Annotated in this window: 42 protein-coding genes (2 of these 42 running past the window's edge); 16 read left to right on the top strand and 26 right to left on the bottom strand. The window is 38.3% G+C overall.

Going from position 1 to position 57,671, the window contains the following annotated elements; translation table 11 throughout:
* The 4 genes from ppk1 to ACFO5T_RS13295 all read left to right on the top strand — a co-directional run.
* Positions 1 to 614, top strand: partial view of a polyphosphate kinase 1 gene (gene ppk1 / locus ACFO5T_RS13280; RefSeq protein ID WP_380035246.1) — the 3' end only. The gene continues 1,453 nt to the left of window position 1, outside the view; the window shows 614 of its 2,067 coding nt (coding positions 1,454-2,067); its start codon lies beyond the left edge, outside the window; it ends in the stop codon at positions 612 to 614.
* On the top strand, positions 614 to 1,513 hold the full coding sequence (locus ACFO5T_RS13285; RefSeq protein WP_380035249.1) for a Ppx/GppA phosphatase family protein: 900 nt from the start codon (positions 614 to 616) through the stop codon (positions 1,511 to 1,513). The genes ppk1 and ACFO5T_RS13285 overlap by 1 nt, the downstream gene beginning before the upstream one ends.
* Before the next feature lie 46 nt (positions 1,514 to 1,559).
* Positions 1,560 to 2,165 (top strand): porin family protein, encoded by a 606-nt coding sequence (locus ACFO5T_RS13290; protein ID WP_380035252.1) that lies wholly within the window; start codon positions 1,560 to 1,562, stop codon positions 2,163 to 2,165.
* A 159-nt stretch (positions 2,166 to 2,324) separates the two neighbouring features.
* A complete protein-coding gene (locus ACFO5T_RS13295) occupies positions 2,325 to 2,984 on the top strand; it encodes a porin family protein (protein ID WP_380035255.1) in 660 nt (219 codons plus the stop codon).
* A 74-nt stretch (positions 2,985 to 3,058) separates the two neighbouring features.
* Here ACFO5T_RS13295 and ACFO5T_RS13300 read toward each other — a convergent pair whose 3' ends face one another.
* The 4 genes from ACFO5T_RS13300 to tsaD all read right to left on the bottom strand — a co-directional run bounded on the left by ACFO5T_RS13300 (position 3,059) and on the right by tsaD (position 6,846).
* On the bottom strand, positions 3,059 to 3,820 hold the full coding sequence (locus ACFO5T_RS13300) for a CDP-alcohol phosphatidyltransferase family protein (RefSeq protein WP_380035257.1): 762 nt from the start codon (positions 3,818 to 3,820) through the stop codon (positions 3,059 to 3,061).
* A gap of 113 nt (positions 3,821 to 3,933) precedes the next feature.
* The gene (locus tag ACFO5T_RS13305) at positions 3,934 to 4,932 is read right to left on the bottom strand and encodes a hypothetical protein (RefSeq protein WP_380035260.1); all 999 of its coding nucleotides are present in this window, start codon (positions 4,930 to 4,932) and stop codon (positions 3,934 to 3,936) included.
* Positions 4,933 to 5,101: 169 nt separating this feature from the next.
* Entirely contained in the window at positions 5,102 to 5,803 is a 702-nt protein-coding gene (locus ACFO5T_RS13310; RefSeq protein WP_380035263.1) for a 16S rRNA (uracil(1498)-N(3))-methyltransferase, read from the bottom strand.
* A 2-nt stretch (positions 5,804 to 5,805) separates the two neighbouring features.
* Positions 5,806 to 6,846 carry a tRNA (adenosine(37)-N6)-threonylcarbamoyltransferase complex transferase subunit TsaD gene (gene tsaD, locus ACFO5T_RS13315; RefSeq protein WP_380035266.1) on the bottom strand — a complete coding sequence of 347 codons (1,041 nt, stop codon included), beginning with the start codon at positions 6,844 to 6,846 and terminating at the stop codon, positions 5,806 to 5,808.
* An 87-nt stretch (positions 6,847 to 6,933) separates the two neighbouring features.
* Between tsaD and ACFO5T_RS13320 the strand changes: the two genes are divergently transcribed.
* The 4 genes from ACFO5T_RS13320 (at position 6,934) to ACFO5T_RS13335 (ending at position 14,511) form a co-directional block, all read left to right on the top strand.
* On the top strand, positions 6,934 to 11,328 hold the full coding sequence (locus ACFO5T_RS13320) for a translocation/assembly module TamB domain-containing protein (RefSeq protein WP_380035269.1): 4,395 nt from the start codon (positions 6,934 to 6,936) through the stop codon (positions 11,326 to 11,328).
* Between the two features lie 203 nt (positions 11,329 to 11,531).
* Positions 11,532 to 12,518: a 6-phosphofructokinase gene (gene pfkA / locus ACFO5T_RS13325; protein ID WP_380035272.1), complete on the top strand. Its 987-nt coding sequence runs from the start codon at positions 11,532 to 11,534 to the stop codon at positions 12,516 to 12,518.
* 15 nt (positions 12,519 to 12,533) lie between these two features.
* A complete protein-coding gene (gene gap / locus ACFO5T_RS13330; protein WP_035324680.1) occupies positions 12,534 to 13,535 on the top strand; it encodes a type I glyceraldehyde-3-phosphate dehydrogenase in 1,002 nt (333 codons plus the stop codon).
* 109 nt (positions 13,536 to 13,644) lie between these two features.
* Complete coding sequence (locus tag ACFO5T_RS13335) at positions 13,645 to 14,511, top strand: N-acetylglucosamine kinase (protein WP_380035276.1); 867 nt, start codon at positions 13,645 to 13,647, stop codon at positions 14,509 to 14,511.
* A gap of 8 nt (positions 14,512 to 14,519) precedes the next feature.
* Here ACFO5T_RS13335 and ACFO5T_RS13340 read toward each other — a convergent pair whose 3' ends face one another.
* Genes ACFO5T_RS13340 through ACFO5T_RS13350 form a run of 3 tightly spaced genes read right to left on the bottom strand, consistent with a single transcriptional unit; the run spans position 14,520 to position 17,144 of the window.
* Positions 14,520 to 14,966 carry a hypothetical protein gene (locus ACFO5T_RS13340; protein ID WP_380035279.1) on the bottom strand — a complete coding sequence of 149 codons (447 nt, stop codon included), beginning with the start codon at positions 14,964 to 14,966 and terminating at the stop codon, positions 14,520 to 14,522.
* A 26-nt stretch (positions 14,967 to 14,992) separates the two neighbouring features.
* Positions 14,993 to 16,132: a GTP cyclohydrolase gene (locus ACFO5T_RS13345; protein ID WP_380035282.1), complete on the bottom strand. Its 1,140-nt coding sequence runs from the start codon at positions 16,130 to 16,132 to the stop codon at positions 14,993 to 14,995.
* A 19-nt stretch (positions 16,133 to 16,151) separates the two neighbouring features.
* Complete coding sequence (locus ACFO5T_RS13350; protein WP_375252320.1) at positions 16,152 to 17,144, bottom strand: transporter; 993 nt, start codon at positions 17,142 to 17,144, stop codon at positions 16,152 to 16,154.
* Positions 17,145 to 17,254: 110 nt separating this feature from the next.
* Here ACFO5T_RS13350 and ACFO5T_RS13355 point away from each other — a divergent pair, with 110 nt between their 5' ends.
* From ACFO5T_RS13355 to ACFO5T_RS13365, 3 genes are all read left to right on the top strand, one after another.
* Positions 17,255 to 17,527 (top strand): DUF4834 family protein, encoded by a 273-nt coding sequence (locus ACFO5T_RS13355; protein ID WP_380035285.1) that lies wholly within the window; start codon positions 17,255 to 17,257, stop codon positions 17,525 to 17,527.
* Between the two features lie 99 nt (positions 17,528 to 17,626).
* The gene (locus ACFO5T_RS13360; protein WP_380035288.1) at positions 17,627 to 19,183 is read left to right on the top strand and encodes an NAD(P)/FAD-dependent oxidoreductase; all 1,557 of its coding nucleotides are present in this window, start codon (positions 17,627 to 17,629) and stop codon (positions 19,181 to 19,183) included.
* A 48-nt stretch (positions 19,184 to 19,231) separates the two neighbouring features.
* Positions 19,232 to 20,098 carry a hydroxymethylglutaryl-CoA lyase gene (locus tag ACFO5T_RS13365; protein ID WP_021779234.1) on the top strand — a complete coding sequence of 289 codons (867 nt, stop codon included), beginning with the start codon at positions 19,232 to 19,234 and terminating at the stop codon, positions 20,096 to 20,098.
* A gap of 40 nt (positions 20,099 to 20,138) precedes the next feature.
* Here ACFO5T_RS13365 and ACFO5T_RS13370 read toward each other — a convergent pair whose 3' ends face one another.
* The 13 genes from ACFO5T_RS13370 to ACFO5T_RS13430 form a co-directional block, all read right to left on the bottom strand.
* Positions 20,139 to 21,398: an MFS transporter gene (locus ACFO5T_RS13370; protein ID WP_380035292.1), complete on the bottom strand. Its 1,260-nt coding sequence runs from the start codon at positions 21,396 to 21,398 to the stop codon at positions 20,139 to 20,141.
* 11 nt (positions 21,399 to 21,409) lie between these two features.
* Complete coding sequence (locus ACFO5T_RS13375; RefSeq protein WP_380035295.1) at positions 21,410 to 21,892, bottom strand: nuclear transport factor 2 family protein; 483 nt, start codon at positions 21,890 to 21,892, stop codon at positions 21,410 to 21,412.
* 84 nt (positions 21,893 to 21,976) lie between these two features.
* Positions 21,977 to 22,867 (bottom strand): dienelactone hydrolase family protein, encoded by an 891-nt coding sequence (locus ACFO5T_RS13380; protein WP_380035298.1) that lies wholly within the window; start codon positions 22,865 to 22,867, stop codon positions 21,977 to 21,979.
* A 25-nt stretch (positions 22,868 to 22,892) separates the two neighbouring features.
* Positions 22,893 to 24,443, bottom strand: coding sequence for a M20/M25/M40 family metallo-hydrolase (locus ACFO5T_RS13385; RefSeq protein WP_380035301.1), 1,551 nt, complete (start codon positions 24,441 to 24,443; stop codon positions 22,893 to 22,895).
* Between the two features lie 150 nt (positions 24,444 to 24,593).
* Positions 24,594 to 26,336, bottom strand: coding sequence for an alpha-amylase family protein (locus ACFO5T_RS13390; protein ID WP_380035303.1), 1,743 nt, complete (start codon positions 26,334 to 26,336; stop codon positions 24,594 to 24,596).
* Positions 26,337 to 26,476: 140 nt separating this feature from the next.
* Positions 26,477 to 28,654 carry a B12-binding domain-containing radical SAM protein gene (locus ACFO5T_RS13395; RefSeq protein WP_380035306.1) on the bottom strand — a complete coding sequence of 726 codons (2,178 nt, stop codon included), beginning with the start codon at positions 28,652 to 28,654 and terminating at the stop codon, positions 26,477 to 26,479.
* A gap of 48 nt (positions 28,655 to 28,702) precedes the next feature.
* Positions 28,703 to 29,650: a tRNA dihydrouridine synthase gene (locus tag ACFO5T_RS13400; protein ID WP_380035309.1), complete on the bottom strand. Its 948-nt coding sequence runs from the start codon at positions 29,648 to 29,650 to the stop codon at positions 28,703 to 28,705.
* Positions 29,651 to 29,779: 129 nt separating this feature from the next.
* Complete coding sequence (locus ACFO5T_RS13405; protein WP_380035312.1) at positions 29,780 to 30,781, bottom strand: NADP-dependent oxidoreductase; 1,002 nt, start codon at positions 30,779 to 30,781, stop codon at positions 29,780 to 29,782.
* Between the two features lie 251 nt (positions 30,782 to 31,032).
* Positions 31,033 to 34,485, bottom strand: a complete 3,453-nt coding sequence (locus ACFO5T_RS13410; protein ID WP_380035315.1) for a pyruvate carboxylase — start codon at positions 34,483 to 34,485, stop codon at positions 31,033 to 31,035.
* Positions 34,486 to 34,665: 180 nt separating this feature from the next.
* Positions 34,666 to 36,480, bottom strand: coding sequence for an acyl-CoA dehydrogenase family protein (locus ACFO5T_RS13415; protein ID WP_380035318.1), 1,815 nt, complete (start codon positions 36,478 to 36,480; stop codon positions 34,666 to 34,668).
* Between the two features lie 83 nt (positions 36,481 to 36,563).
* Positions 36,564 to 37,757 (bottom strand): acetyl-CoA C-acyltransferase, encoded by a 1,194-nt coding sequence (locus ACFO5T_RS13420; protein WP_380035321.1) that lies wholly within the window; start codon positions 37,755 to 37,757, stop codon positions 36,564 to 36,566.
* An 86-nt stretch (positions 37,758 to 37,843) separates the two neighbouring features.
* Positions 37,844 to 40,252: a 3-hydroxyacyl-CoA dehydrogenase/enoyl-CoA hydratase family protein gene (locus ACFO5T_RS13425; RefSeq protein WP_021779222.1), complete on the bottom strand. Its 2,409-nt coding sequence runs from the start codon at positions 40,250 to 40,252 to the stop codon at positions 37,844 to 37,846.
* Entirely contained in the window at positions 40,252 to 40,707 is a 456-nt protein-coding gene (locus tag ACFO5T_RS13430; protein ID WP_375252334.1) for a MarR family winged helix-turn-helix transcriptional regulator, read from the bottom strand. Before ACFO5T_RS13430 ends, ACFO5T_RS13425 begins: the two co-directional genes overlap by 1 nt.
* A gap of 279 nt (positions 40,708 to 40,986) precedes the next feature.
* On the opposite strand from ACFO5T_RS13430, the gene ACFO5T_RS13435 reads away from it, so the two are divergent.
* From ACFO5T_RS13435 to ACFO5T_RS13445, 3 genes are all read left to right on the top strand, one after another.
* Positions 40,987 to 42,192 carry a GAF domain-containing sensor histidine kinase gene (locus ACFO5T_RS13435; protein WP_375252335.1) on the top strand — a complete coding sequence of 402 codons (1,206 nt, stop codon included), beginning with the start codon at positions 40,987 to 40,989 and terminating at the stop codon, positions 42,190 to 42,192.
* Positions 42,193 to 42,307: 115 nt separating this feature from the next.
* Complete coding sequence (locus tag ACFO5T_RS13440) at positions 42,308 to 45,226, top strand: PEP/pyruvate-binding domain-containing protein (RefSeq protein WP_380035326.1); 2,919 nt, start codon at positions 42,308 to 42,310, stop codon at positions 45,224 to 45,226.
* Positions 45,226 to 46,473 (top strand): serine hydrolase, encoded by a 1,248-nt coding sequence (locus tag ACFO5T_RS13445; RefSeq protein ID WP_380035329.1) that lies wholly within the window; start codon positions 45,226 to 45,228, stop codon positions 46,471 to 46,473. The genes ACFO5T_RS13440 and ACFO5T_RS13445 overlap by 1 nt, the downstream gene beginning before the upstream one ends.
* A gap of 52 nt (positions 46,474 to 46,525) precedes the next feature.
* Here the strand turns inward: ACFO5T_RS13445 and ACFO5T_RS13450 are convergent, their stop codons facing one another.
* The 6 genes from ACFO5T_RS13450 to ACFO5T_RS13475 all read right to left on the bottom strand — a co-directional run bounded on the left by ACFO5T_RS13450 (position 46,526) and on the right by ACFO5T_RS13475 (position 54,869).
* Positions 46,526 to 49,369 carry an NTP/NDP exchange transporter gene (locus ACFO5T_RS13450; protein ID WP_380035332.1) on the bottom strand — a complete coding sequence of 948 codons (2,844 nt, stop codon included), beginning with the start codon at positions 49,367 to 49,369 and terminating at the stop codon, positions 46,526 to 46,528.
* A gap of 24 nt (positions 49,370 to 49,393) precedes the next feature.
* A complete protein-coding gene (locus ACFO5T_RS13455) occupies positions 49,394 to 50,290 on the bottom strand; it encodes a serine hydrolase (protein ID WP_035337167.1) in 897 nt (298 codons plus the stop codon).
* Between the two features lie 300 nt (positions 50,291 to 50,590).
* Positions 50,591 to 51,184 carry a hypothetical protein gene (locus ACFO5T_RS13460; protein ID WP_380035335.1) on the bottom strand — a complete coding sequence of 198 codons (594 nt, stop codon included), beginning with the start codon at positions 51,182 to 51,184 and terminating at the stop codon, positions 50,591 to 50,593.
* 135 nt (positions 51,185 to 51,319) lie between these two features.
* Complete coding sequence (locus ACFO5T_RS13465; protein WP_380035338.1) at positions 51,320 to 52,297, bottom strand: hypothetical protein; 978 nt, start codon at positions 52,295 to 52,297, stop codon at positions 51,320 to 51,322.
* Between the two features lie 267 nt (positions 52,298 to 52,564).
* Positions 52,565 to 54,256, bottom strand: a complete 1,692-nt coding sequence (ggt, locus tag ACFO5T_RS13470) for a gamma-glutamyltransferase (RefSeq protein ID WP_380035341.1) — start codon at positions 54,254 to 54,256, stop codon at positions 52,565 to 52,567.
* 28 nt (positions 54,257 to 54,284) lie between these two features.
* Complete coding sequence (locus tag ACFO5T_RS13475) at positions 54,285 to 54,869, bottom strand: acyl carrier protein phosphodiesterase (RefSeq protein WP_380035344.1); 585 nt, start codon at positions 54,867 to 54,869, stop codon at positions 54,285 to 54,287.
* 167 nt (positions 54,870 to 55,036) lie between these two features.
* Between ACFO5T_RS13475 and glmM the strand changes: the two genes are divergently transcribed.
* The gene (gene glmM, locus ACFO5T_RS13480) at positions 55,037 to 56,425 is read left to right on the top strand and encodes a phosphoglucosamine mutase (protein ID WP_380035346.1); all 1,389 of its coding nucleotides are present in this window, start codon (positions 55,037 to 55,039) and stop codon (positions 56,423 to 56,425) included.
* 86 nt (positions 56,426 to 56,511) lie between these two features.
* Positions 56,512 to 57,671: the 5' portion of an aminotransferase class V-fold PLP-dependent enzyme gene (locus ACFO5T_RS13485; protein ID WP_380035349.1), read on the top strand. 346 nt of this gene lie beyond the right edge of the window; 1,160 of the gene's 1,506 nt are visible here — the first part of the coding sequence; the start codon lies at positions 56,512 to 56,514; the stop codon falls past the right edge of the window.

Here is a 57,671-nt window from a genome sequence, read left to right on the forward strand (position 1 = left end):
TCTCAAAACTCTTTAATTTTTTCGACACAAATTATATCGTAAATAAGTACAAACATCTAGTAGTATCTCCTCATTACTCACGTACTAGAATGTATAAACTCATTCAAGAGCAAATAGAGATTGTTCAAAATGGAGGAGAAGGTCTCATAAGACTTAAGCTCAACAGTATCTCAAACTATGACATTATAGATAAGCTATATGAAGCGAGTCAAGCTGGTGTAAAAATACAAATGATAGTGCGTGGTATATGCTGCCTTATTCCAGGAGTACCCGGTATGAGTGAAAATATAGAAATCATAAGTATTATAGATAAATTTTTAGAGCATCCACGTGTATATATCTTTGGTATACCTGGAGAAGAAAAAGTTTTCCTATCATCATCAGACTGGATGAGTCGTAATCTAGATAATAGAGTAGAGGTCTCAGTGCCTATATATGATGAAGATATAAAGCAAGAAATTATAGATACCCACGAGATATCTTGGAGCGATAATGTAAAAGCGCGTGTACTTAATAAGCAAATGAATAATAGGTACAAAAAAGATGATTTACCTTTTGTGAGATCACAATTTGCGACTTACGAGTATTATGTAAATAAACTTAAAGACCTGTAGTGCTTAACATATCAAAATACGCTGCAATAGACATAGGCTCTAACGCAATAAGATTGCTCGTTGCAAATGTTATTGAACAAGAAAACGGGCCTACACTATTTAGAAAAAATGCCCTTGTGCGTGTCCCCATAAGGCTAGGAGAAGACGTTTTTATTAATGGAGAAATATCATTAAAAAATCAAAAGCGTATGGAGGATGCAATGAAAGCCTTTAGATTGTTAATGAATGCTCACGAGGTAAAACAGTATCGTGCCTGTGCTACAAGTGCGATGAGAGATGCTAAGAATGGGGACGCTTTCGCGAAAAAAATAAAAGAAACAACAGATATAAATATAGAGATCATAGATGGTGCAGAAGAAGCACAAATCATTGCCGCTACAGATCTTCAAAGTTTCATTAAAGAAGATAGAACTTATATTTATGTAGATGTAGGAGGTGGAAGCACAGAGATAACCATTTACCATATGGGTAAAGTTGTAGCCTCAAGGTCGTTTAAAATAGGAACAGTAAGACTTCTTAATGATCTGGTTTCGTCAGAAGATTGGGAGGTATTTAAAAACTGGATACATCAGCACTGTAAAGATTTTAATCACATAGATCTTATAGGCTCTGGAGGTAACATTAATAAAGTGTTTAAACTAAGTACAAAAAAACCAGGTAAAACCTTATCATATTTATTCTTATCACAACTATACAAAGATTTAAGTGATATGAGCTACGAGCAACGCGTGATAGAATTACAGCTCAATCCAGACCGTGCAGACGTTATAATACCCGCTTTAAGAATATACCTACAAGCAATGAAGTCATCAAAAGCAAAGCAAATTATAGTCCCAAAAATTGGTCTTGCAGATGGTATTATCAAAAGTTTATATCTTTCAAAACAAATGTTGACATAGTATAAATAATGTATATTTGTCCCCTAACCTTCTGAAAATTCGATAAATGAAAAAGTTTTTATTTATTACAGTTGTCCTAAGTTTATTTGTATTTACGACTGTAAATGCTCAAGTTACATCAGGATTTAAAGCCGGAGTAAACTTCTCAGACGTTAATAGCTTTGAGTTTAATAATGATGGTTCTTCTGCGGCAAATACGATAGAAGATCGGCTAGATGGAAAGCGTACAGGTTATTTTATAGGTTTTTTAGTAGATATTCCTCTTACAGAAAAGTTAAGTTTTGTTCCAGAATTTATCTTCTCTCAACAAGGAAAAAATTTAGAGAGCTTTAGACTTGATTATTTAAACTTACCACTTGGTCTTAAGCTAGATATAAGTGATTTATATGTGAGCGTAGGCCCACAAATAGGTGTAAGGGTTTGGGATTCAGATAAATCTGGTGAATTTTCAAATTTTGAAGCATCAGCTTTTGGAGGAATAGGGTATATTTTTGAGTCTAACATTTTTATTGAGGCTAGATATACACTTGGTCTTACAGATATCTTTCAAGATAATAATGCAACTACCTTTAGTAATGGTGGCGGAACAACGTTTACAAATCTTGAAGGAAAAAATGCGGTAATACAATTAGGCGTTGGTTATAGACTTTAAGTCAAGAATTGCAGCTTGTCGATTGTAAGTTGTTTTTTATAGTATTAAGGAGGCTTTCTTTTATAAAAGCCTTTTTATATTTAATATAGCGATTATCTTTACATTCTAGTAGTTTCCCAGCAACACAAAAATGTTATTAACGACTATTATATTATTGATATGAAAAAACTAGTACTTTCTTTATTATTTTTTGCATTTATATGCAGTACACAACTGTTTGCTCAAGGCGCAAGACTTGGCTTTAAAGCTGGATTAAGCTATAGTCAAATAAGTGGTTATGAGTTCGATCTTTTTAATAGAATGGGTGATGCCGCTAGGCCTGCACCTACCGGAGCAGAAGAAGGACGTTATGGGTTTGCTGTCGCATTTCTAGCCGAATTCCCTATTAATGATAAAATAAGTTTTCAACCAGAATTTGCATTCTCATCACAAGGTAATAAGTATGAGGGAACACGTTTTGATAACTTACAGTTGCCACTAGGTTTGAGAATAAACTTCAATCAGCTTTTCGTTATTGCTGGACCACAAGCTGGTATTAAAATATCTGATCCATTACAGTCTAAAAATTATAAATCTTTTGATGTCTCTGCCTTTGGAGCAATAGGGTATCATTTTAACGAAAGTGTTTTTATAGAAGCACGTTTTACAAGAGGATTTTTAGAAGTGTTTGAGGATGATTCTCAAATAGTAGTTCCTTACACGCCAAGCGGCGATGATCCTGGGGCAAATAGCAATAGCCTTGTAAATAGCGATAATTTTCTTATCAATAATACTGGAAATAATCAGTATTTTACCTTTAGTGTAGGATATAGATTATAAAATCATAGACACACATTAAAAGCCTAGATTGTAATATAATCTAGGCTTTTTTAGTTTTACAAATATATTAGCTACTAGACTTTCATTCGTAGTATGATGCATACAGGTACAAGTAATGTGTATGTTATAAAGAAAGGGATAATAAGTTCTGGGCTTTGGAGTACCAGTAATGTAGCCATTATCAATAGTTGAAAACCTAAGCCAAAGGTTGATACAAGAGTCATTAACCAGTTAGGTATAAGCTTACCTTTAGCGGCTCTAGGATCTAGCGTAGAGATTAATTTATCAAATAATCCATATAGAACTTTATATGTGTAAAAAAGAGCTGTTACCGTAACTTGCTCTTCACCCGGTAATGCTTGTGGTGTTCCCGTCTCGGTGATTCGGCTTGTAGTATCACCGTTGAGTTTATATCTCAAGATAACATAGTAGTAATTGTATAAAGTCCCTTGTATTTGAAGTGCTATAAATGCAAGAATAATAAGCCAAACATCTGCATCTGTCTTATAACCTATCATTAAAAGGAATAACGCATTAAGTACAATATCAAGTATAGAATCTAGATATCGACCCGTGTAGGAGGGTGTTTTTTTTACTCTAGCCAGTTCCCCATCTGCGGCATCAAGTATAGATTTTAGAATCATAAAAATTGCTGCGAGTATATAATATTCTGTGTAGATACAATAGATAGCAATCATTCCCGAAACAAAAAAGAGAAGCGTAACCTGGACAGGAGTAACGCTGGTATCCTTTAAAAATCCCACTATATACTGAGCGGGTTTTCTTCCATAGTCTGATAAATCTGTAAAACGATGCGCCTGTGGTAATTTTGACATAAATTCTAGTTTTTAGCATTTTTAAAAACCTAGAAGGGCAATTTAAAACAGCAATTGTTAATTAAATATAAGTAATACAAAGGTAGTTTACGCTTTCGCGAAAGCGTAATTAATCACTTATTAATTTGACTGGTTATAAAAGGATATATAGATAGCATTAAAAACATAAGTACACTAAGAACTACACTTATTGATATGAAACTAAAGACTTCTTCAAGATTAAAGAGTATGATAGCAATGGGTTGAAATACACCAAAAATTATAAGTAATACAACGAGTGTAAAGGCTATATTCATAATTTTTGGGACGCGCTTTACTGCCTGTAGGGTGAGTGCGAGTAATTGCGGTATAACTTCATCAGAGAGATGCATACCTAGTTTTGAAATGAGTTCTTCACTAAAACCTACATCTTGATAGCGTATAGTGTCTATTTGAACAGCATAATTTATAATCTTTTCTTGATGTCGTTCATATATTCTTGAAACATCTAGCTCTTCTTTAAACTGATTATATTTAAAACCAAAATAATGGTTCCAGCCAGTACCCACTTTGTGCTCTGCCCATTTTTTGAGCATACGGCTATCGTACTCTTTTGGGTTCATATAGTTATCTACTCTTCCTTTACTTGGATCGTTAAGAAGTATGGCTTTAGTCTCTAGATATAAAATTTCTGTTTCTCCATAGCGATCTTTTTCTTCTATATACTCAAGTGCAAGCTTAGATCTACCTTTATAAAACTCTTTTACTAGAAAGTAGTTTAGGTTAGTAAACTCTTCATCTATATATTCTTTTAAGCCAGGTGCCCAAACTTTTGATCGTACAAGTATATCTGCAATATCTCTAAAGTAATGCACTTGCTGGGTGAGCTTCTGTATTTCTAATGTTGTAGAGTCTCCTGTAAATTGTAGTTGAGACGTTTTGGTAAGAATAAAACCTAAAATAACAACAACGAGCAGTATGCTTATAACAACTATTATTTGTACAGTGGTAAGTAGTTGTGATTTATTGTCAAGCGGGAAATATAGTATAAGACCTATAACCAGCAGTAGGCCTCCACAAACGCTTATAAACGCCGGGATAAAGGGTGTGACCAACTTGACAAAATTACGCAATTTTATCTAACTTTTTAATTATTAAGTAGTTGGGCCCCTTACCGTGAGGTAATACAAGGTAAGCAAATAAACAATTTATAATTGGATATACAAAATTGTAAGAAAACCATTTTTAATAACAGTATTTATGTCATCTTTAATAGCTAGTGAGTTGTTAGTCACAAAATCCTTATTCATTTATAAATGCCACGCTGTGACAGGCTACAATGGCAGCGGTCTCAGTACGCAGTCTACTATGACCTAGTGATACAGGTGTTATATTTTTTTGTAGGGCTTGCTGTATTTCTGTAGTCGAGAAGTCTCCCTCAGGACCTATTAAAATTGTGTAGTCTGTTGCAGGAGATAGTTCACTTTTAAGGAGACTTTTTTTATCGTCTTCACAATGGGCTATAAATGTATTGCTATGTGCATTTGTTATAAAATCTTTAAAAGGCGTGAGCGGGTTTAGTGCGGGTAGGTGATAGTGCAGTGACTGCTTCATTGCACTTTGCAATATTTTAAGAAAGCGCTCTTTCTTTATTACTTTGCGTTCGCTATGATCACAAAGTAGTGGTGTGATTTCTGTAACACCTATCTCTGTGGCTTTTTCTAAAAACCACTCAAATCTATCATTGAGTTTTGTGGGGGCTACAGCGAGGTGTAGTTTGTAATCTCTTGGCTCTTGGTATGTGTGGCTTGTTATAGATAATTTGCATTTATTAGGATTTGCATCATATACCTGCGCAGTAAACAGGTAACCTCTACCATTAGTAAGATAGATAGTATCACCAGGCTGCTTACGTAGTACCCTTATAATGTGCTTACTCTCATCTTTTGGTAAAGTGTATGAGGTGCTTTCTATATCAAGACTCTTGCTGTAAAATAGTTGCATACTTATATTTTCAATCTAGATTGAGCACTTACTTCTAAGTTTTGAAAAGAATCTTTCTCTACAAGATCTTTATATTTAAGGTATCCCACAATGCCTATCATCGCTGCGTTATCTGTGGTGTATTGAAATTTTGGCAAAAATGTTTTCCAGCTGTGTGTAGTTTCTGCCTTTTTTAGCGCGGTTCTTATACCACTGTTTGCAGATACGCCACCACCTATAGCGATTTGAGTAATGCCAGTTTCTTTTACCGCTTTCTTAATTTTATCCATTAAGATATTTACAATGGTATATTGTATTGAGGCGCACACATCGTCCCTATGTTCTTTTAAAAAGTCAGGGTTTGCCTCCTGTTGTCTTTGTACAAAGTACATTATTTGTGTTTTAAGACCGCTAAAGCTAAAGTTAAGACCATCCACCTTAGGTTTTGTAAAAGGAAAAGCTTTTGGATTACCCAGTTGTGCATACTTATCTATGAGCGGTCCTCCTGGGTAGGGTAAATCCATAATTTTTGCACTTTTATCAAAGGCTTCACCCACGGCATCATCTATGGTCTCACCTATGACTTCCATCATAAAGTAATCATCTACACGCACTATTTGTGTATGTCCACCAGATATTGTCACTCCTATAAAGGGAAAACTAGGTTTATCATACCCTTCTTCATCTATGAAGTGAGCAAGTATATGTGCTTTCATATGGTTTATGTCCAGCAGCGGTATGTCTAGCCCCATCGCAAAAGATTTTGCAAATGAGGTGCCTACTAGAAGGGACCCAAGTAAGCCAGGTCCACTTGTAAAAGCAATGGCGCTTAGTTGTTTTTTGTCGATATTTGCTTTACGTAATGCAGCGGTAACAACTGGTACGATATTTTGTTGATGTGCACGCGAGGCAAGCTCTGGAACTACACCTCCATATTCTTGATGAATCGCTTGGTTTGCAACAACATTTGAGAGTACCTTATCGTTTTGTAATACAGCAGCAGCAGTATCATCACAAGAAGATTCAATAGCGAGAATGTAAGTTTTTTGAGAATCAGTATTCATAAGGCACGTAAGTTGCTATAAGTTTACAAAGTTAAAACAATAAGCCCTATCAATAAATTTAAAAAAATAGCACTTCGCACGCTTTTGGTGTTGTTCTTACTATTTGGGCTCATCGTGCTACTTTTTTCTATTCCAGCTGTACAAACGCATATTGCAAAAAATGCAACAGATCGTATTAATAAAAAATATGGTACAGAAATACACCTAGAACGCGTAGGTCTTAAATGGAATGGTGATGTACTGGTAAAAGGTACTCTCATAAGAGATCATAAAAATGATACAATGATCTATGTGCGTGAGCTTGCCACAAGTGTTTACAGTGTTAAAAAGGTATTAGATAGTGATCTTGATCTAGGTGATATAAGTCTAGAGGGTGCACGGTTTTACCTTACTAAATATGAAGGAGACACCTCAGATAACCTTACAATCTTCTCACGTAAATTTGCTTCAAATAATTCTCAAGGAAACACTAATTTTCTATTATCATCAGACGATGTGCTCATTACCGATGGTAGATTTATGTATATAAATGAGGAGCTTAAAGACCCCTTTGTATTAGATTACCAAAATCTCACTACAGAGTGGGAAGATTTTGTTATCAATAATCAAACTGTTGATGCACATATAACTTCGCTCTCATTTGATGCTATAAAAGGATACCAGATTAGAACGCTAGATGGTATATTTCACTACGATCCAGATTTAATTTCTCTCAACGATTTTTCATTAACTACAGATGATTCTTCACTTGAAGGTGACATTACCTTAGATACCTCAGACGGAGCACTAGACGATTTTAACACGCTGGTAGAGGTAAAGGCCGCTTTCGCGAAAGCGGAAATATCAACAAATGATATACGCCCATTTTACAATGACATTGCACCAGATGTTACTTTGAGCATACAAGGAGACCTCTCCGGCTATCTCAATGATTTTAGAGTGCCTAATCTCGAGGTGAGAGGTTTGGGGAACTCTATGATACGTGGAGATGTCTTTTTTGAAAATTTGCTAGACAGTAACAAGTTTAGAATTAGTGGTGATTATAAAAGTGTGCAAACAAATTATTTTGACCTTAAAAAGTTACTCCCAAAACCACTGGAAAGTCTACCTACAGAGATGACGCAGCTAGGTACAATACGCTTTACAGGTAAAAATAGCCTTACAAGAGCTACTGTAGTTACAGAGGGCGTTATAGGTACAGATCTAGGTGCCGTTAACCTAGACCTGGCAATGACAGGCTTACAAGATGCCGAAAATGCTGGTTATGAAGGTACTGTAATGGTAGATGATTTTAACTTAGGAAAGTTGCTTAATGACGATAGGCTAGGTAAGACAACTTTTAATCTAGATGTAGACGGTAAAGGGTTTATACAAGAGACTATTAATACTAAGCTTTCTGGTACTATAGCAAGTATAGGCTACAATGATTATAATTATAAGGATATTACCATATTTGGAAATCTTAAGGCTCCGGTTTTTGACGGAGAAGTGCTTATAGATGATCCTAATGCTCGTGGTAAGTTTAATGGTCTTGTGGATATATCAAAAGAGATCAATAGTTACGACTTAGAAGCACAAATAGATTATGCAGACCTTGTTTCTCTTAATTTTATAAACGACAGTATCTCTGTACTTAAAGGTAACGTGGTTGTAGATATGAGGGGTACTGGTCTTGAGAATATGTACGGTCGTATTTCTTTTGAAGATGCGAGTTACCAAAATAAAAACAACACTTACAGTTTTAAAGATTTTGAGATCACCTCAAAGTTTGATAAAAAACAAGTGCGTACCATTGCTATAAACTCTACAGATATCATAAGTGGTGAGGTGAGTGGTATTTATAAATTTGGCGAAGTGGTGCCACTTTTTAAAAATGCCATAGGTAGTTTATATACAAATTACCAACCTGAGATTCTCACAGAAAATCAGTTTATGGATTTTGAGTTTACGATCTATAATAAGATTGTAGATGTATTTGTGCCAGATCTAAAACTTGAGCCAGAAACTATTATAAGAGGTAGTGTAGTGGCAGACGACTCTGAGTTTAAACTCACCTTTAAGTCACCACAAATAGATGCCTTCGGGTATATGGCAGAAGCTATAGAAGTACGTGTAGATAATAAAAACCCGCTATTTAATACGTATGTGGCTGCCGATAGTATAAATGCTGGATTTTATGCTGTGTCAGACTTTAACCTAATTAATGTGACTCTTAAAGATACACTCTTTATGCGCTCAGAGTTTACGGGTGGTAAGCGCAATGATGACTCTTTTGACTTATCATTATATCATACCATTAATGAAGAAGGAAACTCGGTATTAGGTTTTAAAAAATCTGAAATTGTATTCAAGGATACGCCTTGGTTTATAAACGAAAAAAACGACCAGAATAACAGTGTCGTATTTGATAATAACTTTAAAGATATAGATATTAAGACCTTGGTGTTAAGTCATAAAGACGAGCTTATTGATCTTAAAGGCCAGATACGTGATAGCACCTATAAGAATATAAAAGCAAATTTTAAAAACGTAGATCTAGCCAAAGTAACTCCAGAGCTCGATAGTCTCAACCTGGGAGGACGCATTAATGGACAGCTAGATGTACTTCAGAAAAATGGTGCTTATTTACCTGTTACCTCTCTAGCAATTTCAGACTTCTCTGTAAATGAGACTAACCTTGGGCAGCTAGATATTAATGTAAGAGGTAATGCAACTTTATCAAAATATGAGATTGAGTCTCGCCTTGCACGTGAGGGATTAAAATCTTTTACTGCAAATGGGACTATAGATGCTGCAGGCACTATACCTATTATAGATATGGCCGTGGGCCTTAAAGATCTTGATTTAAGCCCATTTAATCCTATGGGACAGGGCGTGATAGATAGAATACGTGGCTTAGTGAGTGGTAATGCAAAAGTAGAGGGAGACTATCGCAACCCTGAGATAAATGGTAATTTGACCTTAAAAGATGCAGGTTTACAAATTCCTTATCTCAATGTGGATTATGATTTTAGGGGTATCTCAAATGTAGTTTTAAGAAAACAAGAGTTCGAGTTTCAAGCTGTACAACTGGAAGATATCAAGTATAAAACCTTAGGTGTTCTTAATGGTAAGATAAGCCACAAGTCCTTTAATGATTGGAAACTTGATTTAGGTATAAGCGCCTCTCGAATTGCCGTACTCGATACCGAAGAAGATCTAGAGTCGCTCTATTATGGTACAGCTTTTCTAGAAGGAGAAGCATTTATAAAAGGCCCTACAGATAATCTAGTGATAGACGTTTTTGGAGAAACTGCAAAGGGTACCGTTTTTAAAATCCCTATAGATGACTCAGAAACTCTAGGTGACAACTCCTACATTAAGTTTTTAAGTCCAGAAGAAAAAGAAGCTCGTATTAACGGTGAGAAAATTATCACAGAAGCGGTAAAAGGTCTTTCTGTAAACTTTGATTTAGATATTGATCCAGATGCAGAGGTAGAGGTGGTTGTAGATAAAACTAATGGAAGTACCTTGAGAGGGAGAGGAGTAGGTACCTTACTTATACAACTTGATACGAATGGTAAGTTTATAATGAATGGGGATTTTATTGCCACCGAAGGGGTTTTTAATTTCCGTTACGGAGGTATTGTAACAAAAGACTTTATATTACAACAGGATGCAAACATACGCTGGGATGGTGATCCAGCAAAAGCTATACTCGATGTAAGCGCAATCTATAGAACGCAGGCTAACCCAAGTACATTACTAGAAACTTCTACCGTAAATAGAAAAATACCAGTAAACGTAATTATTAACCTAGCAGGAGAGCTGTTAAAGCCAGATATTACTTTTGATATTGAGTTTCCTGGTGCCGGTAGTACCGTGGTGTCAGAGTTAGAATTTTTATTACAAGACCGTAATGCAAAAGAGCTTAACGCTATATCTCTTGTTTCACAGGGAGCGTTCCTAAGTTCGGCTAGTGTAAATACCGCTACTGCGGCTGTAAATAATCTACTTGAGACTACATCTTCTATACTATCTGGTATTCTCTTTAATGATGACGATAGTATTTTTGACGTGGGAGTAGATCTTGTACAAGCAGAGCGTGACCCTACGGCAAATATCCAGTCTGCAGGTAGAGTGGGAGTGACCCTGTCTACTCAAATTACAAACCGAGTTCTTATAAATGGTAAAGTAGGAGTGCCTACAGGAGGTATTAGTGAGAGTGTGATTGTGGGTGATGTAGAGATAGATTTCTTACTTAATGAAGATGGAACGTTACGAGCAAAAGTCTTCAATCGCCAGACAGATATTCAGTTTATAGGAGAGATAGAAGGTTATACCCAAGGAGTGGGACTTTCATATGCTGTAGATTTTAATACTTTTAAAGAACTACTACGTAAAGTATTTAAAGGCAAAGTAGAAGAAGCTGTTCTTCAAGCTCAAGGCGAAAGAGACGTCCCAAAAAAGATTGGACCAGACGGCGTTCAATTTAATAAATAGGAAAAGTCTTTTTTTACGCTTTCGCGAAAGCGTAATTCTTCCTCATTTTATCAGTTTAAGCTTCTTTTTGATGTGTCATTATTAAGAATTCCAAAAAACTTTTCAACCGAAAACGTTTGAAATTGACAATCCAATAAATTACACCCCAATTCATTGATTTTTCTACATTAAGTTTGCTAAATTTAATCTAAAATTGTGCTTATATGAGTAAAAAAATCACCAAAATAGCAGTTATGACCTCTGGAGGAGACGCCCCAGGAATGAATGCTGCAGTAAGATCTGTTGTACGTGCTTGTGCCTATCACGAGCTAGAATGTGTAGGGATACACAGAGGGTATGACGGTATGATTGAGGGTGATTTTATTCCGCTAGACGCAAGAAGTGTACGTGGTATAATTAATAAAGGCGGAACCTTTTTAAAATCTGCCAGATGCGAGCGTTTTAGAACTACAGATGGTAGGCAGATTGCTCATAACCAGATGGTAAAGGAAGGTATAGATGCACTTGTAGTAATAGGTGGTGACGGTACATTTACAGGAGCACTTCATTTTAACGCTGAGTTTGACTTCCCAGTGATAGGTATACCTGGTACTATAGATAATGATATAAGTGGTACAGATCGCACACTAGGGTATGATACAGCACTTAATACCGCTGTAGATGCTATAGATAAGATACGTGATACTGCACACTCACACGACAGACTCTTTTTTGTAGAAGTAATGGGCCGCGATGTAGGTCACATTGCTCTTAACGCTGGAGTAGGTGCTGGTGCCGAAGAGATTTTAATACCAGAAGAAGATATGGGTATAGAACGACTAGTAGAATCACTACAGCGGTCTAAAATATCTGGAAAATCATCAAGTATCGTTGTCGTAGCCGAAGGTGATAAAATAGGTAAATCTGTTTTTGAACTTAAAGATTATGTAGATGAAAATCTTGAGGGGTATGACGTACGTGTTTCTGTACTAGGACATATGCAACGAGGAGGGTCTCCTACTTGTTATGACCGCGTGCTAGCTAGCCGTATGGGTGTAAAAGCTGTAGAAAGTCTTATAGAAGGTAAGAGCAATTTTATGGTAGGTACCATACACGATAAAATGACACTCACACCGCTAGAACAAGCAATTAAAGGTGAGAGTAAAATAAATAAAGAATTAATCCGTGTGTCTGAGATAATGACCACATAATAATAGAGAAGAACAATGGCAAATTTAAAATTAGGAATAAACGGTTTTGGACGTATTGGACGTATCGTATTTAGAGCGACAGTAAAGCGTGATAATGTAGATGTAGTAGCAATAAACGATTTACTGGATGTAGATCACCTAGCGTACCTTCTTAAATATGACTCTGTACACGGACGTTTTGATGGAACTGTAGAGGTAAAAGATGGACACCTTGTTGTAGACGGTAAAACGATACGTGTTACTGCAGAGCGTGACCCAAAAAACCTTAAGTGGGATGAAGCTGGAGCAGATGTTGTAGCAGAGTGTACAGGTATCTTTACGACTCTAGAAACTGCAAATTACCATATAGAGGGTGGAGCAAAGAAAGTTGTAATATCTGCGCCTTCTAAAGATGCACCTATGTTTGTGATGGGAGTAAATGATGGAGATCTTACGGCAGAACACACCGTAGTGTCTAACGCGTCTTGTACTACAAACTGTCTAGCACCTATGGCAAAAGTTATAGAAGATAACTTTGGTCTTGAAGAGGCGCTTATGACTACAATACACGCAGGTACTTCTACACAATTTGTAGTAGACGCACCTAGCCGCAAGAACTACCGTCTAGGTCGTAGTGCTTTAAATAACATTATACCTACATCTACAGGAGCTGCAAAAGCAGTAGGGAAAGTACTACCAGCAGTAGATGGAAAACTTACAGGGATGGCTTTCCGTGTACCTACGGCAGATGTTTCTGTAGTAGACTTAACTGTGAAGACTTCAAAAGCAACGTCTGTAGAAGCTATTAAAAAAGCATTTAAAGATGCTGCCGAAGGATCTATGAAAGGTGTGGTAGGTTATACAGAAGATGCAGTTGTATCTCAAGATTTTGTAAGCGAGACACGTACTTCTGTATTTGATGCAGATAGTGCAATAGAATTAAACCCAACTTTTTTCAAGCTTGTATCTTGGTATGATAATGAGTTTGGATACTCAAACAAACTCGTTGACCTTGCAGAAAAAGTAAATACACTTTAAGATGCATTAGCGCGCTTTTGTAGTTATATATGTAACAATCTAAGAATATTAGGTTGAGTATATATTGCTGCAAAAGCGTTTTTTATTTTTTTCTTCATACACGTATTATATGATTTTAGTAGTAGATAGCGGTTCGACAAAAACAGATTGGATTGCGCTAACTGATGATGGTAAAAGTCTTTTCCAAACACAAACCTTAGGGTTAAACCCTCAAGTATTGTCTCAAGAGATATTGAGAGAACGTATTGTAAACAACTTTGAGCTTTATAAACATAGAAAAGATGTAAAAGCACTTTACTTCTATGGTGCTGGTTGTGGTACAGAGCGCCCTCGTGTTTTAATGAGAAGTGTTTTTGATGAGATATTTACAAAAGCTACAGATATAGTACTTAAAGAAGATACCTTTGCTGCATTATATGCTACCGCTACAGAGGGAGAGAAAAGTATAGTTTGTATACTAGGTACAGGTTCTAACTGCAGTTATTTTGATGGAGAAAAAATAATCCAAAAAGTAGTATCTCTAGGGTATGTAGTAATGGATGATGCTAGTGGTAATTACTTTGGACGTCAACTTATACGTGATTATAAGTTCGGGAAAATACCGGCTGCGCTAGCCCAAAAATTTGAGTCAGAATATGATTTAAGCTCAGAAAATATAAAGAATCACCTTTATAAAAATCCTAACCCTAATACATATCTAGCAACCTTTGCACGTTTCATTATTGAGAATAAAGATGAGGAGTATTGCCAAGGAGTTATAAAGGAAGGGCTTTCTGTATTTGTAGAACACCAGATTGTTCTTCAATTTCCAGATGCAAAAGACATACCTATACACTTTGTAGGTTCTATAGGTTTTTATTTACAAGCCGAACTCAAAGAAGTATTGAATAGTTTTGGACTTACAGCTGGTAAGATTCTTAAGCGACCTATAGATGGCCTCGTTGCGCATCATAAAGAACACATACTTGCCAAGTAGCAACACTATTAATTATAAAAAGAAAACAGCTGGAGTATATTAAGTTTTAATACCGTTATAGAGAGAATTATAACCCATAAAACAACACGTATCCAGTTTTTTGAAACAAGTGACCTAAGATCTCCATCTGTGTGAGTATTTTGGGTCACTTTTTTATGTAACGGTACAAATATAAGTGCAGTGGTAGCCCAAGTAGATAATACAAAGACTAGATAAATAGTCCCTATCATATATATACCAGTAGTAACTACCGTATAAACAGCTAGTAAAAGTTGTATGACCATAAGTGGCCCCACTATTACAGCAATCTTACCTGTATACTTGTTATGCCAGGTAACAAGATTATCACGGTTATAATATAAGAAGCTAGGGTAAATTATGAGCTGTACAATTAGAATAAGTACGACTAGAGCCGCATCTACAGCAAGACCTATGAGGCTTAGTGAATCTATCATAATTGTGTTACCCTTATAAAAGTGTACTATAAATCTTTGCGATACGTTCTTCGACGTTTATGAAGCTTGTGTTCGTAATTTTTCCAGAGCTGTTGTATGGCTTTATTTTCTTCTAGTTCTGGATTTGTTTCAACTTGTGTAATCCCTCTAGAGTTAAATAGTTCCTGCATTTTTTGAAAAATAACAGCCGTAACCCCTTTGTTTTGATACTCTGGATCAATACCTATAAGGTAGAAGGCAGCAGTGTTATTTTTCTTTTTTGCTTTAAGCAAGTGATAAAACCCAAAAGGAAAGAGCGATCCATTTGCTTTTTTAAGCGCTTCATTAAAAGATGGCATTGTTATAGCAAAAGCAACTAGTTTACCCTCCTTATCTTGTACACACTTTATAAAATCTGGGTGAATATATTTTATATATTTCTCCTTATAATGATCTATTTGATACTGCTGTATAGGTACAAAGGTGCTAAGAGTATTATATGTTTTATTGAGCAACCCAAACATCTCATCTACATACGGCTTTACATCTGCAGAGGTTTTAAACTCTAGTGGGCTAAGCTCATAGCGCTTTGCAATAATATCTGCAAATTTCTTCACTTTAGGGTTCTGCTTTTCTGGCGGGTCTATTTGAATTTTATATTCAACCCATTCGGCAGCTTTTTCAAAACCTAGTTGTTCAAAGTGATCCTTGTAATACGGGTAGTTATACCAAGTAATCATTGTGTTGAGATACTCAAATCCCTCTATAAGCAATCCTGCTTTCTCCATATTAGAAAAACCTACCGGCCCTTCTATAAACTCAAGATTGTTTTCTTTTCCTATCTCTGAGGCTTTGGATAACAGTGCTTTAGTCACCTCTATGTCATCTATTACATCAAACCAGCCAAAACGCATTTTAGGTTTCTTTTGCTCGTTGATTTCTATATGATTGATGATAGCACAAATTCTTCCTACGGCTTCTTGTTTTCCGTTTTCCGCTTTCGCGAAAGCAAGAAAATAACGTGCCTCTGCATTTTTAAACACAGGATTTTTTGCAGGGTCCATACTATCTAGCTCATCTGCTATGATGGGAGGTACCCACTTAGGTTCATCTTTATATAGGGAAAATGGGAACTTAACAAATTGTTTAAGTTCTTTAGGGGTAATCATTTCCTTAAGCGTAATCATCTGCAATATTTAGGGGGTATTATTTAATGCCGTCACCGTCAGGATCTACTGCATCTTTACGTTTTTTGTTTTTATTTATGCGCTCTGCTTGACGCTTTGATGAGCTCTTTTTGTCACCATCTGCATCTCTATCTTTTATGATCTCATCCTTCTCGTGTAAATCTAGTCTATAAGAAACTCCTGCAGAGACGTTCCAGCGGGTAGGGGTGTCTTTAAAGTTTGCTAGACCACTAAGGTCTACTTGTAGGTTTTTTGTGATAAGATATGCAGCTCCTGCTCGTACTAGATAATCTGCATAGAGATCACCATCTATAAGCTGGTACTCTGCAAAGCCAGCAAATTTTGAATTAAAGGAGTGTGTTAAGGTTGTAATCCAAGAGTTAGTAGGGTATGTGGTACCTGCTCTATCTACTATAATATTATTTACCCACACCCAGCGACCCCAGTTATGCTGTAGTATAAGCGCTAAGTTAGGACTTATACCATCCTCACGAATAGAATTAAACTGACTATTTGTAAAATCAAAAACACCTCCAGCATATACTGTCACAGCAGGGATGAGTGACTTCCACTTAAAACGTCTATTTGCGTGGTAGCTGTATAGATTTACCTCGTCACTAGCATATTTATATGGGTCATAGATAAGGTATTTGGCACCTATTTGTACCGTCTCTAGTCCTGCGATAACATCTGGCGAGGCAGATCCAGAAATAAATGATACCTCATTGCGCTGGTATCTCATCAATCCGTTAAGCTCTAGTTTTTCAAAAAATAAACCGTAACGTAAATTGAGGTTATACCCCAGTATATCTGTATCTGTTTGTAAAAGCGAGTGGGTGTCATTCCCTATGTCAAAACCAGTTTCTACCTGTAAAACACGAGTCCCTACACTAAAAGCGCCTTGAGATTCTCCAGGTCTGTTTGAGTTAATTGTCTCTGTGTATTGTGCTGTAATGGAGCTTGTTGTAGCGACACAAATTAATAGAGTAACAATAATACGTACGGTGTGCATAAAGGTTATGGGTTAGTCGTTCAAATATAGAAGAATTTATCTTTTTTTTAGGCTTCTACATCTCTTTGTTGCAAGCTATAATTACTAATTTTGAAAAAAAAGTAAAGATTATGCTGCTAGTTGCAGAAATTCCAAGTTTTATTAAAACGATTGCCATCATACTTCTGGTATATTTTGGGCTTCGTTTCTTGGCAAAATTAGCTTGGCCATACATTGTACGGTACATTACAAAAAAAGCCGGTCAGAAAATGGAAAATGCCTTTAAAGGCTTCCAGCAACAAACGCAACAATATGGGCAATCACAAAAAGAGCCTACAAGAGATGTTCCTAAAAAATCTTCGAAAGTAGTAGGAGAGTATGTAGATTATGAGGAGATAGATTAATATTGAGTACGCTTTCGCGAAAGCGTAAAATCATATATCTACCGCCATTTTTTAGAGTCATTACGCACTTCAAGATTGCAAAGCACTTATCTTTGCGCTATGTCTACACTTGTACAAATAAATGTTCTCCCACACCAAGCCGAAGATGATGACTACATCGCAGAGGTTGCTTTTAAAAAAGCCCGACTTCGTGCAGACGATGTGCGTGAGTGGGATATACGTAAGCGCTCTATAGACGCTCGTAAATCACCGGTAAAAATATCACTACAAATAGAGTTTTGGAAAAAAGGCGAGGAGCGAGCTAGTATTCCTCCATTTGTACCTCAAGATGTTTCTAACGCTCCAGAGATAGCCATTATAGGAGCTGGTCCTGCTGGACTGTATGCCGCATTACGCGCCGTAGAAGGCGGACTAAAACCCATAATTTTTGAGCGAGGTAAAGATGTAAGAGCTAGAAGACGAGATCTTGCGGCCATAAATAAAGATCATATTGTTAATCCTGATTCAAATTATTGTTTTGGAGAAGGAGGCGCAGGCACTTACTCAGACGGAAAGCTTTATACACGATCAAAAAAGCGTGGTAATGTCCTTAAAGCTCTAGAGTGGTTTGTACATTTTGGCGCGGTAGAAGATATACTGGTAGATGCACATCCTCACATAGGTACAAACAAGCTTCCTAAAATTATTACAGCGATGCGTGAGGCTATTATTGCACACGGTGGTGAGGTACGTTTTGATACGAAACTCACAGATCTCAAAGTGGAAGATAACCAGATTACGGCTATACAAGTAAATGATACAGACTGGCTAGATTTTGATAATGTAATACTAGCGACCGGTCACTCGGCGAGAGATATATTTTACTTACTCCATAAGCGTAATATTAAGATTGAGGCAAAGCCATTTGCCATAGGTGTACGTATAGAGCACCAGCAAGAACTTATAGATGATATACAGTATCACTCAGATGGTGATAATCCTTATTTACCTCCCGCGTCATATAGTCTGGTACAGCAGGTAGACGGTATGGGGGTCTACTCTTTTTGTATGTGTCCAGGGGGTATTATAGCACCTTGTGCAACAAGTCAAGAAGAAGTAGTGACAAACGGCTGGAGTCCCTCTAAGCGTGATAATCCTTATGCAAACTCAGGTATTGTCGTGAGTGTAACTCCAGAAGATTTGCCTAATTATAAAAAGGATGATCCCTTTGTATGCCTTGATTTTCAAAAGTCTGTAGAGCGTGCGTGCTGGGAAGCCGCAGGAAAAACGCAAGCAGCACCGGCACAGCGTATGCGCGACTTTGTAGACGGTCGGGTCTCAAAAAACTTCCCAAAAACGTCGTATCAACCCGGTATTGTTTCTGTAGATCTCAATAAAGTTTTACCAGATATTTTATCTAAACGTTTAAAGAAGGCGTTTAGAGCTTATGGTAGAAAGATGAAGGGTTACCTTACTAATGATGCCGTAATACACGCACCAGAGAGTAGAACGTCATCACCCGTATCCATACCACGTGAGTGGGAAACCCTAGAGCACGTAGAGGTAAAAGGTCTTTACCCTTGCGGGGAAGGAGCTGGGTATGCTGGGGGTATCATCTCTGCAGCTATAGATGGCATAAATTGTGTTGATAAGATTATTGAAAAGAAGCAGGCCTAAAGTAACACAACTCTTACAAGTCCGTTTTTAAAATCCTATTTTTACAAAGTGAGTAAAAAGGTAAAAATAATAGAGTGTCCTCGTGACGCGATGCAAGGCATAAAAGATTGGATTCCTACGGAGTCTAAAATCCAGTATATCCAGTCGCTACTGCGTTGTGGTTTTGATACGATAGACGTAGGTAGCTTTGTGTCTCCTAAAGCAATCCCGCAGATGAAAGACTCTGCAGAAGTATTGCATAGCCTTGACCTCTCAAAAACAGATAGTAAACTCCTTACCATAGTCGCAAACCTGCGTGGTGCGCAAGATGCTGTACAACACGAGATGGTAGACTACCTAGGTTATCCTTTTTCTATCTCAGAAAACTTCCAGATGCGTAACACGCATAAAACCATAGACCAGTCTATAGATTTACTGCAAGACATTATCGAGCTCGCAGACTCAAAAAATAAAGAGCTTGTAGTTTACATATCAATGGGCTTCGGAAATCCTTATGGAGACCCTTGGAATGTAGATATCGTAGGGGAGTGGACAGAACGACTAAGTAAGATGGGAGTAAAAATATTATCACTATCAGATACGGTAGGTACCTCAGACCCAGAAACTATAGACTACCTTTTTTCTAACTTAATACCAAGGTACTCAAATATAGAATTTGGGGCACATTTACATACTACACCTACTACCTGGCACGAAAAGGTAGATGCCGCTTACAAGGCAGGTTGTGTGCGTTTTGATGGAGCAATACAAGGTTTTGGCGGTTGCCCAATGGCAAAAGATGACCTTACCGGTAATATGCCTACAGAGAAGCTAGTTTCTTACTTTGCCTCTGTACAAGCATATGATAACATCAACACGATGAGTTTTGAGAGCAGCTATAACGAGGCGCTCAAAATATTTCAAAAATATCACTAGAAGAAAATAGTTTTAAGGACGCTTTCGCGAAAGCGTAATCTTACTCCCTACGAGCAAATCTATAAAAGGCAATAGACGCCACAAGTCCCACTGCCGAAAAGATGGCTAGCATCCAAAAAACAGCAAAGTGACCTTCTTTACCAGGAATACCATCAAGGTAATAACCTATCATAGGTCCTGCAAAAATATCTGGAGTATAGCCTATAAATGAGATAATACCCACCGCCGTACCGGTTAACTTAAGCGGTATTTTACCCTCTTGCATAACAGCGAAGTATAGTACTCGTGCTGCATAAATACCAAGAGCTGTGATGATGATGGTTAAGAAGAAAAGTACGGTAGTATCTTCACTAAGTATGTCTGAGGCAAAAAGTATGGCTCCTATAATTGATAGTGCAAAACCCATACATAGGTAAAGTGAGGCACGCGACCTATCTGCCAGAAAACCAACGATAACACCCACTAGCGGCCTTATAAATAGTAAAAATGTACCCGTTTTTGCGGCGTCTACCTCGCTATAATTCATAACATCTTTTGCATATAGAGAGAAGATGTCTGTGATTTTATAACCGACATAGGCACATAAAATGATGACCATAAGTAACCACACAGATGGGAGTTTAAGGACTGTTTTTATAGCATCTAGCGTAATGGTTTGCGTGTTATTTTCTTGTTGAGCCACATTAGTTTTCAAAAATAAGAGTACAATAATACCTACCAGAGCTACTATTGCAGAAGAGGCATATACAATAGTTTGGAAAGCTTCTACTTGCTGTGCACTTGTAAGCACTACATTATCTTCTACTATAAATAGTGAGAAGATAACAACCCCAAGCAACCCAAAAGATGCGCCTACCAGACCACGACCGCCGTCTAGAAAACCAAAGGCTTTACCTTGGTTACTAGCTCCACCCCATACACGCGTAGCTTTAATCATCGCAGCCCAAAATAAAAATATAGTCGTAAATCCCCAGAAACCGTAAAGTACCTGCAGCGTGAGCAATGATGGATTACTAGCATACACGATCCCGCCCAGAGCTGTGAGTATAAGACCTATGCCCATTAGGTTTTTTGGCGGATATTTATCGGCTAGTGGGCCGCCTATTATGTATGATATTAAAGCAACAATCCCATAAATGGAGAAGCAATAGCCTAGTTCTGTATTTGTAATTTGAAATACGTCAAGCACTGTTGCTCTAAAAACTCTTGCTAGTACAAAAGGAAGTATAAATACTGCCTCGCCAGCTAGTACAAGTAGTATAATGTAAAAAGGAGATTGATAACGTGTGGTACTTTGCACAGAGCTGTGTATTAAATAGCTTGATAGTTTTTAGAACTATTACGCCTCATATAAGCGTAGAGCAATCCGTTTGTTTTCTGTTGGATTTTTTTACGCATAAAGCCTGTCCAGCCTAGTAGTAAACCTGGAGTGCCCAGTGCCTGTTTTGACCACGTATACATATCAAAGGTGTCGTGATGTGCTATAATCTTTCCATCTTGAAGCTCAAACGCCGCTTGGACGTGGTTTACAACCTTTCGCTTTTTTGGGCCGTAGGTATAATGAGCCGTCCATTTTCCTGTTGCTGTATTACCAGAAACTTGGACATCACTATAATCTATAGTAATAGCGCCGTTTGAGCGTTCTATAAGCATATGCCACATAGCTTTTGCTCGATTGCCTTGAAGCTCACCAAATGCAGGATCAGAAAATACGATATTATCGTGATAGCAAGCAGTCATACCGCTGGCATTACCTTCTTGAAATGATTGATAAAATGTCTCTATGATATTCATATTTTTTTGCTTTCGCGAAAGCGTCATTAAGGTTATATAACAACTATAGCGGTTTGCTATTCTTGCATTCTAAGTATACAGCGATTAGGCTGTAAGATACTTATTAAAAAAGGCAATTGTTCTATCCCAGGCTAGGGTTGCGGCCTTCTCATCATATCTAGGTGTTGTATTATTATGAAAACCGTGATTTGCACCTTCATAAAAATGTGCTGTATGCGGGATATTATTTGCTGTGAGTACTTTTTCATAAGCAGGCCATCCAGCGTTAACACGCTCATCAAGACCACCATATTGAAGTAGTAGAGGTGCTTTTACCTCTGCCGCTTGCTCATCTTCTGGTTGTCTACCATAAAATGGGACAGCAGCAGCAAGATCTGGCACGAGTACTGCCATCATATTAGAAATCCATCCTCCAAAACAAAAGCCTACAACTGCTACCTTGCCATTACAATCTTTGTGGTTTTTGAGATGGTGAAATGCTGCTATAAAATCTTCTAGCATTTCCAGTCTATCTCTCTTGCGTTGCATTGCACGCCCCTCATCATCATTACCAGGATAGCCACCTAGTGGTGATAGTGCATCTGGAGCTAGCGATAAGAACCCTGCCTTTGCAGTACGCCTGCCTACATCTTCTATATAAGGATTAAGACCTCTGTTCTCGTGTACCACTATCACACCTGGTAATTTGCCAGAAGCATTTGCAGGTTTACTATATAGCGCCTTGATAGACTTACCTCCCTTTGGTGAGTCATAGTTTATAAATACACTTTCTATGGTAGGATCATTTTTTGGGACCGTTTGTGTAGTCTCATAATCTGGACTTATAAAACTCAAGAGCGCTGGAAGGGTCACCGCACCTACAGCAAATACCGATAATCGCTCAATAAAAACTCTGCGATCTATTTTATTGTGAGCATAGTCATCATAAAGGTCAAAAACTTCTTGTGAGATATCTTCTTTGCGTAGTGGTTTCATATAATAGGTGTTTAATTATTATGAGTTAATCGAGTCCTCCTTTTCTTATTGGAGAACGAGGCGTAGGCCATTCTCTTTGTTTACCAGACCTTCTATCTAGTGGGAGCACTGCTTGCTCACGAGAGGTAAATTCTGGATCTTCACTAGCCATATATGTAAGTATTGCAGTAAGGATTACATTATTGCGTACATCATCAAAAACTATTTTGTCATAAGTGTCACGGTTAGTGTGCCACGTATAATTCCAGTACGACCAGCTCAAACTACTGAGACTAAACCCTGGAGCTCCAGCAGCTTGAAATGAAGCGTAGTCTGACCCTCCTCGTGCTGGCGCACCAGGAAATGTAGTTTCTATCTCATCTGTTATTTCCTTAGGTACAGCATTTAGCCATCTGTTTAAATAATCGTAACTACGTAAGAAACCGCCACCATTAAGGCGCACAACACGACCTGTGCCATTATCTTGATTAAATGATGCTTGCACTTTTGCCACAATTTCTGGGTGATCTTCTACAAAGGCTCTTGAGCCATTAAGCCCTTGTTCTTCACTTCCCCAATGACCTACTAGTATAGTACGTTTTGGGTTAGGATAGATTTTTTTAAGTACACGCATAGCTTCCATCATTACAAGAGTACCCGTTCCATTGTCTGTAGCTCCTGTACCGCCATCCCAAGAATCAAAATGTGCCGATAATATGACATACTCCTCTGGCTTTTCTGTCCCCTTTATTTCTGCTATGGTATTAAATGTGGGCACGGTGCCCAGTTCTTTTGAGATTGCTGTAATATTTATTTTAGGAGTATTACCAGATTCAGATAGTCTATAAAGCATACCGTAATCTTCTAGTTCAAGATCTACGGTAGGTATTTCTTTTGTTCTAGCACTAAATATCTTATTAACTCCAAAACCTCTTGACCAGTTAGAAGTCACGATACCTACGGCTCCTGCATTTTCTAATGCTTCTGGTAAACCTCTACTAGTGTATCCCGTGCGCTGTATGTTGTCATTCCATAAGTTTGATAGAGAGTCGCGTTGTTTTTTCATTTTGGCAAACGATTTTTCGGTAGCAAACTCTTCCCAGTTATAATCTGGGCGTCCCGTGATTTGCGGTTTTGAAATAAGAACAATCTTACCCTTTACTGTTGGCAGCCATTTTTTAAACTCCGTTGCGTTTTTAATAGTAGGTAGGGTGATAACCTCTGCAGTAACACCTTCCTTTGAAGTACTTGGATTCCAGGCTAGTTGCGTACCTCTTAAACTCTGTACTCTGGGCTCAAGCATATCTATGTGAGAAATTCCTCGTTCCCATCCTCGCCATTCTCCCCATTGCTCATTGCGAGCCTCTATACCCCAAGATGCATATTGTTGTACAGCCCATTCATTTGCAGCTTGCATTTGTGGTGTACCCACAAGTCTTGGGCCAAGTACATCTGTGATCTGGTGGGCAAGCGATTCTAACTGTGAATTTTGTGTGGCTTCCTTTATTAAAGCCTGCACCGTAGCATTGTCTCTTTGAGCTGTGAGTATTGAGCCCATAAGCATACAAAGTACAAGTGAAGTAATACGTATTTTCATTTGGATTGATTTTAGACGTAGAAGTTACGAATGATAAATCAAACTCAATTAGAAAAAGAGGCAATTAACCTCATATATGCTTTGTAATGACTAGCTGGTGCTTAAAATTTAAGGGATTAAATTTACGCTTTCGCGAAAGCGTAAATCGCCCTACTCATTAGTGATAATCACGTTCTCACCATTCTCTTGGTATGAGATTTTAAAGCGATTTGTTTTAAGGTTTGCTTGTAATACCACCTTGTTTACATCATTTGACCACGTGATATGCATTTCGCTTGCAGTACTGTTTGATATAGCCATCGTACCATTAAATGCAGGAGATGTGTTACGTAATCGTAGCATCGCTAGTTGCATTTGTACCACTGGTTTCTGTAAGCCAGATGTAATATCTTCTTGAGTAAGAGTTGTACGGTTAATCTCTTTATGACCACCTGTGCCGGCAGCGTCTGCGGCGGCATAGTCATTTTTACCTGCAAAGAGGTCTAGGTACCACACCTGTGGGATACCTGGCATAAAAATTTGTAACGCTCTTGCCAATAGTAGCTTATTATCATCTTCACCTAGCGCACTGTAAAAGGTTGCATTTACTTGGTAGTATGAGATTTTATTACCCTCTGGGTCGTATATATTTTTAACACGACCACCACGGTCAAGTATCGTATCTATAATATGCTCAATTTCTTTGTCTTTAAGTAGTCCTTGGTGTGTATTTCCTTCTTTATCTATGATGCCCTTAAGGTCTAAAACAGGAATCCCGTCGTGGCAACCTAGCATATTTACTGTCTTATAGCCCTTTGCAACAACTTCTGTTGCCCATTTTGTGAGCGCCGTATTATCACCAGTCTCAATGGTATGAATCACTAGACCCGGAAAGAAAAAATCATAAATCTGATATCCCTCGCTTGCCACCTCGTCGTGTAGACCTAGTCCATACTCTGAGTGTATTTCTGGTAAAAGGGTAAGATCATACTTTTCGGCAATCTGGCGTATGCGCTCTAAGTAGGTCCAGGTGCCGGGTTTATTAAAAAAATTAGTCTGTCCTACTTCTTTATGTAAGTAAGCAAAGGCATCAAGGCGTAGTATCTTACATCCAAAACTTGCCACCTTGCGCAGTGTTTCATCATAAAAATCCCATACTTCTGGCGCATTTGCATTTACATCCATCTGGCCCAGGTATGATCTATTTTTATGTACTATGTTTAATACATCTTGCTTGTGGGGTTGTACGCTTTCGCGAAAGCGTAATTCCTCTAGTATTCCTCCTGCCTCAATGGTATCATTAATAAGTGTTATAGCGTGATCTTTATCATCTTGTGATAGATCTAGATGTGCTATGTCTTCAAGAGTAATGGGTTGTAGGGTGATTTTTTGGTAAAAAGTATTCCAGTAAGGGCGCTCTGTGCCGTCTGGAAAAAGTACGTTAAGCACAGGTAGGCCTGGCTTACGCATAAATAGCTTGTCGAGATATTGTTTTTCTGGAACTGCAACGCCATCTTTATAACTTGCGGTATGATTTTTCCAGAAGTTATTCCAGTCTATAAAGAAGTCTTTATAAGGTGATGCGTCACCGTTTTTTAATATATCCTTAAACTGTGGAGAACCCACAGAAAGGTGGTTGAGCACAATATCAAATTTGAGCATAATATCTAGCTCTTTAAGTGCGTCAAGATCTGCTTGAGAGACAAGCTCTTTATTAATATTGTAATCTACGATAGAAAACCCTCTGTCTAAATCACTATTAAAAAAGGTAGGTAAGACGTAAAATAGTGAAAATACATCCTTAAGCGCTGGTTTTTGAAGCAATGTTACGATATCACTGAGGTTAGTACCTATGCTATCTGGATATGCGTTAAGCATAACGCCGTTAGGGATTTGCGAAGTATTTTTTGCCATATCGGTAGTTCTTTGTGTTAACAGGTAAAGACCGTGTTTGAGTAGCTAAAAATAAAGAATCTTAGCTAGTCACAAATAGATATGCACCTACAATTATAATCTTGTATGCTACTTTACCCGTACTAAGCTATAAAAAGAAGTTACAGCACTAAAAGTCCTTTTTCTTTAAGTGTTTCCAGAGGTTTTGAAAACCAAAAAAGCTCAAAGTGCTCAAACTGTTCTTCATACGAGCTTTTAAGTTTTGAGAAAGTCATTAACTGCTCACTCTGAGGGATTAGAGCCGGTAGTATAGCAATAACCCATCTCGCTTCTTCCTCACTGAGAGTAATCGTAAACTCGTCACTTGTGGTGTGAAATAGGAGTGTGGCAAGCTGTCTCTTTTTCTTTGAGAAGTAACTCACGATAGGCGTTGTACCTATCCAAACTATTTTTGCCGTAGGTTTTACACTTAGTTTTGCCTCTGTGTTGAGACAGTCTTCTATGTAATATGGATCTATAGTAGATGGAGGGATATGAAAATCAAACCAGTCTTGTAACGGCATCTCAAAGCCTATACCGTGCATATAATTAAAGAGCGATTTCTTGAGTCCGTAGCTAAAGCTAGCGTGGTCCATCCCTGTGCTATCTGTAAAGTCTACATCATTATTTGCAAAGGTAATCTCGTTATAATGGGGTGTCACTCCATATGCTTCTGGATCTTGCCCCACAGGACTGTGAGCTGTGAGCGCAAACTGATGCCAAAATCCAGATTGTATAATACCTAGTTCAAAGAGCTGTCTCACCATCTCAAGGCTATCTACCGTTTCTTGTACCGTCTGTGTGGGATATCCATACATAAGGTAGGAGTGCACCATAATGTTTGCCGCTGTAAAATTACGAGTAACTTGTGCCACTTGTGCAACCGTCACGCCTTTGTCTATAAGTTTAAGTAGCCTATCTGAAGCTACTTCAAGCCCTCCAGACACGGCAATACATCCAGATTCTTTAAGAAGTAGACATAGATCTGCAGTAAAGTTTTTTTCAAATCTAATATTTGTCCACCAGGTTACTACAAGCCCTCTGCGCAGTATTTCTAATGCTACGGCTTTCATAAGAGCTGGAGGAGCAGCTTCATCTACAAAGTGAAAACCGTTTTCGCCCGTTTGAGTGATAAGCGCTTCCATACGGTCTACAAGCGTGCGTGCTGCAACAGGTTCATAAATCTTTATGTAGTCTAGTGAGATATCACAAAAAGTACATTTACCCCAGTAGCAGCCGTGTGCCATTGTGAGCTTGTTCCACCTGCCATCACTCCACAGGCTGTGCATAGGGTTTGCAATCTCTATCACAGAGATATACTCATCTAGTAGTAAGTCATTATAATCTGGAGTTCCTACTTGTGCTTGCTTATAGTCTTGTCTTGCCGTGTTATTTTTATAAACCACAGCAGCATTTTCTATGAGAAGCGTACGTTTATAGGTTGGGTTTTCTACTTTATGTATCACTGCATCTATGAGCAGTGCAACAGGTAGCTCGCCATCATCTAGGGTGATAAAATCTATAAACTCAAAAACTCTAGTATCTGTAATAGAGCGCAGCTCTGTGTTAGGAAATCCACCGCCCATAGCCACTTTTACTTCCGGGTAATTTTTTTTGATGTAAGCACCACATCTCAGGGCGCTGTATAAATTTCCGGGAAAAGGTACTGAGAGTAGTATTAGTTTTGGAACGCTTTCGCGAAAGCGGGCTTCTAGCAACCCAATTGTTATCTCATCTATATATGTGAGTTCTTGCTGTAACTCATTATATAACTCATCAAAGTTATTTGCGCTTTGACCTAGACGTTCTGCATATCTACTAAAGCCAAAATTTGGGTCCACACATTCTACTAGAAAATCTGATAAATCTTCTAGATACAAGGTAGCAAGATGCTTTGCTTTGTCTTGCATTCCCATCTCACCAAAAGCCCAAGAGAGATCATCTAGTTGCTCAAAACGAGAGGCACGCGGTAAAAAGTTATCTGTACAAATGAGTCTAGCAAGCGTCTGGTTTTTACCTTGTAAGAAGGCAATTATTCTATCTAGCGGTTGCACGTACTGCGTACTAAGTGCGAGTATGCGCTGTGCATTTTCTGAGAGTGATAGGTCTTGTGTTTTTACACTATCAAATATTTTTTGAAAACTATCACTGGTAAATAAATTGAGTATTACCTCAATACCCAAATCCATCTGGTAGCTTGTAATATCTATAGTATTAAGAAAACCTTTTATGTATGCTGTTGCCGGGTATGGCGTGTTAAGCTGTGTAAAGGGTGGTGTTATGAGTAATACGTCTTCCAATAGATTGAGAGGCTCTTTTGTGAGGTGCAAAGATAGTTTAATATCTTACTATCGTTGGGCTGAGATTATTTCTCCTACGGCTTTTTGATACTTCATAGGGTTGCTTGCTTTTTTTATAGCCTTAAAAACCTTCTGTGGGTTGTGTGTAGATTGTGCAAAAAACTCCCAGAAGCCTTGCATTTTCATTTTGATAGGAGTGGGACCAGAGAGGGCAGCATCATATTGTGTATAAATCTCATCGTGAAATTCTCTAAAGATTGCCCATCTATTTTCTGGGTAGGCAGTAGTATCTACCTTAATCATACTTGGTAAAAAAGGATCTGCGATAAGACCGCGACCTATCATAAAATGTTCGATAGAAGGGAAGCGCTCTCTCATTTTTCTAAACTGTGCTACCGTCGTGATATCACCGTTGTAATATAATTTGTGTTTTGCCGTGTCTATGCATTTTTGAAAACCTTCAAGATCTACACCGCCTTTATATAATTGCTTACCTAGACGTGCGTGTATAGCCACACTCTTGAGCGGGTATTTTTCAAGAATAGGAAAAGAATTAATAATCTCTTCTGGACTTTCATAACCTAGTCGCATTTTCATTGAGATGGTAACATCTGTTTCCGTATGCGCCCTGTCTAGTATGTGGTCTATTTTTTTTGTATTGCAAATAAGTCCAGATCCCATACCGCTTTTTGTGACCATAGGATAGGGACAGCCTAGATTCCAGTTAAGTTCTTTATAACCTAGCGACTGTATATATTTAATTACAAAAATAAAGTCATCTGGGTCTGCAGTCATTACTTGCGGGATGACCTCTAGCGATGTGTTTACTTCTGGATTTAAGTCTCGCTGGTAAGAGCCTTTTATAACTTGTTTTTTATTAAGTCGTATGTAAGGAGCATAGTAAGTGTCTATACCTCCAAAATATTTTTGTTGTGCATTGCGAAAACGAAAATCTGTAAAGCCCTGCAAGGGCGAAGAAAGGAGGTGGTAACTCATTAAAACTAGTATCTGCAGCGAAGATAATTTTAATACACCTTAGTCTCGTTATTTTGCACAAAAAGTTACACCCCTATGTATGACATTGTGCCTTACATAGGGGTGCAATAATAATAGGTGTTATCTCGGCTATATCTTAACGAGCATCTTACCGGTGTTTTTACCATCAAAGAGGTCTATAAACGCTTGTGGTATATTTTCAAAACCTTCTACAATAGTATCTTCGTGGTGCAGTTTACCTTCTCCGTACCACTTACTAAGTTGTTGTACCCCTTCTGGAAAAGAATCCATATAATTAGACACTATAAATCCTTGCATTAAGGCACTATTCTTTATTAAAAATACCTGCGGACTCACACCCGTAGGTACTTTATTGTCATTATACACGGCAATTGCACCACAGTTTATAATACGTGCTTTCTGGTTAATATTAAAGAATACAGCGTCAGAGAGTTCTCCTCCCACGTTATCCCAGTATACATCTACACCATCTGGGCAGGTTCTCTGTATAGCAGCGTTTAGATCATCTTCTGTGTTGTAATTGAAGCCATCGTCATAGCTAAAATCTTTTTTTAGCTTTTCTATCTTTTCATCAGAGCCTGCAACACCTACCACACGGCAGCCTTTTATTTTTGCTATTTGCCCTACGATACTTCCTACGGCGCCTGCTGCACCAGATACGAGTATGGTTTCTCCTTCTTTAGGTTTTCCTATTTCTTTAAGGCCAAAGTATGCAGTAAGACCGGTCATACCTAGAGTACCAAGATATGCGGGTAGGGGAGCATTGTCTTTTGACACTTTATGTAGTTCTTCTCCAGTAGATTTCTGTACCTCTTTCCAGTCTAGCATCCCAGATACATAATCTCCCTCTTTAAAGTTGTCATTTTTGGTCGCTATAACTTTTGCCACTACACCAGAGTGTATAGGCTTATTAAGCTCAAATGGCGGCACGTAAGATTTGGCATCTTGCATTCTTCCTCTTAAGTAAGGATCAACAGAGACGTATGCAGTTTCTAAGAGTATCTCACCATCATTTATTTCTGGCACTTGCTCTTCTGTAAATTCAAAATCACTAGATGACGGTTTGCCGCTCGGTCTATTTTTAAGTAGTATAACTTTTGTAGTATTCATATCTATTTAGTTTTAATTTAAAGTACAAGTTGTGTTGTATAATTCCTATTCCCTAGGTGATATTAGGTTTTATTTAACGCCGGTTGTAAATATGAAGTTAAGGTACTTTTGAGATGGGGTTTTATTACGCTTTCGCGAAAGCGGACTCACAACCTATAAAAGTAATTGTACTATTGAGAACAAAAAAGCCGCCTGTCAAGAGGCGGCTTTAGCAAGTATCTCACTAAAAATTGTGAGATGCAGGTGGTGGCTTATTCAAGAGTTACAACGAGATCATCTTGAGACACCATTGTTCCATCTGTTACGATTATAGATTGTACTGTACCATCTTTAAAGGCAACAACGGTAGTTTCCATTTTCATAGCTTCTATTATAAAAAGTGGGTCATTTTCTTTTACTTCTTGCCCTTTTTTAACCAGTACTTTGTAAAGAGAGCCTTGTAATGGAGCGCCTATGTGGTTTTCATTATCTGGATCGATTTTTATGTTTTCTACCTTTTTGATATTAAGAGAAGTATCGTGTACCTCTACAAAACGGTTTTCTCCATTTACTTTAAAGAATACCGTGCGCATCCCCTCATCATTAGGAATACCAATAGAGAGTAATTTGATGATCACCGTTTTTCCAGGTTCTAGCTCAATAAGTGTTTCTTCACCTAGTTTCATACCAAAGAAGAAATTCTTAGTAGGTACGAGCGCTAGGTTACCGTATTTCTTATAGTTTTCGTGTGCTTGCTCAAAAACCTTTGGGTACAGCATATATGATAGAAAATCTTCTATCTCTAGTGGCCTGGTAAACCCTTTTTGGAAGGTCTCTGTAAAGACTTTATACTTCTTATCAAAATCTACTGGTGCTAGGTGTGCATTAGGTCTATCTGTATAAGCTTCTTTATTTTTTAAGATAATAGCTTGTAGCTTTTTTGGGAAACCACCTACTGGCTGACCTAGATCTCCTTTAAAGAAGTTTATAACAGACTCTGGGAAGGAAATGGTATCACCACGCTCCATCACATCTTCTGGTGTGAGGTTATTGGTCACCATAAAAATGGCCATATCACCTACCACCTTAGAACTAGGCGTAACCTTTACTAGGTTGCCAAACATTTTATTTACAGCGGCATACATCTTTTTTACCTCAGTAAACCTATCTGCAAGACCTAGAGCAGTTGCCTGAGGGCGCAAGTTTGAGTACTGCCCACCTGGAATCTCGTGCTGAAAGACTTCTGCCGTTCCGGCTTTAAGTCCAGACTCAAAAGGGTAGTAGAGCTCACGCGTATCTTCCCAATAATTTGAAAACTGATTGAGTTTTTCCATCTCAAATGGGTGTTCTCTATCTTGATACTTAAGCATCTCTACTACAGCATTAAAGTTAGGTTGAGAAGTTAATCCAGAAAGTCCTCCTAGAGCTACATCTACCACATCTACATTTGCCTCAATGGCCTTGAGGTAAGTAGCTGTTTGTAAAGAAGATGTGTCGTGTGTGTGCAGGTGTATAGGTACATTTACCGTGTCCTTAAGCGCTGTAACAAGTTCTGTCGCTGCATATGGTTTTAATAATCCTGCCATATCCTTAATGGCAATCATATGTGCCCCAGCATTTTCTAGATCTTTTGCAAGTTGCGTGTAATATTTGAGGTTGTACTTAGTTTGCTTAGTATCTAGAATATCTCCCGTATAACTTATGGCACCTTCGGCTATTCCTCCTGTAAGATTACGCACGTATTGTATACTAGGTTCCATCGCTTTTACCCAGTTAAGAGAGTCAAAAATACGGAAGAGGTCTACACCATTCTCCCAAGACTTCTCTACAAACTTTTCGATAAGGTTATCTGGATATGCTTTGTAACCCACTCCATTAGATCCACGAAGGAGCATCTGGAACAAGATGTTAGGTACTGCCTTGCGTAACTCTCGTAAACGTGTCCAAGGGCTCTCGTGTAAGAATCGCATACATACATCAAAGGTTGCACCTCCCCATACTTCCATACTAAAGGTGTTAGGGTGATTTTTTGCAAAACTTGATGCTACTTTGAGCATATCATAAGAGCGCATACGCGTTGCCAGTAAAGACTGGTGTGCGTCACGCATTGTGGTATCTGTAAAGTGTATTTTTTTCTCCTCTAGTAACCACTTACAAAATGCCTCTGGACCTAGCTCTGTAAGCATATCTTTTGTCCCTTTTGGAAACGGATCAGACAGACTGTAGAGCGGTACTTTAGGGTTTGTAAATACCTTTTTTGGATCTTTTGTTTTTACATCACTATTGCCATTTACACTCACATCTGCCAGAAACTGAACAACCTTAGACGTACGGTCTTGAGAGAGTTTAATATTAAATAGGGAAGGAGTATTCTGAATGAAATTTACCGTGGTCTCTCCATTTTTAAAAACGTCTGTCTGTATGACATTTTGCAGAAAATGAATGTTAGTCTCTACACCACGTATTCTAAATTCTTTTAAGGCGCGCACCATCTTACGTATTGCACCATCCAGCGTTCTTCCGTGAGCAGATACTTTTACAAGCATTGAATCAAAAAACGGACTCACTTTATACCCTTGATAAATGCTACCGGCATCTAGGCGTATACCCATACCAGAGGCGCTACGGTAGGTTGTTATCTTTCCGTAATCTGGTGTAAATTTATTAGTAGGGTCTTCTGTAGTAAGTCTACACTGTATGGCAAAGCCGTAAGTACCTATAGACTCTTGTCCATAAATCTTTATCTGCTTATCTGATAGTTTATAACCGCCAGCCACAAAGATTTGTGTCTTTACAAGGTCAATGCCTGTAACCATTTCGGTTACTGTGTGCTCTACTTGTATACGTGGGTTAACCTCGATGAAGTATATATTATCATCTGCATCCACAAGAAACTCTACGGTACCTATATTGTTATAATTAACCTCTGTAGCAATAGCTACAGCATACTTATAAAGGTTATCGCGTAGCGTTTGTGATAAGTTATATGAAGGAGCCATCTCTACAACCTTCTGGTGCCTGCGTTGTACAGAGCAATCACGTTCATAAAGGTGTCTTATATTACCGTGTGTGTCTGCTACTATTTGTACTTCTATATGTTTTGGGTCTTCTACATATTTTTCTAAAAACATTGTATCATCTCCAAAAGAGTTGAGCGCCTCATTACGTGCAGAGTCAAAACTAAGCTGTAAATCTTCTTCCTTACGTATGATACGCATACCGCGACCACCGCCACCAGAGGCAGCTTTAAGCATTACTGGGTATCCTATTTTTCTAGCTTCACTTAGGGCAGTTTCTAGTGAATCTAAGTCTTTTTTATTACTCTCTATTATAGGTACTCCACAAGATTGTGCTACTTTTTTTGCGGTGATTTTATCACCTAGTGCATCCATTACTTCTGGCTCAGGGCCAATAAATATAATACCATTTTTTGCACATCTTCTTGCAAATTCTGAGTTTTCAGATAAGAAGCCGTAGCCGGGGTGAATGGCATCTACATTTTTAGATTTTGCTAGATCAATGATTTGATCCATATCTAAATAGGGTTTGAGCGGCTCATTATTTGCTCCTATCTGGTAAGACTCATCTGCTTTGTTGCGATGTTGTGAGTATCTATCTTCATAGGTGTAGACAGCTACGGTTGCAATATTAAGTTCTGTACAGGCACGTAGTACTCTAATTGCAATTTCCCCGCGATTTGCGACGAGGACTTTTTTAATTTTCATTGTGTAAAATAGGTTGTTGTGTTACGAAATCGTTGTAGTAGTAGGGTACAAAAAAAGCCACTTCTATAGGGAAGTGGCTTCTGTTGATATTAAATTTTCGCGCAAGCGAATACAAATACATTTAAGTCATTTTCAATACGTAATCTAGTACACATAGTTTTAGTGACTTAAAAAAATATATTATCCGTCAAAGCGGTATTTACCATTTTCTTCAACATCTGCAGCAATTTGGTTGCGCAGTGCGATTACATTAGGCTGGTTTGTATACTTTGTAAAACGTTTAAGTCCCATAAGCATCATACGTTGCTCATCACCTTCGGCAAAAGAGATAATAGCTTCTTTTGCTTTAGTCTGGATGATATCTACAGCGTTAAATAGGTATAGTTGAGACATTGCAACTTGTGTTGCTTGACTATCTAGACCAGTGCGCTTAATGTTTTTCTCAGTACGTAGTATAGCACTCTCTGCCATATAGATTTCTATAAGAATATCTGCAGCTGCCATAAGTAGTTGCTGATTTTTCTCTAGCTCTGTTCCAAACTTTTGAGCTGCAGATCCTGCAACCATAAGGAATACTTTCTTAAGGCTCTTGATAAGTGCTTTTTCTTCAGAAAGTGTCTCAGAGTAATCTGGAGTGTCAAAAGAAGGGATACCCATAAGTTCATCCTTTACAGCCATTGCTGGTCCCATAAAGTCTACGTGCCCTTTCATTGCTTTCTTTACCATCATACCTACAGCGAGCATACGGTTAATCTCATTTGTACCTTCATAGATACGAGAGATACGTGCATCACGCCAAGCAGACTCCATAGGAGTATCTGCACTGAAGCCCATTCCTCCAAAGATCTGGATACCTTCATCTGTAGTATTCTGTACATCTTCAGATACTGCAACTTTAAGGATAGAACACTCTATAGCATACTCCTCAACACCTTTAAGCTCTGCTTCTTGGTGTGAGTTACCCTCTGCCTGACGCATAGCGATACGATCTTCAATGTTTTTGGCAGCACGGTAAGATGCAGACTCATCTACATATACGTTTGTAGCCATAAGCGCAAGTTTTTGCTTAATTGCTCCAAAGTTTACAATAGGAGTTTTAAACTGTACACGCTCTTTTGCATACGTTACAGCCTCATTTATCACACGTCTCTGTGCATCAAGACAAGCAGCTGCAAGTTTAATACGACCTACGTTAAGTGCGTTCATCGCGATTTTAAAACCGTTACCACGGTCAGAAAGCATATTCTCTACAGGTACTACTGTATCATTAAAGAATACCTGACGAGTAGAAGAAGAGTGTATACCTAATTTCTTTTCTTCTTCACCTAGTGTGATTCCATTAGAAGGATCATTTTCTACGATAAATCCTGTAATGTTTTTATCATCTTCTATTCTAGCAAAAACGATAAACAGGTTACAGAAACCGGCGTTAGAAATCCACATTTTTTGTCCAGAAATCTTGTAGCTCTTTCCATCTTCAGATAGAACGGCTTTTGTTTTTCCAGAGTTTGCGTCAGATCCTGCACTAGGCTCTGTAAGACAGTATGCTCCAAACCACTCACCAGTAGCAAGTTTTGGCACATATTTCTTCTTTTGCTCTTCGTTACCATAAAGTGTGATAGGCATTGTACCTATTCCAGTATGTGCTCCAAAGGCAGTACTAAAAGATCCAGTAGCTCCAGAAATGTAATCACAAACAAGCATTGTAGATACAAATCCCATCCCAAGACCATCATACTCTTCTGGTACAGCAACACCTAGTAAACCTAGTTCACCAGCTTTGCGCATAGTCTCCTCTGTGTATGCATAATCTTTCTTTTCAAAACGCTCCCAGTGTGCCCAAAGATCGCGGTCTACAAACTCTCTTGTAGATTCACGCATCATCTTTTGCTCTTCATTAAGATCTTCCATTGTGAAGACTTCTTCACAAGCTGTTTCCTTTACGATAAATTGACCACCGCGTAGGATATCATTTTTTGTTGTTTCTGTGCTCATTGCTATTGCTAATTAATTTTTTTCTTTCTCTTTTAGAAATATGTACTATAATTTTTTGTTTTTACGCTTTCGCGAAAGCGGAATTACTTCAAGAATTCATAAATCCCTGCAGCTCCCTGTCCGGTACCTACACACATTGTAACCATACCGTATTTACCTGACATATCACGCTTGCGCATCTCGTCAAATAACTGTACTGATAGTTTACCTCCAGTACATCCTAGTGGGTGACCTAATGCAATCGCACCACCATTTACGTTTATAATATCTGGATCAAGTCCTAACTCGCGTATTACTGCAAGTGACTGTGATGCAAATGCCTCGTTAAGCTCTATAAGCTCAATATCATTTTGCTTAAGTCCAGCTTGTTTAAGCGCTTTTGGAATCGCAGCTACGGGACCTATACCCATAATACGTGGTGGTACACCTGCTGCTGCATAGTTTACCATACGTGCGATAGGCTCGATGTTAAGTTCTTTTACCATCTCCTCACTCATAACCATTACAAAGGCTGCACCATCACTCATTTGTGAAGAGTTACCAGCAGTTACACTTCCTCCAGCAGCAAATACTGCTCTAAGCTTTGCTAGTGCTTCTTTACTAGTCCCAGCTCGAGGACCTTCATCCTTGTTTACTGTATAAGATTTTGTAGCTTTTTTTCCGTTTGCATCTATATACGTTTGCTCTACGTCTATAGGTACAATTTGGTCTTGAAAACGATCTTCGGCTAGTGCGCGTAGGGCTTTCATATGTGAGTTATATGCAAACTCATCTTGATCTTCACGAGAGATGTTAAATTCATTTGCTACTGCCTCTGCGGTGTTACCCATTCCCCAGTAGTAATCTTCGTGTCCAGACTTTACTACGGTATCGTAGTTAAGTTCTGGTTTAAATCCTGTCATAGGTACAGAAGACATAGACTCTGCTCCACCGGCGATAATACAATCACCCATACCAGCTTGAATCTTTGCTACTGCCATCCCTATAGTTTCTATTCCAGAAGAACAAAAACGGTTTACAGTTACACCAGGTACGTCTATTACGTCTAGTCCCATAAGAGATATAAGACGCGCCATATTAAGACCTTGAGATCCTTCTGGCATTGCGTTACCTACAATGACGTCATCTATTCTCTTTTTATCAAATTCTGGCAGCTCCTTCATCATATACTGAATCGTTTCTGCAGCAAGCTCATCTGCTCGCTTGAATCTAAAGACACCTTTGGGAGCTTTCCCAACGGCTGTTCTATATGCTTTTACTATATATGCTGTTTTCATTTTAGTTTGCTTTTGGCTATAAGCTGAAAGCTTTAAGCGGTTTATCATTGCCTATAGCTTAGCGCTTAAGGCGTATTACAGAAACTTTAGTTTCTTAATGGTTTTCCTTTTTGTAACATATGCTGTATACGCTCAAGTGATTTTCTCTCAGTAGCTAGAGATAAGAACGCTTCACGCTCTAGATCTAGTAAATACTGTTCAGAAACTCTTGTAGGCTCAGATAAATCTCCTCCGGCCATTACATAAGCAAGCTTGTTTGCAATTTTCTTATCGTGCTCTGATATATAGTTAGATGCTTGCATAGAGTCTGTTCCTACTAAGAACATACCTAGTGCCTGCTTACCTAATACTAGTACATCGTTACGTTTTACAGGTTGTGTGTATCCCATATCTGCCATTTGGCGTGCAACAGCCTTTGCCGTAGCAATCTGGCGATCGCGGTTTACAACTACAAGGTCTTTACCGTGTTTAAGGATGTTAAGATCGTACGCCTCGTGTGCAGAGGTAGATACTTTTGCCATACCTATAGTAAGGAAGTGCTCCTGTAATACGTTAAGTTGTACATCACCTTTATCAAACTTATCTGATGCTCTAAGGGCCATTTCCTTAGATCCACCGCCACCTGGTATTACACCTACACCAAACTCTACAAGTCCTATGTAAGATTCGGCAGCAGCGACAACTCTATCTGCGTGTAGTGTCATCTCACAACCACCACCTAGTGTCATACCGTGAGGTGCAACAACTGTAGGGATAGCAGAGTAGCGTAAACGCATACACGTATCTTGGAAATATTTTACAGCAGCATTAAGCTCATCATACTCTTGCTCTACAGCAAACATAAAGATCATCCCAATGTTTGCTCCTACAGAGAAGTTTGTACCTTGATTACCTACTACTAGACCATCAAAGTCTTTTTCGGCTAGATCTATTGCTTTATTAACTCCTGCAAGTACATCACCTCCTATAGAATTCATCTTAGAGCGGAACTCAACGTTTAAGATTCCATCTCCTAGATCTTGTACAGATACTCCCGTGTTTGAAAATACTTCTGTTTGTTTTCTAATGTTATCAAGAATGATAAATGAATCTTGACCTGGTTTCTTTACGTGCGCTTTCGCGGAAGCGGAATACACATAAGTAGCACCATTTTTTACAGAGTAGAAAGTCTCACTTCCAGCAGCAATCATATCTGTTACCCAAGTGGCAACTTCAAGACCTTCTGCCTTCATAAGTTCGATTCCTTTTTCTACACCTACAGCATCCCAAATTTGGAATGGTCCGTGCTCCCAGCCAAAACCAGCCTTCATAGCATCGTCTATCTTGTAAAGCTCGTCTGTAATCTCAGGAATACGATTTTGTACATAAGCAAATAAGTGTGCAAAAGACTTGCGGTAAAACTCACCAGCTTTGTCTTTACCACCTACAAGCACTTTAAAGCGATCGTAAACGCTGTCTATATTTTTAGTAAGCTCTAGGGTAGCAAATTTTGCTTTCTTGTTAGAGCGGTACTCCATAGTGTCTAGGTCTAGTGTAAGAATTTCTTTCTTACCAGCCTCATTTACACTCTTTTTATAAAAACCTTGACCAGTTTTAGACCCTAGCCATTTGTTTTCCATCATTGTACTAATGAAGCCTGGAAGCTCAAAAAGAGACTTGCGCTCATCATTAGGACAGTTTTCTGCAATACCGTTTGCAACGTGTACAAGGGTATCAAGACCTACGACATCTACCGTACGGAAGGTTGCAGATTTTGGACGTCCTATAACTGGACCTGTAAGTTTATCTACCTCTTCTACCGTCATACCCATATCTTTTACAGTATGGAAAAGTGACATAATAGAGAAGATACCTATACGGTTACCTATAAAGGCAGGTGTATCTTTTGCAACAACAGAGGTTTTACCTAAGTATTGCTCACCGTAGTTATTTAAAAAATCAAGAACGCTCTGGTCTGTTTTAGGTCCAGGTATGATTTCAAATAACTTTAAGTAACGTGCTGGGTTAAAGAAGTGAGTTCCACAAAAATGCTTTTGGAAATCTTCACTACGTCCCTCAGACATAAAGTTTATAGGAATACCAGATGTGTTTGAAGTAATAAGTGTACCTGGAGTTCTATGCTTTTCAAGGTTTTCAAAAACTTGTTTCTTAATATCAAGTCTCTCTACTACAACCTCAATGATCCAGTCTACGTCTTTTACTTTTGCGATATCATCTTCAAGGTTACCCGTTGAGATTCTTTTTGCAAAAGCTTGGTTATAAATAGGTGACGGCTTACTCTTAAGTGCTGCAGTAAGCGAGTCATTTACCATTCTATTACGTACAACTTTGTCTTGAAGTGTAAGTCCTTTAGCTTCTTCTTTTGCAGTAAGCTCACGAGGAACGATATCTAGCAAAAGAACGTCAACACCTATGTTTGCAAAATGGCAAGCAATACCACTTCCCATTATTCCACTACCGATGACGGCTACTTTCTTTATTCTACGTTTTGCCATTATTTTATTGCGGTTTCTTTTTGGTTAAATACTCTTCTATTTTGAATCAAGTCATTAATGGTTTCAATGACTTCGTAAAAATTATTAATCTTTTCTTCAGATATATTACCGCGCACAGCATCATTAAAAGTTACGACGCGGTTTTTTGAGAAATTTCTTTTTTCTAGCCCAAATTCTGTAAGATGTATAAGAACGCCTCTGCCATCTGCAGGATTAGGTTTGCGTTCTATAAGACCTTTTTCTTCCATAGTTTTAAGTGTACGTGATAGGGAAGTAGCTTCCATACCCATACGAGGTCCCAGTGCTGTAGAGGGCGTACCCTCTTCTGGATCTATACTAAGTAGTGCAAACCCTACTGCCATAGTAACATCATACTCGGCAGCCTGTTCATTATACATTTTCATAACTGCTTGCCAGGTGGCTCTTAAGCAGTAGTCTATAGTTTTATCTTTCATATAGTGCTTCACAAAGTGATTGTAAAGATAATAAAATATACTATGCACGCACAGTAATTAATGCAAATTTATATGAAACTTTTAAGAATATGGTAGTTCCGCTTTCGCGAAAATGAGAACATCATAAATATAAGCCATATTATTTAATAAATATGAAGTCAACCATTTAGATAATTACAAGTACAATCAATAACGTTAACATATTCTGTAATAAAGCAACATCATTTACGATTGAATAGTATTTTTGTATCTTAAATACTTAAAAAGTTTACAAGTTATATGATTGCACCAGACATTCCTCAGAATGAAAAACAGCGTATGCTATCGCTATTAAGTTTAGGTCTACTGGATACAGAACAAGAAGATGATTTTGACTACATAACAAAGCTTGCAGCCTACATCTGTAAGACCCCAGTAGCTTTAGTAACACTTGTAGATGAAGATAGACAGTGGTTTAAAAGTAAAGTAGGTATGGCATTATGTGAGACTTCACGTGAAAGCTCATTTTGTGCGCACGCCATCTTAACTCCAGATGAGATACTCGAAATACCAGACGCAACAAAAGACATTCGTTTTGTAGATAATCCACTTACTAAAATGGATGATCCAGTTATCTTTTATGCCGGAGTACCCCTGCGCACCACAGATGGTATGACAATGGGATCTTTATGCGTCATAGATCATAAACCTAATAAATTGAGTAATGAACAGCGCAATGCCCTCATAACACTCGCAAAACAAGTTGAAAGATTATTTGAGTTAAGACTAGTTAATAATCAACTAGAGCAAACCAAGGCGAGTCTTACAAAACATAATACATTGCTAAAGGATTTTGCAGGTACTGTATCGCACGATTTAAAAATGCCCCTTGCAAATTTGATACTTACCTCAGATATATTAAAAAAGAAGTATACAGCATCACTAGATGAGTCTGGAGTAAATTACCTTGGGTATCTCAAGAAGTCTTCACTCTCTATGAGCAACTATATAACAAACATACTTGCCCATTATGAGAGCACAGCATATGATAGAGAAGACGCCCACGAGTTTATGTTTAACGATATGTTAGAAGATCTAGTAGATCTATTAAATATAAACTTTGAGTGTGAATTTCATTTTCCAGAGGTAAATATAGAACTTAGATGTAACCGGTCTGCACTTGACCAGATATTCTTAAACCTTATAGGTAATAGTATAAAGTATAATGATAAAGACCATACTATTATAGATATAGATGCTACAGAATATGATGATTATTATGAGTTTACCATCAGAGATAACGGGCGTGGTATAGAAGAAGAAAAGTTAGAAGGTATTTTTACCCTGTTTAGTACAGTTGGGCACCTAGATAAAAATGGAGAGAAAGGCCACGGTATAGGATTATCTACGGTAGAAAAATTAGTACATAATCTAGGTGGTACCATAAGTGTATCCTCAGTGCTAGGTGAGTACACAACATTTACGTTTACAGTTGCCAAAAGTTAAAGTATATTAAATATTCGGTTCTGGTGCGCTTCTTCTGTTAGTAAAGCGTTAATAGATATGGATGTTGCTGTTTACTCTATTACCTTTAGGTCACACTATCCAATCTAACCAATAAATGATCAAAATTTACAAAGCATTTCTTGTGATACTATCTTTTACTATCACGAGTCAACTTGTTGCTCAAGACTTACCCGTTGCAACAATCCAGAAGAATATCGAATCTTTTAAAGAAAATCCGCGAGGCCCTTATAAAAAAATAGAGTGGTTTTGTGAAGATGGTACGATGCGAGAAGCACGTGACCCTTGTCCAGATGATATAGGTGGTGGTGTGCAGCACGCAAGTTATAGTGAAGATCTAATAACGCTAGGTACTAAGTATCACCTCTTTTTTGCAGATATACTTGCAAACACAGATAAGGTAGCTTTCTGGGATGTAACAAATGATAATAGCCGCATCAAGCAATATCAACTAGCGAGATACCTTGCAAGTGTAGATAACGGATGGGTACAGCGCAAGTCACAGTTTTACCGTGGTGCCATTCAGTCTGAAGATGAGGAGGCGTGGGGTGTTGAGTTTTATGAATGGTTATTGCGTAGCGATACTCGTTTTAGACAAAACTACTATTTATTACGCCAGACCTTACGTGATATTCCTCACGATGGAGATAGCAACATTGCCCAGCGTATGCGCAGTGAGTCAAAAATACTCGCAGAGACCTACCCAAAGTTTATGGATGCTCGCATTAAAATACACGGCAAGCCCAGTGTGAGTGACATCCAGATGGTTCAAGAGTTTAGATCAAAGCATAAGGGAGATTTCTCTGATGAAGTGAAAAAGCAGTTTGATCAACTAGAAAAAACGCTCGCCGAATTTTATACACCTATCAATTTTAAGGAACTACAGAGCCAAGTAAATGCTATCTCTGTAAAAAATGATCTAACAGAACGCATTAGCACGTTTTTAGAAACAGCTGCTCAGGATACTTCTGCGCAAATACTTGTGCCAGAAATTGCAGATGTGCTCTGTTACATACGTCAAGACGTACTTACTTTACGTAGATCTAGTGACCGCCTTGCGATGCTAGATTTATCTAATGAGCTGGAAGATATATTACTCCTAAAGACACAAGAGTGGCAACCAGAAACATTAAAGGAGCTGCTTTATAAAATACAAACCCTTTCATATGCAGCAACAGGTACAGGACTCATTGAGTTAAATGAGTGGGCAGCTGTAGAGCCGTATTTACAAGCAGATAGTTACCATAATGATAAGAGTGTCGAGCAGCTTAACGATTTTCTGGCGACAGCTAGAGGTGTTGTAGAGTGGAGCGCCTCACAAGTAAAGGCAAAGTATCAAGAAGTAGTTGACACTTACGCAACTTTTGAGCCTAAGGCTTATGGATTTATAGATGACCGCGTGCGATCTTCTGTTGCATTAGATCTCGGTGAGAGTGTGAGCACGCTAGGTGCGTTTATAGCAAAGCATTCTGGGCTTGAAAATAAGGTAATGGATATAGATGGACAGTCTTCTGTGAGAGGATTAAACCCTGGTTATGCCTACGGTGAACTTGTTGTTATAGAAGGTTCTCCAGAAGGTATAGAAGTGGATACAGAGAAGATATACGTCTTTGAAAAACCGCCGTCAGACCTCAAGCCTGTGGCTGGTATTATGACGGTATCAGAAGGTAATCTGGTTTCACACGTGCAGCTACTAGCTCGTAATTTGGGAATCCCTAATGCGGCATTGTCTCAAGAGAACCTTCAAGATTTGAGCAAGTATAGCGGCAAGAAGGTCTTCTATGCTGTTTCAAATAAAGGAAGTGTTATCATAAAAGGCGAGGACGATATTACAAATGAGGAGCGTGAGTTATTCTCAAAGAAGCAACGTTCTACAAGTCAGGTGACCGTGCCTGTAGAGAAGATTGCGCTCGATAAGAAGGACATCATAAATATGCGTGATCTAGATGCAAGCGCGTCTGGCAAGCTTGTTGGCCCTAAGGCAGCAAACCTTGGGCAGCTCAAAAAGATGTTTCCAGAGCAGGTGGTAGAAGGCCTTGTTATTCCTTTCGGCATTTTTAAGGACCATATGGATCAAAAAATGACTAATTATGAGGGTTCTTACTGGGAGTTTTTAAATAACGCTTTCGCGAAAGCGGAACAAATGAAAAGTAACGGCGCGTCATCAAAAGAGATAGAGACGTACCAACTGCAAGAGTTGAAGCGTTTACGAGAGGCCATAAATGTGATGACGCTCAAGCCGTCATTTGTAATTAGCCTGCGTTCAGATTTCCAAAAAGTCTTTAAATCGCCTATGGGTAAAACTCCCGTATTCTTGCGTAGTGATACAAATATGGAAGACCTTGAAGAATTTACTGGCGCAGGATTGAACTTGACGCTTTTTAATATTCTTGATGAGGATAAAATCTTAAAAGGAATTAAAGATGTGTGGGCTTCTCCATATACGGAGCGTAGTTTTAAATGGCGCCAGCAGTATCTAAGCAACCCAGAAAATGTGTTTCCTTCTATACTTATCATTCCTTCGGTAGATGTGGAGTATAGCGGTGTGATGATTACAAAGGGTATTAATCAAGGTACAGATGAGGATCTTACTATTGCCTTTAGTCGTGGGGCAGGAGGGGCTGTAGATGGACAAGCTGCCGAAACGAGACTTGTTACCGCTACAGATGCACGCCTACTATCGCCAGCGAGACAGGGAGATTTTATTAGACTGCCAGCAACGGGAGGTGTGAAGAGAAACATCGCAACCTTTGACGAAGAGATTCTCAATGAGAAAAACATAAAGGATATACGTGCCATTGCCCAATCTATAAGAACACGATTACCAGAAATGACAGGTTCTGACTATGATGGGGCTTATGATGTGGAGCTTGGTTTTGAAAATGACAAACTATGGCTGTTCCAAATACGACCATTTGTAGAAAATAAAACGGCGAAGTCCTCAGAATATCTTGAGGCAATCTCACCAAAAATTGACAAAGACTTTTTAATAACGCTTGATGCACCTATAAACTAATGAAAACATATATCACACTAACATTCATCGCTTTATCGACCTTATTTGCAGCGATGGTTTATCCTATAGACGGCTATGATACGACGGGTATAAAACGATTGTACCGACTTCAGAAAATGGAAATGGATAGTATTGGAAACAAGCGTATTCCTAATGGTGCTTATTTAAAACTAGAGGATATCAAGCTCAATTTGCTTTCGCGAAAGCGTGATTCTCTTGGAGCAATACTAGTAGAAGACAATGATTTTGCTAGAAAGATTGCGAGAATTACACCCGGCGGAAACTACTCACTTGCGGTACTTGATATGACTAATCCAGATAGTTTAAAATATGCGGCTCACAGAGAAAACGTAGGGTACCAGCCAGGAAGTGTAGGTAAAATTGCTGTCCTTAACGGTTTCTTTACAGAGCTTGCAGAGGTATATCCAGATAACTTTGAGTTGCGTACGGGGCTTATGTGTAATAAACGAGTGAAGGCTCGCTACTGGGGAACAGGAGATCACCACACAATACCTGTGTATGATATAGACAGTGATAAGTTAACAAAGCGACAAGTGGTTGCTAGTGATGAGTTCTCACTGTATGAGTGGGCAGATCATATGGTCTCTGTGAGTAATAACGGAGCTGCGAGTGTGCTGTATAGAGAGACAATGTTGCTAGACGCCTTCGGACGAAAGTATGCAGACCTCACCGAAGAAGAAGCAGAAAATTACTTTGTAGAGACCGATAGAGACTCTCTTACGAGTCAAGCAAACCGAGTGGTGAATCAGCCATTAAGAGATCTAGGAATTGCAGAAGACGACTGGAGACTAGGAGGGATGTTTACACGTCCTGCTGGTAAGTACGTAGGTCGTGAGGGTGGAAGTTTAGGAACTCCTAAAGGGCTTATGAAATTTCTAGTAGCCCTAGAGCAAGGAAATGTAATAGATGAGGAAAGCTCGCTTGAAATGAAGCGATTGTTATATATGACAGACAGACGTATACGTTATGCACACTCTAATAGACTAGATGATGCGGCGGTGTACTTTAAGTCTGGCTCGTTTTATAAATGTGATCGAGAGAAAAATCCTAACTGTAGTGACTATGCGGGTAATGTATTCAACTATATGAACTCAGTGATTATTGTAGAGCAGCCTAATGGTAAAAAGTACATCGTATGCTTGATGACTAACGTACTTAATAAAAACTCTGCAGGTGCGCATATGTACCTAGCAAGTAGTATTGATAAGGTGGTAAATCCCACATAAAAAGCATTTACAGTTCTATTAAAACGCCTTATAGTTGTTACTAGAAGGCGTTTTACTTTTGTTGCTGTTTTACCCGTTGTAGACTTGTAGATACACGCGTAGCAAGTTTTGCAATGTTTGTGTTTTTATGCTTTGTAAAAGATTGAGTAATGGCAATATACTTTGTGTCTTCTAGTATCTCAATAAGGTGGAGCATAGCGATGTTCATCTGTCTGCTGCGATTACGAATTAAGCTTCGCACAGCATCAAATTCTGTTTGTTCTACCATTTCTTGAGAATGTAGATTATCAACATCTGTGTCAATGATATGTACTTCGAGCAATGGCAGGATCTTATTTTTAAGTTTGATATGTAAGAGGTTGTCAAGAAACTCTATGGCGTTAATTCTCGCTGTATCATCTTTACTTTTAATACCCAAAAACGCAGCACTTATATCTTCTTGATTGTAACGTATACTTAATAGTGTAAAGACGCTATGTAGACTTTGATCTACTTGTTCTCTTAAAATGAGCACTATGGCTTCACGGGCGAGTAAAACCTCTGTTTCTTTAGCTTCCTCTTGTGAGTCTGCTGGCAGATTGTTTACAAGTTTTGTGAAGGTAGCAAGGGCGTTAAGCGTGCTTTGGTAGTAGTTGCTCTCTAGTAATATGTATCTAGAGATTTTGCGCTTATCTATGGTAAGCGATGGGTTTTTACTACTTAGTTTTAGTAATGATTTTGAGGCATTTTTACGTACGATGAGGTTGTTACTACCTAAAAATTTGAATAAGATTTTTACCGCATTTTGAGAGTTAAATGTTGCGATAACCTTAGGTAGATTTCTTTTTATGTCTAGACTAAAGGCATCTTCATTTTCTAGCCTGAGAAGTGTTTTTGTAATCTCTGGCCCATATTGAGTAAGGCTTTTTATGGCTGCTTTACGTAGTTTTTTATTTTCTATAAACTGGAGGAGATTCCCGACAAAGAGTGGGTCTGTGGTAATGCCTGCAGCTTCTATAGCTTTCTTTGCTACCTTTTTATTTTTATTGCTAAAATGTATAGAGATAAAGTAGTAAAACTCATTAAGTCCAGAGTAGGCAATGCTAAGAAGCAGATCTGAAGTTTCGGCAACATTTTCTAGACCTTCTGGTGTGCCTAGCCGTTCTATTTGAGTCGCGATACGGTCTCTTAAATTAAACTGCTTTCCAAGATCTGTATTAAGGCGTGCATCTTGTGCCAGGCATAACAGCGCAGCATTTGCAATGGGCTTTTCTGGATGATCTAGATAGGTTGTAAATAATTCTTGATCGTCTATTTTGGTGTGATGTAGTAAATATTGTAATGTGGCTATAATGAGTGCGCTGTCACTAGTATGAAGGAGGGCTTTGATTTTATGTAATGCCGTACCTTCTTTATAATAATACAGCTCCTCAATAGCCGCTATTTTTATAGCATTAGAAGGATGGTCTAGAAGTGCTACTATTTGCTTTTTTAAGGGATTAAGTCGAGCCGATGATAATCTAGATAATAAAGTGAGAATCTCGCTTTCTTCACCATTTTGTAAAATATGTCTTGCAGTAGCGATGGTGCGTTCTTTTCTGAAGTTTCGTTTGGACTCATCTTTATTGAGCAGTAAACTCTTGAGGTTAGACCTAAACGAATCAAAGTAGGCATCTCTAAGCTTGTAGATTAACAAGAGCCATATAAACAAGAAGAAGATAGTAAGAATGGTCACAAACTTGGTGTCTAGTTCCATACCCTTGATTACAAAAATGAGCAGAAAACCAGCAATACCTGTGGCTACACTATCTACCACTATATCTATAAATGATTTTGCTTGGTTCTTTATAGCATACGGTATGGGTAAAATAGAAAGCTCTGCAGCTGCTTTGTTTATAGACTGCTTAAAACTACCGTCTAACCCTTTTATGATAATAAGCACCCAAAGCTCAGGAACCGTAAAAAATAGGAGGGAGCCTAAGGCAATACCTAGTGGTAGTATAAGCATTGTTGAGGTTACGCCTAGATAGCTTAAGACTCTATTGGTAACAAAAAGCTGTATGAGTAAAGCCACCACATTAAAGGATGAGAACCAGAACCCTAAAAACGAAGCAAGCTCATCTGAGTCTGGAATGGCCTTGTGCGCAAAATCACTAAATTGAAAATCAACCAGCTTTGCCACCAGCACACTTATCCCGATAATAGATGCCAAATACAGTAAATGCTTAGATTTTAAGATGATTTGAAAAGCATTACGATCTGGGTTAGACACTTGGTGAATTTCTTTCTTTCTCGTGTACATAGAAAGCGTGCGTAACCTTAAATTCCAAATACGGTAGAGTATAGGCACACAGCATAAAATGAGAATCCCTGCAATAAGAATAGACGTTTTATTACCAAAAGCCGCCGAAATTAAGGTCGTTAAGTACCCACCAAAAATCCCACCAGCAATAGCGCCAGAGCCTATAAAACCAAAGAGTCTCTTTGCCTCTCTCGCATTGTAAACCATATTTGCTAGTATCCAGAATTGTGAGGTAACCACCACGGCAAATAAGGATATGAGAACGTAGTAATAATAAAGCAGCCAGACCTCAAGAAATTTATAATGCAAGGCGACAGAAAGCAACATAAAAAAGAAGCCAAAAGCGCATAAGGTTATCGTAGCGACCTTTTTAAAAGAATATCGTTTTAGAGCTTTGTTGTAAAAGTAAGAACTTAAAATAGCCACAGCGGCAACAAGAAGATACCCGTAAGGCAAACGCTCTGCACCAAGTGCAGATAGAAATAATGCGTTTACTGTAGGCTTTACAATAAGTAGCACTGTAATCACCAGAAAGATGTACAGCTGCATAAAAAAAGAGATGGTGATCTCACCATCTCTTATATCAAAGGCTTTCTTGTAAAGACTTTTAATCATTTATTGCGTTTATAATGAGGTTCCCTAGTTATAGGCTAAAGCTCGTGATTTTTTCATTGCTTTTTCTAAAGGAATTACTAAATCTCTTACAATTTGCTCACCCTGTGCATCCTCTATAAGAGCCACTAGTATATACTTGCGCTCAGGTCCCCATACCAATACAGAGTCAGAGTGCCAATTCTTCCACGATCCAGACTTCCTGTAGATATCTGCCTTAGGAGCAATTTTATCTAGCGTGTTTACAAATTTGTGGTGTAGTGCTGGGTCTTTCATAATATCCAGCATCTCTTCAGACTTTTCTGTACTTACTAGATTACCCATTGCAAGCTGGTAGTAAAAACTACATACCTGTCTAGCTGTGGCCGCGTGACTTAATCCCTTCATAGGGTCTGGGTTACGTTTTCCGCCAGCGGCATATCTCTTGCCTACCCATAAACCACCGCCTACTTCTTCATCATAAAGCTTGAGCTGGTCACTGCGCAGTACTTGTTCTATTTTATCATAGCCCACACGGTCTATCATACGAGTAGAGGCAGCGTTATTAGACTTACTTATCATAAGTCGCATATCCTTACGTATTTCTCTAGAGTCTTGTAGTTCGCCATTTTCTATAGCATCCATTGCGGCAAGAAGTATGGCAATCTTAGGTAAACTTGCGGCATACATCATAAACTCATCATTGATACCTGCATACTCTATATTCTCTAAGTTGGACATATCTACAACGCCTATAGACATTCTATTAGACTTTACTAGATTTTTCCATTTTGAGTTTTTATTAATCTCTTGTATTAAAAGCTCTCTCAATATAGGACTCGTATGAGTCTCAAGAGGCTCTACAGAGTCCATCTGTATAGGAAGCTCTTGAGCACTAAGTACAGAAGACATTATAACGCACACTATAAGCGTGATATATTTCATAAAATTCTATGTATTTATAGTTCAACCTAAGTATACAAAAAGGCTGCCAAAGATAGCTAGTATTACTGTTAATTCCATCCCAAACTGTTAATGTTTACAGCGCTTGTTTGTTAAGATATTAACGCTCTATAATTGGGTTTGTTGTAGATGGTATTTGATAAATTACGCTTTCGCGAAAGTGGAAAATCAGAAAGCTCGTATAGTGAAAATTATAGATTAAAAAGAGCTTAGAATTTTATGCTGAGTGTCGCTTAAGTAGACTTGTTTTTTTAACTCAGTTTTTTTGCTACGTAATGTTTTTTATTCAATCGTTAAACCTCTATCTATTAATATTGAGTAAGCATTATCAAAATCAGATGAAACAGTTTTCCAGTCAGATTTCAATTTTTGAGGTCTCTTTATAAAATTCAAGAATTTTCTTCCTTTGTGTAATTTTTTAGTTTCTAAATCTGTTAACCTTTTTAATGTAGAAATCTCATTTATTACATTTTCTAGTGTTTTTCTTTCTTTTTTTAGTTTTTTATTATTTAAAGACATTCGTAAACCAAGTTCAAATTTTGTTGCTTTTTCAAAATACAAATCAGGTAAATCACTATCATTTATCTCTCCAAATTTTAGATAACATTTTTTATAAAATTCTATTAATGATTCTCCAGATTTAATTAATCCAACATAATCAATATCATCTTTTTTAATGTTTACATCATTATCAATTAAACCGCTATTATAGACTACTATAAAGTCAATTTTCTTTCCGATTAATTTAATGAAATCAAAATAGTCACCGTGTCTTATTGCTGCAAATTCATTTTTAAAATCAGAAGTGTCAAGATTGTTTTTCAAGACCTTATACATATATCCAATTACGACTTGTACTATTAATTTTTGTTGCATTTCATAATGTTTGGTAACGGTTTCGGCTATGAGTAATTGCGTGGTTTAGTATTTAATTTTGCAAGTACATACAAACTGAAAATCTGCAAGAATTTTCAGAAGTATGCGAAAATAAGCGATTACTTATAGCCATTGTTATGCATTGTTTTTCTTGTTTCTTTTTTTCTGTTTTTCAACCATTTTTTGGAAGTATTCATCTCGTTTTTTAAATGATTTTTTGGTTCCAATTACTTTTCCATCTGAAGCCAAAATATAGTTGATTTCCCATTTATTTTCTTTTTCATAAAAGAATTGGATTTTTTCTGCTTTTAAATGCTTGATAGATGTTTCTAATTCTTGTTTTAACTTTTCGATATTCTCCTTTTTGTAAGCTCTAATAGCAATGTCAGGGTTTCTTGTAGTTACTATTAATTCAACTTTAGTTTTATTGATTGGAATTTCTACCACAAAATGAATTGGTTTGTTTTTAGGATACATTTCCTTAACTGACTTACGAATAGTTTTTCCAATCAGTTTGTAGAATTTTACCAAATCTTCTCCAATAGCCTCTCCTAATTTTTCAGGTATCTTTCTAAGTCCAATTCCGAGCGCAATTCCAATAATTTCAGTTAGTTTTATAACTATTTCAGGATCAGGTATTTCAGATTTTCTTATGAATTCGGAACCTTTAATTTCCAAATCCGATTCTGATTTGATTTCATTTAGAAATTTTTGTCCGTTTTCAAAAGAACCAAGGTTGATAGGGTCAATCTGGACTTCTATAGTTTCAATCGGTTCAAATTCACACTCTATAAATGGAAAGTTTTCATCTGAAAAAGACATTTCGATAAGTTCAAGTCCATTTTCTAATGTTGCTGTTTTAGAAACGTCAAAATACTCTTGGTCTGCAACTAAATAAAATGCTCCATCTTTTTCAATGACCTCTCCATTGTTTATTCTTCCCATTGGTGGAAAATTCCGATTATGGTCAAGACCCAATCTTGGTTTTCTTTCTCCGTTTATGACCTTGAGAGAACTTTCCAAAGCTTCTTTAGTTATTATATGCCCGTGCTTGTCAATATTAGACGAGCTTAAAATATATCTTTGGGAATATTTCGTTTTCTTTTCGCTCATAAATTTCGGTTAACAAATCGTTTTTTTCAAATAATGCATAAGAGGGCACTACATAAAGCAAGTGTGGCATACTTCGGCAAACTCTGCACAAGCCTTGCGATAGCGCCTATGTTTTTGTTTTTCAATTGATGGTTTAAATATACGAGTATTTGTGAGAGTTTACACTTTCGCGAAAGCGTATAAGATCAAGAAAACTATGTAGTTAGGTTTGTATGATTACTATGGCTTTTCTGTTATATCCATTTTTAAATAACGCTTAGAAAATCACTAAAACCCTACTGCAGTATCATCACCACGTCTATCTGCGCCGCCTTCTAGTGTACCATTAGGGAGGACTAAAATACCGTCTACTTTACCTATTACGGGAGAGCGCTCCTCGTTGGTTTCATAACCCTTTTCTTGCAGTCCGCTTATGATGGCTGGATCAAAGCTGTTAGGTTCAAATAATACCACATCTGGTAACCACTGGTGGTGAAAACGTGGCGCGTTTACCGCCTCCTGCATTGTCATCCCAAACTCGTGTACATTAAGTACCGTTTGTAACACAGAGGTAATAATGGTAGATCCTCCAGGCGTACCTACGGTCATCCAGAACTCGCCATCTTTTTCTACTAGGGTAGGAGTCATACTAGATAGCATACGCTTTCCTGGTTCAATTTTATTTGCCTCGGCGCCTATAAGCCCAAACATATTTGGCACTCCAGGTTTACTAGAGAAGTCATCCATCTCATTGTTTAAAAAGAAGCCTATGTCACTCGCATATAACTTAGATCCATAAGCGCCGTTAAGCGTGGTTGTTACTGCAATGGCGTTACCATACTGGTCTACCGCGCTGTAGTGTGTTGTTTCCATACTCTCATAACCTGGCAAGGCACCGTGTGTCATATCGCTAGACTTTGTAGCGGTGTCCCAAGAGAAGGTTTCCATTCTGTTTTTTGCATACACATCAGAGATGAGTGTGTCTATAGGGATGTTTACAAAATCTGGATCTCCTAGGTAAAAACTTCTATCTGCATACGCGCGACGCTCTGCCTCTGTAAGTAGTTGTATACTCTCCACACTGTTGTGACCATATTGCGAGATGTCATACGGTTCTATCATCTGCATAATTTGTGATAAACAAACCCCACCAGAACTAGGCGGACTCATAGAGATCATTTTTAAGTTATCATACTCAAAGGTTACTGGTGTGCGCCACTTTGCTTCGTATGCCGCAAGATCTTCCATTGTGATGATCCCACCTTTAGATTGTAAGAAGTCTACCAGTTTTTGGCCCGTCTCACCTTTGTAAAACTCGTCTTTACCATTTGCTACGATGCGCTCTAGTGTTTGTGCGAGAGCTTCGTTTTTAAGGGTGTCCGCTTTCGCGAAAGCGTTTACATATATAATACTATCTCCGTTAAGCTCTTTAAATTTATCTTGTAAAGCGCTAAACCTTCCTGCTTGTTTTTCTGTAATCACATACCCATTGCGAGCAAGGTCTATTACGGGCTTGAGAATGGTCTCCATAGGTAGTGAGCCAAACTTCTCGTGCACGGCAAACATACCTGCAAGACCACCTGGCACACCCACAGCGAGACTTCCCTCTGTACTTAAACCTGGTATCACATTACCGTCTTCATCTAGGTACATATCACTTGTAGCCGCACCAGGTGCCATCTCGCGATAGTCTAGCGCTCCTATATCACCATCTTTAGTACGGTATACTAAAAAACCACCACCACCTAGACTACCGGCAAACGGGTATGTCACATTGAGCGCCATATCTGTAGCAATCATTGCGTCAAAAACGTTACCACCTTTCTTCATAATCTCAACGCCTATGCGTGAAGCCTCCTCTCTCGCCGAAACGACCATAGCCTCCTGAGCAATGAGTCCCTGTATGGGGGCGGGAGCAGGTGCTTCTGTCTTACAGTTTATAAATAATAGGGGAATGCAGAGTAAGAGTAAATACTTCATAGGTTGGATTTGTAATTATATGATAAACTTAAAGTTCTTCTAGTTTTAATGCAACAAAGGCTTGTAATTCTTTAAAAAAGCGTGTGAACTCATCTTCAAAGGCTTCATAATGTTCGGCCAGGTCTTCTATGGCTTTATCCATTGCTACGCGGCGTTTTGTGCGTATGTTCATATTGTAAAGCACAGTGCCTATACCTTCCATAGTTGCATAGCTGAGGAGCCAGTTTTGCTCCATCATAGGGATCATCATTTTCTGTATGCGACCCGTGAGCAAGTGGTGATGGTCCTGTAGTAGCTGGTAAAAGTCATCTATGTACACATCTAGGGCTGTATCGTGATAATTGTTCCAGTTTTTGGCTAGAAAGTGATCATAAATAATATCTACTATCACACCAGAGTAGTGACCATACTTTGCGTGCAGGCGTTTTGTACTCTGCTTTACAATAGGGTGACTATCTGTGTAGCTATCTATCCAGCGATGCACGAGTATACCTCGCTGTATATCATCACTATACTTGAGGTACCTTTTACCTTTTATACCATCTGCCATAAAGTTGCCTATAGTTTCCATAGGTAAGCCATCGGTAAGGTAAATGTGTGCGAGAAAATTCATAGTGGTGAAGTTAATAGGAAAAATTAACCTGTTCAAAGATTTTATGAGGCATTGTGAAGCAATGCATTCTTGTTAGGCTGGTACGTATGTGTTTTAGTACTTTTGTTTAACAATCAAAAAAACGAAGATTAATTACGCTTTCGCGAAAGCGTACTCAAAATTTACATATGACATTAATAAAATCTATATCAGGAATACGTGGTACCATAGGAGGTCGCACGGGTGAAAACCTTACACCAGTAGATGCAGTAAAATTTGCTGCAGCATACGGTGCGTGGCTTAAAAATGATCGTAATAAAGAAACCTACAGAGTAGTAGTAGGGCGTGATGCACGTATATCTGGATCTATGATACAAGAGCTTGTGATGAACACGCTCGTGGGTATGGGAATCCATATTATAGACCTTGGCCTCTCTACCACACCTACGGTAGAAGTTGCCGTACCTATGGAACACGCAGATGGTGGGATTATACTCACTGCCTCGCATAACCCAAAACAATGGAACGCGCTTAAACTATTAAACAGTAAGGGAGAGTTTCTTAATGGAGTAGAAGGGGAGAAAATTTTAAATTATGCAGATAATGAAGATTTTACCTTTGCAGAGGTAGATGATCTTGGTAAAATCACAAAAAATGATGCCTACATAGATTTGCATATAGAAGAGGTAAAAAACCTTGAGCTTGTAGATGTAAACGCTATTAAGGATGCCAAGTTTAAAGTAGTGGTAGATGGTGTAAACTCTACGGGAGGTATTGCCATACCAAGATTACTAGAAGAGCTAGGCGTAGAGGCAGTAAAATTATACTGTACACCTAACGGGGAGTTTCCTCACAACCCAGAACCGCTTAAGGAGCACCTAGGTGACATTTGTAAGATGGTGGTAGATGAAAATGCAGATTTTGGAATCGTAGTAGATCCAGATGTAGACCGTCTTGCTTTTATAGATGATAAGGGAGAAATGTTTGGAGAAGAGTATACCCTAGTTGCTTGTGCAGATTATGTACTAGGAGAGACTAAGGGTAATACGGTGTCAAACTTATCTTCATCACGTGCGCTACGTGATATCACAAGAAAACACGGCGGTGAATACTTTGCAAGTGCCGTAGGAGAGGTAAACGTAGTACAAACTATGAAGGACCAAAACGCTGTAATAGGCGGAGAAGGAAATGGTGGAATTATCTACCCAGCATCGCACTACGGTCGTGATAGCCTGGTAGGTACGGCCCTTTTCCTTACACACCTTGCAAAGCTTAAAATCTCTGTGAGCGAACTCAAAGCTAGTTATCCTCCATACTTTATGAGTAAGCAAAAAATTCAGCTCACACCAGGTCTTGACGTAGATGCATTACTAGAAAAAATGGCTGCCAAATATGCAAATGAAGACGTATCTACGGTAGATGGTGTAAAAGTAGATTTTGAAAATCACTGGGTACACCTACGTAAGTCTAATACAGAACCTATTATACGTATTTATACAGAGGCAAGCACACAAGGCGAAGCAGACCAAGTTGCAAATGATATGATTGCTACTATAAAGGAAGTGGCTGGTATCTAGACAGATATAGTTATTAAAAAAAGAGGGCAATCGCCCTCTTTTTTTGTGCTTAATTTTAAATATCTTTACAGTGCAAACTATTGATTATGAATACATTAAAGTCTACTAAGCCTAGCGGTAAACTAGAGAATTACTTTTCACGCTTTCGCGAAAACATCATTGGTATTAACCAAAGTTTTCAATCTCCATACGGAACAAAGCAGCTTTTATATACAGACTGGACCGCCTCAGGAAGGTTATATGGTCCCATAGAGGAGAAGATGTTACGCGACTTTGGTCCCTATGTAGCAAACACGCATACAGAGACGACCGTCTCAGGTACTGCTATGACAATGAGCTATCATAAAGCAAAGCACATTATAAAAGAGCACGTAAATGCAGATGAGAATGATGTTCTCATAGTGGGTGGTAATGGTATGACGGGTATGATCAATAAATTTCAGCGCATACTTGGATTAAAAGTGCCAGAAAACATAAAGAAATTTACAGAAGTACCTGCAGAGATAAAGCCCATTGTTTTTGTAACACATATGGAGCATCACAGTAATCAAACTACGTGGCTAGAGACCACGGCAACAGTAGTGGTCGTGCCTGCCAAAGAAGATGGACGCTTTTGTATACAGATGTTTGAACAAGAACTACTCAAATATGAAGATCACCCTTTTAAAATAGCATCTATAACCGCTTGTAGTAATGTAACAGGTATACAGACACCATATCACGATGTGGCGAGACTTATGCACGCTCACGGTGGTTTATGTTTTGTAGATTTTGCGTGTAGTGCGCCTTATGTTCATATTGATATGCACCCAGAGAATAAAGAAGAGCGCCTAGACGCTATTTTCTTCTCTCCACACAAGTTTTTAGGAGGGCCAGGCTCTTCTGGAGTTTTAATCTTCAATAAAGATTTATATAAAAACGTGGTACCAGATAACCCAGGAGGAGGCACCGTATCGTGGACAAACCCTTGGGGTGAGCATAAGTATATAGATAACATAGAAGAGCGTGAAGATGGGGGTACTCCAGGTTTCTTGCAAACCATACGTACCGCCTTATCAATTAAAGTAAAAGAAGAGATGGGCGTAGATAATATACTCGCTCGTGAGCACGAACTTATAGACATCATTTGGAATGAACTAGAAGCGGTAGAAAACGTAAAAATTCTTGCAGGTGATCATAAGGATAGACTAGGTGTTATTTCTTTTTATATAGAAGAGTTGCACTTTAATCTAGCGGTCAAATTACT

It is taken from the genome of Dokdonia genika (genome assembly GCF_042652845.1).
Taxonomy (GTDB): domain Bacteria; phylum Bacteroidota; class Bacteroidia; order Flavobacteriales; family Flavobacteriaceae; genus Dokdonia; species Dokdonia donghaensis.

Excerpts from the sequence above, each read along its gene's own strand:
- ACFO5T_RS13455 (WP_035337167.1), bottom strand. The coding sequence starts at position 50,290 with ATGAAATATATCACGCTTATAGTGTGCGTTATAATGTCTTCTGTACTT.
- ACFO5T_RS13345 (WP_380035282.1), bottom strand. The coding sequence starts at position 16,132 with ATGATTACGCTTAAGGAAATGATTACCCCTAAAGAACTTAAACAATTT.
- ACFO5T_RS13465 (WP_380035338.1), bottom strand. The coding sequence starts at position 52,297 with ATGAGCGAAAAGAAAACGAAATATTCCCAAAGATATATTTTAAGCTCG.
- glmM (WP_380035346.1), top strand. The coding sequence starts at position 55,037 with ATGACATTAATAAAATCTATATCAGGAATACGTGGTACCATAGGAGGT.
- ACFO5T_RS13335 (WP_380035276.1), top strand. The coding sequence starts at position 13,645 with ATGATTTTAGTAGTAGATAGCGGTTCGACAAAAACAGATTGGATTGCG.
- ACFO5T_RS13295 (WP_380035255.1), top strand. The coding sequence starts at position 2,325 with ATGAAAAAACTAGTACTTTCTTTATTATTTTTTGCATTTATATGCAGT.
- ACFO5T_RS13390 (WP_380035303.1), bottom strand. The coding sequence starts at position 26,336 with ATGGCAAAAAATACTTCGCAAATCCCTAACGGCGTTATGCTTAACGCA.
- ACFO5T_RS13430 (WP_375252334.1), bottom strand. The coding sequence starts at position 40,707 with ATGAAAGATAAAACTATAGACTACTGCTTAAGAGCCACCTGGCAAGCA.
- ACFO5T_RS13300 (WP_380035257.1), bottom strand. The coding sequence starts at position 3,820 with ATGTCAAAATTACCACAGGCGCATCGTTTTACAGATTTATCAGACTAT.
- ACFO5T_RS13475 (WP_380035344.1), bottom strand. The coding sequence starts at position 54,869 with ATGAATTTTCTCGCACACATTTACCTTACCGATGGCTTACCTATGGAA.
- ACFO5T_RS13405 (WP_380035312.1), bottom strand. The coding sequence starts at position 30,781 with ATGAATACTACAAAAGTTATACTACTTAAAAATAGACCGAGCGGCAAA.
- ACFO5T_RS13445 (WP_380035329.1), top strand. The coding sequence starts at position 45,226 with ATGAAAACATATATCACACTAACATTCATCGCTTTATCGACCTTATTT.
- ACFO5T_RS13290 (WP_380035252.1), top strand. The coding sequence starts at position 1,560 with ATGAAAAAGTTTTTATTTATTACAGTTGTCCTAAGTTTATTTGTATTT.
- ACFO5T_RS13420 (WP_380035321.1), bottom strand. The coding sequence starts at position 37,757 with ATGAAAACAGCATATATAGTAAAAGCATATAGAACAGCCGTTGGGAAA.
- ACFO5T_RS13375 (WP_380035295.1), bottom strand. The coding sequence starts at position 21,892 with ATGAATATCATAGAGACATTTTATCAATCATTTCAAGAAGGTAATGCC.
- gap (WP_035324680.1), top strand. The coding sequence starts at position 12,534 with ATGGCAAATTTAAAATTAGGAATAAACGGTTTTGGACGTATTGGACGT.
- ACFO5T_RS13355 (WP_380035285.1), top strand. The coding sequence starts at position 17,255 with ATGCTGCTAGTTGCAGAAATTCCAAGTTTTATTAAAACGATTGCCATC.
- ACFO5T_RS13425 (WP_021779222.1), bottom strand. The coding sequence starts at position 40,252 with ATGGCAAAACGTAGAATAAAGAAAGTAGCCGTCATCGGTAGTGGAATA.
- ACFO5T_RS13380 (WP_380035298.1), bottom strand. The coding sequence starts at position 22,867 with ATGAAACCACTACGCAAAGAAGATATCTCACAAGAAGTTTTTGACCTT.
- ACFO5T_RS13410 (WP_380035315.1), bottom strand. The coding sequence starts at position 34,485 with ATGAAAATTAAAAAAGTCCTCGTCGCAAATCGCGGGGAAATTGCAATT.
- ACFO5T_RS13400 (WP_380035309.1), bottom strand. The coding sequence starts at position 29,650 with ATGAGTTACCACCTCCTTTCTTCGCCCTTGCAGGGCTTTACAGATTTT.
- ggt (WP_380035341.1), bottom strand. The coding sequence starts at position 54,256 with ATGAAGTATTTACTCTTACTCTGCATTCCCCTATTATTTATAAACTGT.
- ACFO5T_RS13385 (WP_380035301.1), bottom strand. The coding sequence starts at position 24,443 with ATGAAAATACGTATTACTTCACTTGTACTTTGTATGCTTATGGGCTCA.
- ACFO5T_RS13340 (WP_380035279.1), bottom strand. The coding sequence starts at position 14,966 with ATGATAGATTCACTAAGCCTCATAGGTCTTGCTGTAGATGCGGCTCTA.
- ACFO5T_RS13460 (WP_380035335.1), bottom strand. The coding sequence starts at position 51,184 with ATGCAACAAAAATTAATAGTACAAGTCGTAATTGGATATATGTATAAG.
- ACFO5T_RS13350 (WP_375252320.1), bottom strand. The coding sequence starts at position 17,144 with ATGCACACCGTACGTATTATTGTTACTCTATTAATTTGTGTCGCTACA.
- ACFO5T_RS13450 (WP_380035332.1), bottom strand. The coding sequence starts at position 49,369 with ATGATTAAAAGTCTTTACAAGAAAGCCTTTGATATAAGAGATGGTGAG.
- ACFO5T_RS13360 (WP_380035288.1), top strand. The coding sequence starts at position 17,627 with ATGTCTACACTTGTACAAATAAATGTTCTCCCACACCAAGCCGAAGAT.
- ACFO5T_RS13435 (WP_375252335.1), top strand. The coding sequence starts at position 40,987 with ATGATTGCACCAGACATTCCTCAGAATGAAAAACAGCGTATGCTATCG.
- ACFO5T_RS13415 (WP_380035318.1), bottom strand. The coding sequence starts at position 36,480 with ATGAGCACAGAAACAACAAAAAATGATATCCTACGCGGTGGTCAATTT.
- pfkA (WP_380035272.1), top strand. The coding sequence starts at position 11,532 with ATGAGTAAAAAAATCACCAAAATAGCAGTTATGACCTCTGGAGGAGAC.
- ACFO5T_RS13440 (WP_380035326.1), top strand. The coding sequence starts at position 42,308 with ATGATCAAAATTTACAAAGCATTTCTTGTGATACTATCTTTTACTATC.
- ACFO5T_RS13310 (WP_380035263.1), bottom strand. The coding sequence starts at position 5,803 with ATGCAACTATTTTACAGCAAGAGTCTTGATATAGAAAGCACCTCATAC.
- tsaD (WP_380035266.1), bottom strand. The coding sequence starts at position 6,846 with ATGAATACTGATTCTCAAAAAACTTACATTCTCGCTATTGAATCTTCT.